This is a genomic window from Phenylobacterium sp. (assembly GCF_004297125.1).
Taxonomy (GTDB): Bacteria; Pseudomonadota; Alphaproteobacteria; order Caulobacterales; family Caulobacteraceae; genus Phenylobacterium.
In genome coordinates, this window is sequence record NZ_SCVD01000019.1 from 166510 (window position 1) to 221165 (window position 54656).

Sequence of the window (54656 nt, forward strand, 5' to 3'; positions counted from 1 at the left end):
AGTTGGTGGGCGCAGCGTCGGGCAGGGGTGCGGCGGACGTCATCGGGGCGGCTTAGCAGACGATGCGGTGTTGCCGAAATGCCGCTCAGCGCAACCGGCGTTAACCTTCGCCGCCGCCTTCCTTGACCCTCTCCGCGACCTTGCCTAGCTTCCAGGGCTTCGAGGCTCTTGAGGGAGGTCCGTCAGAATGACAGCTGTCGCAACGACGATCTTCCCCGCGCGCTTCGGGCCGCCGCCGCACAAACACCGGTAACTCGCCCGATCCGCTTCGCTGCGCGGCCTGACTGGCCGCCCTCGCGAAGCGATCCCGTGCGCCCGTGGCCCTCCGAGCGCTTCCGCTCCGAAGCCCCGCCCAATCCATTCCTGCTTTCCGCGCCGGACCGGCGCGCGCTCCTGTCAGGAGTCCCGGTCCCGGCGCCCGTACCTGAGACCTGCCATGACCGAACACTACGAGGACGACGAAGAGACCAAGACCAAGCGGGTGCTCTCGAACGCCCAGGTGCTGCGCTTCATCGGCGGCTTCTGGCTGCGCCGGCCCGCGCTGTTCTGGGCGGCGGTGGGCCTGATGCTGGTCGCCATCGCCTTCGACCTTATGCTGCCCTGGGCCGCGGGCCGGCTGGTGGACGTGGTGGCCGCGACGCCGCGCGAGCCGCCTGAGGCCTGGCGCGCCTGGGCCATCTTCGTGGGCGTCTACCTGGCCTTCTCGCTGGTCCGGAACCTGGCCTTCCGGTTCTGGAACCCGCTGGCCGCCGGCAACATGAAGGAGATGACCGACGAGGGCTTCCAGCGCGTGCAGGCCTTCTCGGCGGATTGGCACGCCGACCACTTCGCGGGCTCCACCGTGCGCAAGCTGTCGCGCGCCATGTGGGGCTACGACATGGTGTCGGACGCCGTGGTCCTGTGGTTGGGCCCGGCGCTGGTGGTGCTGCTGGGGCTGTCGGCGACCATGGTGGCGCGCTGGCCGAGCGTGGGCCTGTTCTCCATGGCCGTGGTGGTGCTCTACATCGCCTCGAACCTGATCCTGACCGTGAAGTACGTGCGGCCGGCGAACCTGAAGTCGGTGGCGCTGGACACCCGGATCGGCGGGGCGCTGGCCGACTCCATCTCGTCGAACCCCACGGTGAAGGCGTTCGGCGCGGAGCCGCGCGAGGAGGGGCGGATCGGTGGGATCACGGCCACCTGGCGGCGGGCGACCCTGGTCACCTGGACACGGTTCATCGACGTCTGGCTGATCCAGAACATGCTGCTGGTGGTCCTGCAGGCGGGCCTGACGGGCCTCCTGATACGGCTGTGGACTCAGGGGCAGGCCAGCGCGGGCGACGTGGCCTTCGCGGTGACCTCGTTCCTGCTGATGAGCGGCTACCTGCGCAACATCGGCGAGAACATCCGCATGATGCAGAAGGGCCTGGACGACGTTGAGGACGTGGCCGCCTTCGCGATCTCGGACCCGCAGGTGGCCGACCACGCCGCCGCGCCGGCGTTCCGGGGCGAACTCGGCGAGATCGCCTTCGACCGGGTGACTTTCCGCTACAAGTCGGCGGAGGAGCCGCTCTACCAGGACTTCACCTTGATCATCGCCCCCGGCGAGCGGGTGGCGCTGGTGGGGCCGACGGGCTCCGGCAAGTCGACGTTCGTGAAGTTGCTGCAGCGGCTCTACGACGTGAACGACGGGCGGATCCTGATCGACGGCCAGGACATCTCGAAGGTGACCCAAGGGTCGCTCAGGCGGGCCATCGCCGTGGTGCCGCAGGACCCGGCTCTGTTCCACCGGACGATCGCCGAGAACATCTCCTACGCCCGGCCCCAGGCCACGGCGGAGGAGATCGCGCTGGCGGCGCGGCGGGCGCGGGCCCACGACTTCATCGCTCGCCTGCCCAGGGGCTACGAGACCCTGGTCGGCGAGCGCGGCGTGAAGCTGTCGGGCGGCGAGCGGCAGCGGGTGGCCATCGCCCGGGCGTTTCTCGCGGACGCGCCGATCCTGGTGCTGGACGAGGCCACCTCGTCGCTGGACGTGGAGACCGAGCGCCAGGTTCAGGCGGCGATGGAGGAGCTGATGGTGGGCCGCACGACCATTGTCATCGCCCACCGCCTGTCCACCATCCGCGGCGCCGACCGCATCCTGGTCTTCGACCAGGGCCGGATCGTCGAGGAGGGCCGCCACGCCGAGCTGGTGCAGAAGGGCGGGGCCTATGCCCGCCTGCACGCGGTGACCGAGGGGGCGGCTTAGGCCGGAACCTTGGCCTTGGGCGGCGGTTCCTCTCTGCGAAGAGGAGCCGCCGCATGACCGAGAAACCCACGGAAGCGCCGCACACCGTGCCGGCGGGGATCATGGACGACTGGCTGGGCAACAAGGGCCCGAACGGGGAGCTGATGCACCAGGGCAAGCCGGCCCTGGTGGTCGACCTGCCGGACGAGGACGAGGAGGAATAGGCTGCCCCCTCCGTCACGCGGCTCCTCCCCGCACCTCCCCCGCCTTGCGGGGGAGGTGCGGGGAGGAGCGGGGATGATCGCTCCTCCCCCGTCGCGAAGACGACGGGGGAGGTGGCTCGGCGCGGAGCGGCGAGACGGAGGGGGCGTAGAGCCCCATCGTCAGACTTGCCGATTCGCGCCCTGCCTCTCGAACGCAAGACTGCGAACCCAGTCGGTGACGTCCTCCGGATCCTGCAGCACCGACGACGCGGGGATCCGGACGACTTCGATCCCCTGTTCCCTGAGCCAGGCATCCCGTCGCGCGTCCCGCTCGGGGCGGTCGCCGACGTAGTGCATCGCGCCGTCGATCTCGATGCAGAGACGGGCGTCGGAACAGTAGAAGTCGAGGACGTAGGGACCGACAGGGTGCTGGCGGCGGAAGGTCGGGCGATCGGGGTCGCGGCGGCGGAGGCGGACCCAAAGCAGCTTCTCGGGAAGGGAGAGCTCGGATCGTAACCTTCGCGCGCGGTCGTGGGTTTGGGTTGGCGCTCTCATGGCGTCGTGCGGTCGCTTTGCGCCCCCTCCGTCGCGCGGCTGCGCCGCGCGCCACCTCCCCCGCGCTCTTCGGAGCGGGGGAGGAGCGAGCTACAGCGCATCGGCCAGAGCCCCTGACAGATCGCCCTTCTTCTCGACCCGCACGGTCTCCAAGCCCAGCCATCCGGCCATCCGCTTCAGCTCCTGAGCCAGCTTCACCGGCGTGTCGTCACTGGCCCACGGCTCGGCGTGGGAGGCTTGGACGATCAGGACGCCGGCCTTGCGGTCGGCCTTGAGGTCGACGCGGGCGGTCAGCGCGTCGCCTTCGAGGAAGGGCAGGACGTAGTAGCCGTGGGTGCGCTTGTCGGCGGGGGTGTAGATCTCGAGCCGGATCCGCACGCCGAACATCCGCTCGGTGCGTTCCCGGAACCAGATCAGGTTGTCGAAGGGCGACAGCAGGGCGGTGTGGTCGATCTTCCGCGGGCGGCGGGCCGCCGGGTCGAGGTAGGCCGGCTCGCGCCAGCCCTTGACCTTGATCGGCGCCAGCGCGCCGGTCTCCACGAGCTCGCCCAGGCGGGCGCGGGTCTCCCCGACGCCCATGCGGAAGTAGTCGCGCAGGTCGCGTTCCGTGGCGACGCCCATGGCCCGGGCGGCGATCGTCAGGAGCTGGCGCTGGGCCTCGTCACGGGGCGGGGTGGGCGTCTCCCGGACGGTCTTGGGCAGCACCTTGTCCGGCAGGCCATAGACCCGCTCGAACGTCCCGCGCCGGGTGGCGGTGGTCAGTTCGCCCGCCCAGAACAGGCACTCGACGGCGCGCTTGGCCTCGCTCCAGCCCCACCAGCCGCCCTGGCCCTTATGGCCCATCTCCAGCTCGGAGGCCGAAATCGGGCCACGCGCGGCGATCTCGTCCAGCACGCGGTCGAGGAACTCGCGCCGCTCGCGCAGGAACTTGGCGATGCCCTTCCAGGTGCCGACGCCCGCCTGCGCGTCGTCCATCCTCCAGCGCAACAGGGGCTGGGCGCTGAGCGGCAGCAGCGAGGCCTCGTGCGCCCAGTACTCGAACAGCGGCCGCTTCTTGCCCCAGGCGATGTCCTCCAGCAGGTCACGCGGATAGGCGCCCAGGCGGGAGAAGGCCGGGAGGTAGTGGGTGCGCGAGACGACGTTGACCGAGTCGATCTGGATGACGCCCAGCCGCTCGACCAGCTTCACCAGCTGGCGACGCCCGACCGGACCGTCGCGAGAGGCGCCGAAGCCTTGCGCGGCCAGCGCGATGCGGCGGGCTTCGCCGGCGGTGAGAGTGTCGCGTGTCATGGTTGTCCCTGAGTCGAAGGGACGAGCCTAACGATGGAACGAACGACGAACAATCATGGTGAATCTATGGTTAACGCCGAGGGGGGTGCTCTCGAAAGGCGCGAGAACGCAGACGGAAACTTCCGGTAGAGCCTGCGGCCCGAGGTCGCAGGACCGTCAGCGGGCCAGGCGCCCGTCGGTCAGGGCGGAAATCTCGAACGGGAAAAGCACCTCGGGGTCGGGATCGGGGACCTCGCGAGCGAGCTTCTTCGGCGTCAGGACATTGACCAGGTGGCTGAGGATCGCGAGGCGCGCCGCCTTCTTGTGGTCGGAGCGGACGCAGATCCACGGGGCCGCGGGCGTGGATGTCCGCCGCAGCATCTCGTCGCGGGCCTCGGTGTAGGCGTCCCAGCGGGACTGCGCGGCGTCGTCGAGGGGCGACGACTTCAGGATCTTCAGCGGGTCGGTGTGGCGCTCCTTAAGGCGCTTGGCCTGCTCCGGCTTGGAGACGTCCAGCCACAGCTTGACGATCTTCATGCCGCTTTCCAGCAGCATGGCCTCGAAGGCCGGGACATCGCGCAGGAAGATCTCCTGCTCCTCGGCGGTCGAGAAGCCCATGACGCGCTCGACGCCGCCGCGGTTGTACCAGGACCGGTTGAAGATCACCGTCTCGCCGCAGGCCGGCAGGTGGACGACATAGCGCTGGAAGAACCACAGGCTGCGGGCCCGATCGGAGGGCTTCGCCAGGGCCACCACGCGGGTGTTGCGCACCGACAGGTGCTCGGTCAGCACCCGGATCGCCCCGTCCTTGCCAGCGGCGTCGCGGCCCTCGAAGATGATCAACACCTTCTCTTCGCTCTCCATGGCGGCCTGCTGCCATCGCACCAGCGCCAGCTGGCGCAGCTCGAGATCGTGGTCGTCGTCCTTGGCCATGCGTCGAACCTATGCCTGATGCGGGGGTGAGCGCTAGAACGCGCGCATGATCCGCCTGTTCATTCCGCATGACCTGAGCCCCGGCGCCTCGCTCGACCTCGACGAGGGCCAGAGCCGCTACCTGGCCGCCGTCATGCGCCAGGCGGTTGGCGACGAGGTGGCGGTGTTCAACGGCCGCGACGGGGAGTGGCGGGCGACCGTGGCCAAGGTGGGCAAGAGGGCCGTGAGCCTGACGGCGCTGTCCCGGACCCGTTCGCAGGAGACCGGCCCGGACCTCGACCTGGTCATCGCCCTGGTGAAGCGGGCGCGGCTGGAGACCATCGTCGAGAAGGCGGCCGAGCTGGGCGCGCGGCGCGTGCAGCCGGTCGTGACCGAGCGGACCAACGCCGACCACACCCGCGTCGACCGGCTGCAGGCCATCGCCGTTGAGGCCTCCGAACAGACCGGCCGGCTGGACGTGCCGCAGGTGCTGGAACCGGTGAAGCTGGAGAAGCTGCTGGCGAAATGGGACGTCAGCCGCCAGCTCCTGTTCTGCGACGAGGCCGGCGACGCGGCGCCGGTGCTGGGCGCAGTGAAGGCCGCCGGGCCGTGGGCGATCCTGATCGGGCCGGAGGGCGGGTTCTCGTCCAAGGAGCGGGAGACGCTGCGGGCGCTGCCCTACGCCGTGCCCGCCTCGCTGGGCCCGCGCATCCTGCGCGCCGACACGGCGGCCATCAGCGCGCTGACGCTGTGGCAGGCCGCGGTGGGAGATTGGACCTAGTCTTCCTCGAAGACGCTGTCCTCGGGCGCATCGGTGGCGCTTTCGAACTCCAGGCGGTAGCCGTCGGGGTCGTCCAGGCCGGTGACCCACATGCCGTTGCCCACCTCCGGCGTCGAGGCGTCCAGGCCCTTGGCGACGGCGTCGCGCCAGATGGCGATGGCGTCCTCGCACCTGAAGAAGATGCTGACGCCCTCGCCGACCTTGCCGTCGGGAACCCAGGCGTCCTGGCCCTTGGGGCGGAACTGCTGGAGCGTCAGCGAGGCCCCGCCCAGCTTCAGCGAAACCCAGCGAAGGACCCCCCGGTCGTCCCAGCGCTTGTCGATCGTGAAACCCAGGCCGTCGACGTAGAAGGCCAGCGAGGTCTTCATGTCGGCGATGCGGAAGAAGGGCACGGCCTCCTTGACGTTCTCGGCGTCCATAGGCCCTCCCGGCTGTGCGAACGGGTCCAGCCTACGCTGCGCCCGGCGCTCATGACACCCCACCCTTGAGCTTGACGGAATTGCGCCCACCTATCCTGACGGCGTAAAGACGCGACCGCGCGGGACCTCACCCAGCGCGGCGGCGTCGAGGCCGGGGAGGAATTCATGGCCGAGGTCGCCTGCGACGATCGACCCCTGGTGTTCGAAGATCTGGTTCGCTGGATGGCCGAGGGGGCCAAGCCGGCGAGCGAGTGGCGCGTCGGCGCCGAGCACGAGAAGTTCGTCTTCCGCCTGGGCGACCATACGCCCGTGCCCTACGAGCCGAACGGCATCCGGGCCCTGCTGGACGGCTTGACCCGCTTCGGCTGGAAGCCGGTGATGGAGGGCGAGAACGTGATCGCCCTGGAGCGCGGCCTGGCCAACGTCAGCCTGGAGCCGGGCGGCCAGTTCGAGCTGTCGGGCGCCCCGCTCGAGACCATGCACGACATCTGCGAGGAGACCGGCCAGCACCTGGAGGAGGTCAAGCAGGTCGCCGACGAGCTGGGCCTGGGCTTTCTGGGCCTGGGCTTCACGCCGCTGTGGAAGCGCTCCGAGATCCCGGTGATGCCCAAGGGCCGCTACAAGATCATGCGCGAGTACATGCCCAAGGTGGGCAATCTCGGCCTGGACATGATGTTCCGCACCTGCACGGTGCAGGCCAACCTCGACTTCGGGTCCGAGGCCGACATGGTGGCGAAGTTCCGCACCTCGCTCGCCCTGCAGCCGATCGCCACCGCGCTGTTCGCCAATTCGCCGTTCATCGAGGGCAGGCCGTCGGGCTTCGTCTCGGCGCGCGCCAACGTGTGGACCGACACCGATCCCGACCGCACCGGCATGCTGGACTTCGTGTTCCAGGACGGTTTCGGGTTCGAGGCGTACGCCCGCTACGCGCTCCAGGTGCCGATGTATTTCGTCAAGCGCGGCGACCGCTACATCGACGTGGCCGGGCGTTCGTTCGTCGATTTCATGGACGGCAAGCTGGCGGAGCTCCCGGGCCAGCGGCCGACCATCAAGGACTGGGCGGACCACACCACCACCATCTTCCCCGAGGTGCGGCTCAAGAAGTACCTGGAGATGCGCGGCGCCGACGCCGGGCCGTGGAGCCGGCTCTGTGCGCTGCCGGCGTTGTGGACGGGGATCTTCTACGACGGCCAGGCGCTGGCCGCGGCCTGGGACCTCTGCAAGGACTGGAAGATCGAGGACCACGAGCGCCTGCGCGCCGACGTGGCCCGCCGTGGGCTGCAGGCCGAGATCGCCGGGCGGAAGGTGCAGGACGTGGCCAAGGACATGGTGGCCATCGCCCGCTCGGGCCTGAAGAACCGCAACCGGCTCTCGGGCGGAATGGTCGACGAGACCGGCTACCTGGCCGAGCTGGAGCACATCGCCGACACCGGCGTGACGCCGGCCGAACGGCTGCTGGAGCTCTACGACACCCGCTGGAAGGGCGACGTGAGCCACGTGTTCGAGGATTTCGCTTACTAGGAGTGTGACCGGCGCCTGCCCGTCGGCGCGCGAGGGTGGGTTGTCTCGAAGATTTCAATGTGACCGCCTACGGACGGGACCTCGCGAGGATTGAGATGCCGACGAAGCTCCCGAAATATGCCCACTGGGTGGCCGAGCGCCGCTTCCTGGTGGACGCCGCCGCCATGCCCAAGCTGGACGAATCGAAGGCGCGCCGGATCGAGGACCTCTACATCGCCGACGGCCGGCTGCGCCTGCGGGCGATCACCCACGCCTCCGGCGAGCGGGAGTTCAAGCTGGCCAAGAAGTACGCGCCGGAGACGCCGCTGATCGGGCCGATGACCAACCTCTACCTCGACGCCGACGAATATGCGGTGCTGTCGAAGCTGCCCGGCGCGCGGATTTCCAAGCGCCGGCACAAGGTGGGCGGCTTCGTCGTCGACGTGTTCGAGGGCCCGCTGGAAGGGCTGATCACCGCCGAGTGCGAGGCCACCAACCGGATGGCCGCCATGGCCGTCGAGATTCCGCCGTGGTGCGTGCGCGAGGTCACGACCGAGCTGGCCTACACCGGCGGGGCGCTGGCGCAGGCCCAGGCCGTTCCGGCGTAGAGCCTAGCGGACCCCGCCCTCGGCCCCGGGGACGTTCGCGTTGGCCGGCCAGTGTTCGCGCTGGGTCGTGCCGTCGCCGGCGTCGGTGTGCAGGACGGTCTGGTCGACATCGGCGTCGACGTGATGCGGGTTCACCGCCGCGTCCTCGATCTCGTAGACCTCAACGTGGTTCGGATAGAACGCCACGTAGTTCGCAATCGCCGTCATGGCGGGGAAGGGCGTTTCGTAGGTCCAGACCGCGTTCTCCGCGAAATGACCGTCCATCAGCAGGGTGTAGTAGCTGGCGTCGCCCTTGTAGGGGCAGTGGGTGGAGTGGGTCGTGCGGGACATGTACTCCATCGAGACGTCCTCCCGCGGGAAGTAGACGACCTGCGGATAGGTCGCTTCCTTGAGCACCAGGGCGTCGGCGCTGTCGGCGATCACGTGGCCCTGGAACCTGGCCCGCCAGCGCTTGGCCGCGGGGGTCACGGAGATCGGATGCTCGGGGCCGGGAATCTTCATGGGGACGTCCTCCTCGCAGGAGTGAACGCGCTGCGGGCGTTCGGGCTGCGTGGGATATGGGGGCCGCATTTCATCGCGCCAGGGCCGCGATCGGGCGCGGGCTTGCTTGTGCTGGGCGAACCTAAGTGGTTTTGTGCCCTACGGAATACGCGTGGCGGGAACGGGGGCGTCGTCCGCACGCGAGCTTAGGGAAAGCGGAACCCTCTCCAAATGATGATTATCCTGATCGGCATCGTGGTGACCCTGGTCACCGGGATTCCCGTGTTGATCCAGCTGCTGCGTCACCATCCGCGCGGCCTGATCATCCTGTTCTTCGCCGAGATGTGGGAGCGGTTCTCGTACTACGGGATGCGCGGCATCCTGATCTTCTACCTGACCCAGCACCTGCTGTTCGACGACAGCACGGCGGGCGCCCAGTACGGGTCCTACACCTCGCTCGTGTACCTCCTGCCGCTGATCGGGGGCCTGCTCGCCGACCGTTGGCTGGGCACCCGCAAGGCGGTGGCGTTCGGCGCCCTGCTGCTCGTCGCCGGGCACGGCATGATGGCCGTGGAAGGCACGCCCGCGCGGCAGACGCTGGTCTACGCCGGCCAAAGCTACGAGGTCGCCATCGAGGGGCGCATGGAACAGCGCCAGGTCCGCGTGATGGTGGGCGGCCAGCCGCACGAGTTCGCGGCGACCGCCGAGGGCGGCCTCGAGATCAAGAACATGGCGCCCGGCGGTCCGCTGCCGACCGTGATGCCGAAGGGCTCCTACGAGCTGAAGAAGGTGGTCGACCCGTTCGGCAAGAACGCGTTCTACCTGGCGGTCTCGCTGATCATCATGGGCGTCGGCTTCCTGAAGCCCAACATCTCGACCATCGTGGGCCAGCTCTACCCCACCGGCGACCCCCGGCGGGATTCCGGCTTCACCCTCTACTACTACGGCATCAATCTCGGGGCGTTCTGGGCCTCGGTGCTGTGCGGCTGGCTGGGGGCGGACTTCGGCTGGTGGGCGGGCTTCGGCCTCGCCGGCGTCGGGATGGCGGCCGGCTTCGTCGTCTTCGTGCTGGGCAAGAAGCACCTGCTGGGCAAGGGCGAACCGCCGAACCCGGAACTGCTCTCGCGCAAGATCGCCGGACCGATCACCCGCGAATGGCTGATCTACCTGGGCGGCGTGCTGGGCGTGATCCCGGTGTGGGTCCTGGTGCAGAGCAACCAGCTGGTCGGCTGGGCGCTGGGGATCTCGATCATCGCGGCCCTGGCCTTCATCCTCTTCTTTCTCATCACCCAGTGCGACAAGGTCGAGCGCGAGCGGATGATGCTGGCCATGGTGCTGGTGTTCGGTTCGGTGGTGTTCTTCACCCTGTTCGAACAGGCCGGCACGTCGCTGAACCTGTTCGCCGCGCGCAACGTCGACCTTATGGGGATCGACGCCGCTCAGACGCAGTCGTTCAACGCCGGCTTCATCCTGATCTTCGCGCCGATCTTCGCGGCGATGTGGACCTATCTGGGGGCGCGGCGACGAATGCCGAACCCGACCCTGACCTTCGGCTATGGCCTGCTGCAGGTGGGCCTGGGCTTCCTGGTGGTGGTTTGGACGCAAGGGCTGGCGGTCGAATACAAGATGCCGCTCTACATGCTGGGCCTGCTCTACATGCTGCACACGACCGGCGAGCTCTTCCTGTCGCCGGTGGGCCTGTCGCAGATCACCAAGCTCAGCGTCGCCAGGGTGGTGTCGTTCATGATGGCGGTCTGGTTCCTGGCCTCCTCCATCGCCCAGTTCGTCGGCGGCAGGATCGCCGGCCTGATGGGCGCCGAGACTGTGGGCGGCCAGGTGCTGGATTCCTCGCTGGCCTTCGCGACGTCCATGGACGGCTTCAACAAGCTGGGCTGGGCCGGCGTGACCTGTGGCGTGGTGTTCGTGGGGCTCAGCTTCCTGATCAAGGGCTGGGCGCACGGCGCGGACCAGCCGCCGGTCGAGCCGGCGCTGATCACGCCCACCGTGGACGGCGAGCAGCAGGCGGCGCGGATCTAGAGGACCTAACCGCCCAGGGTCTTGCGGATGCGGAAGTAGACCATCTGGCCCGGCGAGTACTCGCGGTCGTCCAGCGAGGGCGCGCCGCCGGCGTCGCGCGGCCCCGGATAGGTCAGGACCGTGCGCTTCAGGCCCCGCGCGGTGACGTTCGGCAGCTCCAGCCGCATGTTGACGTCCGGCCGCGGGCGATACTCGACGAACGGCCGAACGAAGGTCCGCAGCTTGGTCGTCCGCACCCGGTTGAAGCTGTAGGAGGTCTCGCGCCAGCCGCCGAAGCCGTCGACGCCGTAGGTCATCTTCCAGGCCGGGATGTCGTGTGTGTAGCTGGCCTCCCAGTCCACCGGCCGAAGCTCGGAGATCTCGCGGCTGCGGCCCGTGGTCGGGTCCTCGACGCTGGACCAGCTCTTGGTGACCTCGCCCTTCAGGGTCGCGCCGGGGAGGCCCAACCGGGCCAGCGGGAGGCTGAGCTGGAACGCCAGCTCGTCCTTGGTCCCGTCGCCGATGTTTTCCGGCCGGTCGAACACATCGCCGTTCGGGGCGAAGACGGGTCCACGGTCGACCACGTCCTTCAGTTCGTAGTGGCGGAACGACAGGGTGGCCGAACCCGCACCCCAGAACCGGTGCTCGACGGCCGCCTCGCCGACCCAGGCCTGTTCCGGGTTCAGGTCGGGATTGCCGGCGGAGACGCCGCTGGAGTCGCTGAAGTTGGCGTCCGCGACGAAGTCGTCGAAGTCGAGCTGGCCCACCTCGCGCTCGACCCGCAGGCGCACCTGGGTCGAGGCCATCGGGACCCAGGTCACCGCCAGCCGCGGCTTCAGGTAGCGCAGGGTCTTGCCCAGCACGACGTCGCCCTCGGACGAGATGTCGGAGCTCTCGTAGCGGAGCGTGGCGTCCAGGGTCCATTGGTCGGTCGGCCGCCAGACACCCTTGGCGAAGAGCTCCGTGCGGTCCTCCTGGACCTCGACGTCGGCGGCCGGCAGCAGGACGGGACGGCCGTTGGACGAGAGCCGCGTGGCGCTGTCCAGCTTGTTGACCGCGTACTCGCCGCCGGCCTCGAACGAGAGGCGGTCCGTGGCGCGGTGCTTCAGCACCGTCCGGCCGATGGTCTCGCTGGACTCCCGGCGGAGCGCGAAGGCGCTGGTGACGCCGTTGCTGAAGTCGGAGTCGATGGCCTGGTTGCGGGTCTGGCGCAGGCCCACGATCTCCAGGGTCGTCTTGTCGCCGAACCGGCGGGTGAACGTACCGCCGATCTCGGTGTCGTCGGTGCGGACGTGGTCGACGTTCTGCTCGAAGGTGGCGACCGGGCCCAGGACCTCGCTGTTGTCCTCGGCCTTGTACTTCTCGCTGAACAGCCGGCCGTTCAGGCGGGCCTTGCCGCCCAGGATCGGGGTCTCGTAGACGCCGGTGAGCTGGCCGTTCAGGCCGTCGCTCTCGGCGTCGATGCCGATGGGCGTGACGCGGCCGGTGGGCGAGATCCGTACGCCCCGGCCGTCGGCGTCGCCATCGTCGATGAAGCCGCCGCCCAGGAGGCCCAGCTCCCACTTGCGCGGGCCTATGTCGCCGGAGCCTTCCAGGCGCAGGCTGGGCATGTGGCGCCCGTCCCAGGAATTGTTGACGGCGGCCGCGGCCACGCCGCGGAAGCCGCCGCCGGGCTTGCGGATGATGTTGGCGATCACCGACTTGCCCTGCATGTCGACGCCCGGCGCGCCGCCACGGATCAGGTCGATGCGTTCGATGCGACTGGCCGGAATCCGGCGCAGCACCTGCTCCAGGTCCTCGGACTTGGTGGCCGGACGTTCGCCGTCAATCAGCACGTTGCCCGCCGACCCCTCGTAGCCGCGCACCTCGTCGCCGCTGTCGAGCGTGAACCCGGGGATGCGGGGGATCATCTCCGAGGCGTTGGCCGGCTGGAAGGCGGCGAAGAAGGAGGGCGGATAGCTGATCACCCCCTGTTGCGGCGCAGCCGCCAGCGCCGCCTGCGCGAGGACGTGGGCAATCAGCATGGCGGTCGTTCTCCCTTGGCCGGAGAACTGGCCCGTGGTCGTGCTTCGACGCGAGTTAAATGGCCGTAAGGTGGATTAAATCGCGGAAATCTTGCCGCTGATCAGATGCCTGCGCCTCACCCGCCGAACGTGTGCCGGATCCGGAAGTAGATCGCGCGCCCCGGCGTCAGGTCGCGGTCGTCGGTGAAGTCGAGCTGAGCGGTGCTGCGCGGGCCGTCGTACTGCCGGGTGGCGATGCGGATGCCGCGCTCGCTCCAGTTCTGGACCTCGACGCGCAACACCGTCTGCGGCTGCAGGCGCTTCTCCACCCAGGTGTTGAAGTAGGCGTTATGGAGCTTCACGTCGGAGATGTAGTTGTAGCGGTACGAGGTCTGGGACCAGCCGGAATAGAGGTCCCATCCGGCGGCCAGGCCGTATTGCGGCAGGTCCTGGCTGAAGTGGACCTCCCATTCCAGCGGCCGCAGCTTGGAGATCGGCCGGCCGGTGAGCGTGGTCGGGTCGGTGACCTTTGACCAGCGCTTGTTCAGCTCGCCGCGCAGCAGGGCGCCTTTCCAGCCGAAGCGGTCGCCGGGCAGGTTGAAGGTCGCGATCAGTTCGTCCTTGGTCCCGTCGCCGATGTTGGTGGGCTGGTCGAAGACCTGGCCGCCGGGCAGGAACACCGGCCCGCGGTCGATGACGTCCTTCAGCTCGGAATGGCGGAAGGTGAGGGTGACAGCCCCGCTCTTCCAGAACCGCTGCTCGACGGCCGCCTCGGCCACCCAGGCCTGTTCGGGGTTGAGGTCGGGGTTGCCGGCGCTGACGCCGGTGCCCGACGCGAAGTCGGAACCCGCCACGAAGTCGTCGAAGTCGAGCTGGCCGACCACGCGTTCGACCCGCGCGCGGATCTGGGTGTCGGGGCGGGCGTCCCAGCTCACCGCCACCCGCGGCTTCAGGAACTGCAGCTTCTTCTCCAGCAGCACGTCGCCGTCGGACGAGATCTTGGAGGCCTCGAAGCGCACGCTCGCGTCGACGGTCCAGGCGGCGGCGGGCCGCCAGATCGCCTTGCCGAAGGCTTCCCCGCGGGTCTCCTCCACCGTCACGTCGGCGGCGGGAATGGTCTGGGCGACGGCGTTCTCGAAAGCCTCGGAGTGGCTGTCCAGCTTGTTGACGGCGCCTTCGACGCCCGCCTCGAACGACAACCGGGGCGACCATTGGTGCTTCAGAACGCCCCGGCCGATGGTCTCGCTCACGTCGCGCCGGCTGCGGAACTCGCTGCTGTCACCGCTGCCGGCGCGGAAGAGATCGAAGGTGTGGTAGTCCTCGTCGGTCCGCAGCGCCATCAGCTCCAGCTTGGTCCTGGCCCCGAAGTCGCGGTTGAAGCGCGCGCCCAGTTCGGTCTGGAACTGGTCGTAGGGATTGACGTCGTTGTCGGGCCTGCGATCGACCGGCGTGGTGTAGGTGGTGGTCTCCTCGGTCTTCCAGCTATCCCAGAACAGGCGCGCGTTCAGCGAGATCCGGCCGCCCGCCAGCGGCTGGGAATAGGCCCCCGAGAGGATCTGCTGCAGGCCGTCCTGCTCCGACTGGTGGCGCCCCTCGCGGAGGATCGTGCCGTCCGGCTTGAAGCGGACCCGCGGGCCGAACTGTCCGCCGTCGTCGTTGCCGTAGCCGTAGCGGGCCAGGGCCTCCCAGGTGCGGGTCCCGTCGCCGCCGGACAGCTCGAGGCGCATGCCGTGCATGTTGCGCCCGTCCCAGAGGTGGTTGTTGGCGACGGCGAAGAGCCCGCGGTATCCGCTCCCGCCCTTGCGGATCACGTTAGCGATCACCGTCTTGCCCTGCATGTCGATCCCGGGGGCGCCGCCGCGGATGACGTCGATGCGCTCGATCTGGCCGATCGGGATGCGGGTCAGGATCTGGTCGAGGCCGTCGGTCTTGCTGGCGGGGCGCTGGCCGTCGACCACCACGTTGCCCGCGGCGCCTTCGAAACCGCGCACCGTGTCGCCGGTGTCGAGCGTGAAGCCGGGGATGCGGGCCAGCATCTCGTAGGCGTTGGCGACCTGCTGGCCGGCGAAGAAGCCGGTGGGGTAGCTGATCACCCCCTGTTGCGGCGGCGCGACGGCGGCGGGCGGCGACGCGGCGGCGGCCGCCTGGGCCAGGACGTTGGCGATCAGCATGAAGTCACTCCCCGGTACTCGCGGGCAGAACTGGCCCGGAGCTGCGGCGAGGAGCGAGTTAAATGGCCGTAAGGTGGATTAAATCGGGGACAGGATTTGCGCGCTCAGCTCCTCCCCTGCGAAGCGGGGGAGGTGGATCGGCGCCACCGGCGACGAGACGGAGGGGGCGTCAGGCGGCAAATGCCGAGCTTCCGGCCTCGCGCCCCCTCCGTCAGCTTCGCTGACACCTCCCCCGTCCTCTTTGGGACGGGGGAGGAGCAATCGCTGCTAGACCGCCGTGCCGCCGACGGTGAGGCCGGTGATCTTCAGCGAGGGCTGGCCGACGCCCACCGGCACGCTCTGGCCGGACTTGCCGCAGACGCCGACGCCGGGGTCGAAGTCGAAGTCGTCGCCGATCATGGTCACCCGGGTCAGGGCCGAAGGACCGTCCCCGATCAGGGTGGCGCCTTTCACCGGCACGGTGATCTTGCCGTCTTCGATCAGGTAGGCCTCGGTGCATTGGAAGACGAACTTGCCGTTGGTGATGTCCACCTGGCCGCCGCCGAAGTTGGCGCAATAGAGGCCGCGCTTGGTCGAGGCGATCATCTCGGCCTGCGAACAGTCGCCCCCGAGCATGGCGGTATTGGTCATCCGCGGCATGGGCATGTGGGCGTAGGACTGGCGCCGCGCGTTGCCGGTGGGCGCCATGCCCATCAGCCGCGCGCTCATCCGGTCGTGCATATAGCCGACCAGGATGCCGTCCTCGATCAGGACGGTGCGCTCGGTGGGCGTGCCCTCGTCGTCGACGGTCAGCGAGCCGCGCCGGCCCAGGATCGTGCCGTCGTCGAATACCGTGACGCCGGGGGCGGCCACCCGCTCGCCGATGCGGCCCGAGAAGGCCGAGGTGCCCTTGCGGTTGAAGTCGCCCTCCAGGCCGTGGCCGACCGCCTCGTGCAGCAGCACGCCGTTCCAGCCAGGCCCCAGCACCACGTCCATTTCGCCGGCGGGGCAGGGGACGGCGTCGAGGTTGACGAGCGCCTGGCGCAGCGCCTCGTCCACCTGGGCCTGCCACTTGTCGGGGGTGATCCAGGCCTCGAACCCGGCGCGGCCGCCGGCCCCGGTGTAGCCGTTCTCGCGCTTGCCATCCCGCTCGACGGTGACCTGGACGTTGATCCGGCTGAGCGGGCGGACGTCGCGGATCAGTCGGCCGTCGGCGCGCAGGATCTCCACGATGCGGCGCTCGCCGGCGATGGAGGCCATCACCTGGACGATGCGCGGGTCGCGGGCGCGGGCCCAGGCGTCGATCTCCTGCAGCAGGGCGACCTTGTCGGAGAAGTCGGGGGAGGAGAGCGGGTTCTCCTCGCCGTAAAGCTTGGCGTTGGTGGCTCGCGGCGCCTCGGCCGCCGTTCCGGCGTACCCGCGCTTGGCCAAACGCGCCGAGTCGGCGGCGCGACGGATCGCCGCTTCCGAGATCTCGGAGGCGTGGGCGTAGCCGGCGGTCTCGCCCGCCACGACCCGCAGGCCGAAGCCCTCGGTGGCGTCATAGGCCGCCGACTTCAGCCGGCCGTCGTCGAACAGGAACGATTCGCTCTCGGAGCGCTCGACGAACAGCTCGCCGTCGTCGGCGCCGGCGAGGGCGTCGCCGAGGATTTCACGGGCGCGGTTCGGATCGACGCCGGCGGAGTCGAGGATCGAGGGAGCGGGGACGGGAGCGTTCATCGGCCAAAGATAGGCATGCGAAGGGCGGGCGTCACCCGCGACGTGTCAGCGCTTCAGCGGATCGTGCCCCCAGTTCATCAGGCTCCAGCGCCAGCGGGTGTCGCTGACGTCGCCCCCGGTCCTGTGGGCCTGGGGACGCTGGGCCAGATGACGGCGGCAGTAGCCGATGACCTTCTTCATGTGGCGGTAGTCGGCGTCGGTCAGGTCGGCGACGGCCGTGTCGCGGATCGCCAGGATCCTGCTCGCCGACTGGCGGCCGACCGATTCGGCCTCGCCCCTGCGCACCATGCCGACCTTCCGACTTTGCGGGGTGTCCAGCCAGGCGCGCAGCTCGGCCTGCGTCATGTTGGCCAGGCGGGCGAACTCCCTGCGGATCGCGGCCTCGTCTTCGGGGCTCAGGTGCATCAAAACCGCCTTCGGATAACGGGGTGTCGCGCGCACCCGCCCTGTAAGGGCTCCCAACGCCTTGGCAAGCTTCGGGGATGCGCGTATGGACCGCCGCGAAGGGGCCGGTCGGGCGTCGCGTATGCCGCGTCCGCGCGTCCCGTTCCGAAGTCGTCGGAGGTTTCCCGCCCGTCTCGCGGGGCGTCGCCGGCCAGAGAGACCGAGGGGACATGAAGTCGAGCTTTCACGGATTGCGGACGCGGGCGGCGGGGGCCCTCGCGGGCGCGGCGACGGCGTTCTGGGGCGCGGCGGCGATGGCCGCCGACAAGTACGGCCAGCCGACCGACGGCGCGATCGACCTCCAGCCGGGTGTGACGCCGCTGCGCGAGCACGCCATCTGGTTCCACAACGTGATCCTGCTGCCGATCATCACGATCATCACGCTGTTCGTGGCGGCGCTGCTGATCTGGGTGATCGTCCGCTACAACAAGCGGGCCAATCCGGTTCCGGCGAAGTTCAGCCACAACACCGCGATCGAGGTGGCCTGGACGCTGATCCCGGTGCTGATCCTGGTCGGCATCTCGATCTTCTCGTTCCGGCTGCTGTTCGCCTACAACGACATGCCGAAGCCCGACCTGACCATCAAGGCGACGGGCTATCAGTGGTACTGGGGTTACGAATACCCCGACCAGAAGATCGGCGAGTTCATCTCCAACGTCCTTCCGGAAGACCAGGCCAAGGCCAAGGGCGAGCCCTACAAGCTGGCCGTGACCGAGCCGCTGGTGGTGCCGATCAACAAGGTGGTGCGGGTCCAAGTGACCGGCGCCGACGTGATCCACGCCTTCGCCGTGCCGTCCTTCGGGATCATCACCGACGCGGTCCCCGGCCGCCTGAACGAGACCTGGTTCAAGGCCGACCGCCTCGGCACCTACTACGGCAACTGCCGCGAACTGTGCGGCGTGGACCACGCGTTCATGCCGATCGAGGTCCGGGTCGTGACCCAGGCCGAGTTCGACGCCTGGGTCGCCGGCAAGGGCGGCTCCAAGCCGGGCGCCGCGCCCGCGGCCCCCGCCGCGCCGGCCGCCGCTGACGCCGCCGCGTCGGGCCAGCCGGCCGCCGCGACCGCGCAGGTCAATCCCGCCGCCCCGCCTCCCGCGACGCCGGAGCCCAAGGCTCCCGCCGCCGCCACCACGCCCGCGCCTTCGGCGCCGGCCGCGAAATAAGCTCAGGACCGCGTAAGATGGCTGAAGCCGCTCACGATCACGACAAGGCCCACGGGTACGGCCACAGCCATGAGGGCGAACACGTCCCGGGCTTCTTCACCCGCTGGTTCTTCTCCACGAACCACAAGGACATCGGCACGCTCTACATCATCTTCGCCATCATGGCGGGGATCGTGGGCGGCGCCCTGTCCGGCCTCATCCGCTGGGAGCTCATGGAGCCGGGCATCCAGGTCTTCACCAAGGGCAGCCTGCTCGACAGCCTCGGGATGATCGAGGCCTCGAAGCACGGCTACAACGCCGTGGTCACCGCCCACGCCCTGATCATGATCTTCTTCATGGTCATGCCGGCGATGATCGGCGGGTTCGGGAACTGGTTCGTGCCGCTGATGATCGGCGCGCCGGACATGGCGTTCCCGCGGATGAACAACATCTCCTTCTGGCTGCTCGTGGCGGCCTGGGTGCTGCTGCTGTGCTCGATGTTCGTCGACGGCGGCCCGGGCAAGGGCTTCGGTGGCGGCTGGACGCTCTATCCGCCGCTGTCGACCTCGGGCCATACGGGGCCGTCGATGGACTTGGCGATCCTCTCGGTCCACTTGGCCGGCGCCAGCTCGATCCTGGGTTCGATCAACTTCATCACCACGATCTTCAACATGCGCGCGCCGGGCATGACCCTGCACCGTATGCCGCTGTTCGTCTGGTCGGTGCTGGTGACCGTGTTCCTGCTGCTGCTCTCGCTGCCCGTGCTGGCCGGCGCGATCACCATGCTGCTGACGGACCGCAACTTCCACACCCACTTCTTCGACGCCGCCGGCGGCGGCGACCCGGTGATGTTCCAGCACCTGTTCTGGTTCTTCGGGCACCCGGAAGTGTACATCCTGATCCTGCCCGGCTTCGGCATGATCTCGCACATCGTGGCCACCTTCTCGCGCAAGCCGGTCTTCGGCTACCTCGCGATGGCCTACGCCATGGTGGCCATCGGCTTCATCGGCTTCGTCGTGTGGGCCCACCACATGTACACGGTCGGCATGGGCATCGAGCTGCGCGCCTACTTCGTGGCCGCGACGATGGTCATCGCGGTGCCGACGGGCGTGAAGGTGTTCTCGTGGATCGCCACGATGTGGGGCGGCTCCATCGACTTCAAGACACCCATGCTCTGGGCGATCGGCTTCATCTTCCTGTTCACGGTGGGCGGCGTCACGGGCGTGGTCCTGGCCAACGCCGGCATCGACTACAGCCTGCACGACACCTACTACGTGGTCGCCCACTTCCACTACGTGCTGTCGCTCGGCGCCGTGTTCGCGATCTTCGCGGGCTTCTACTACTGGTTCGAGAAGATGTGGGGCGTGAAGTACAACGAGTTCCTCGGCGCCCTGCACTTCTGGATCACCTTCGTCGGCGTGAACCTGATCTTCTTCCCGCAGCACTTCCTGGGCCTCCAGGGCATGCCGCGTCGTTATGTCGACTATCCGGAGGGCTTCGCCTACTGGAACAAGATCTCGACGTACGGCTACGAGATCACCGCGGTCGGCGTCCTCCTGTTCCTGATCATCCTGGCCGAGGCTGCGATCCGTCGCCGCAAGGCCGAGGCCAATCCCTGGGGCGAAGGCGCGACCACGCTGGAATGGACGCTCTCCTCGCCGCCGCCGTTCCACCAGTTCAACGAGCTGCCGGTGGTGAAGCCCGACGTCCACTAGGGACCGAAGGCCCCCTTCGGGACGACTTTCGGGGGCGCGTTCCGGACACGGGGCGCGCCCTTCCGACATTCTGAGAGTAAGATCGCATGGCCATGGCTACGGCCCACACCACTCCCCGCGCGGCCGCCCGCTGGCAGGACTTCCTGCAGCTCCTGAAACCGCGCGTCATGTCGCTGGTGATCTTCACCGCGCTCACCGGCCTGATCTGCGCGCCGGACCGGATCAATCCGATCCTGGCGGCGGTGGCGGTGCTCTGCATCGCCGTGGGCGCGGGCGCGTCGGCCTCGCTCAACATGTGGTACGACGCCGACATCGACGCGAAGATGCGCCGCACGCGCGGCCGGCCGGTGCCCTCGGGCAGGGTCCAGGGCGCGGACGCCCTGGCGCTGGGCGTCGTGCTGTCGCTGTTCTCCGTCATGCTGATGGGGATGGCGCTGAACTGGCTCGCCGCGGGCCTGCTGGCCTTCACCATCGCCTTCTACGCCGTGGTCTACACCATGTGGCTGAAGCGCTGGACGGCGCAGAACATCGTCATCGGCGGCCTGGCCGGCGCCCTGCCGCCGGTGATCGGCTGGGCCGCGGCCACGGGCACGGCTCCGCTGAACGCCTGGCTCCTGTGCGCCATCATCTTCATGTGGACCCCGCCGCACTTCTGGGCGCTGTCGCTGTACACGTCCGAAGACTACGCCAAGGCCGGCGTGCCGATGATGCCGGTGGTCAAGGGCGCGGCCTCCACCCGCCTGCAGATCCTGGTCTACAGCCTGCTGCTGATCCCGGTATGCATCGCCCCGGCCTTCACCGGCCTGGGCGGCGCGGGCTACCTGGCCGTCTCCGGCCTGGGCGGGCTGGTGTTCCTGCTGCTGGCCTGGCGGCTCTACCGCAGCCTGGCGGGCGAGGCGGCTGATCCGCGCAACGACGACGGCCTCTACGACGTGCGGGCGGGGGCGCGGGACGCCCGCAACCTGTTCGCCTTCTCGATCCTGTACCTGGCGCTGCTGTTCGCGACCCTGCTCGCCGAGCACCTGATGGGCGCGACCCCGCTGGAGCTGTTCCGATGAGCGATCCCAACCGCGAGGACGACGCGGCCGCGAGGGCCCGCAGGGGCCGCAACATCGCCATCGCGCTAGGCCTCGTGGCCTTCGTGATCCTGGTCTATGTGGTCACTGTCGTGAGGATGGGAGCCAGTGTCGCAAACCGGCCTTTCTGAGATCGAGCGCAAGCGGAACGTCAAGGTCGCGGTCATCTGCGCCTTCACGTTCTTCTTCATGACCGGCGCAGCCTTCGCCGCCGTGCCGATCTACCGGATGTTCTGTCAGGTCACGGGCTTCGACGGCGCGACCCGCCGCGCCACGGCGGCCTCGGACCAGGTGCTGGGCAAGACCCTGACCATCCGCTTCGACGCCAATGTCCGCGACCTGCCCTGGACCTTCACGGCGGAGCAGACCTCGCAGGAGGCGAAGATCGGCGAGACGAAAATCGCCTTCTTCAAGGTGACCAACAACTCGGACAAGCCGGTCACCGGTCGCGCCCTGTTCAACGTGGTGCCGGAGCAGGCCGGACCCTACTTCCAGAAGCTGCAGTGCTTCTGCTTCTCGGACCAGACGATCGCGGCGGGCGCCACGGTCGACATGCCGGTGCTGTATTACGTCGACCCGAAGTACGCCGACGACATCAACACCAAGGGCAAGCCCGAGGTGACGCTGAGCTACACCTTCTTCCCGACCACGTCGAAAGCGGCGCAGGCGGCTCCGCCCAGTCCGCACAAGGGCGGCTGAGGGCGCACAAGAGGCCGGGGACGCGGCCTTTCCCCCTTGGCGAACCGTTCGCGCCAAGGCTATAGCGTCCCGCAAAGTGACTGCGCGCGAGTCCGCTCACGCGCGGGGGATATCTGAGGGGTTAGGACCGCAATGGCCGCTGGCGTGAAGCACGACTACCACCTGGTCAATCCGAGCCCGTGGCCGCTGGTCGGATCGATCGCGGCGACGGTGATGGCCGTGGGCGGCGTGGCGTGGATGAAGGGCCTGTTCGGCCTGCCGCAACACACGTCGTGGCTGTTCTTCGCGGGCCTCGCCGGCGTGCTGTTCACGATGGTCGGCTGGTGGGCCGACGTGATCAAGGAAGCCAACGCGGGCGACCACACCCCCGTCGTCTCCATCGGGCTGCGCTACGGCATGGTGCTGTTCATCGCCTCGGAGGTGATGTTCTTCGTCGCGTGGTTCTGGATCTTCTTCGAGATGGCCCTGTTCCACGGCAACCGGACGCATGCGCCGATCGAGGAAGTGGCCACCGCCTGGGCGCACTGGCCGCCGAAGGGCGTCGAGACCGTGCCGGCCTTCCAGCTGCCGCTGGTCAACACCCTGACGCTGCTGCTCTCGGGCACCACGGTGACCTGGGCCCACCACGCCCTGCAGGTCGGCGACCGCAAGAGCGCCAAGATCGGCCTGACGCTCACCGTGATCCTGGGTGCGCTGTTCACGGCGATCCAGGCCTACGAGTACCACCACATCCTCGAGCACAAGTACTTCTTCGGCGGCGAAGGCCAGGAGAACTCGGGCCTCTATGGTTCGTCCTTCTTCATGGCCACGGGCTTCCACGGCTTCCACGTCCTGATCGGCACCATCTTCCTGCTGGTCTGCCTGGTCCGCCTGATGGGCAAGGGATTCACGCCCAAGCAGCACTTCGGCTTCGAAGCCGCCGCCTGGTACTGGCACTTCGTGGACGTGGTGTGGCTGTTCCTGTTCGCCTTCATCTACGTGATCTTCGGTGGACCGGCCCACTAAAGGGAGCCGATGAGCAAACCCAATCCGCTGCTGGCGGGGCTCGCGGGCCGCTGTCCGAACTGCGGGGAGGGTCACCTCTTCGAAGGCTTCCTGAAGGTGGCGCCCTCGTGCGAGGCGTGCGGCGCCGACTTCTCCAAGGCCGATTCCGGCGACGGGCCGGCGGTGTTCATCATCCTGATCGCGGGTTTCCTCGTGGCCTTCGGCGCGGTGTTCACCGAATTCACGGTCCATCCGCCGATCTGGGTCCACCTGATCATCTGGCTCCCGGCGACGCTAATCATCTCGCTGGGGCTGATGCGTCCGTTCAAGGGCGTGATGCTGGCCGCGCAATTCATGAACCGGGCCTCCGAAGCGCGTCATGACGACTGAGCGCCGCCGGGGGTTCCCCGTCGGGCTGACCGTCGCCACCGTCGTCGCGCTGGCGATCCTGCTGGTCCTTGGGACCTGGCAGCTGCAGCGGCTGCACTGGAAGCAGGGCCTCCTGGCCCGGGTCGCAGCGCTGCAGACCGCGCCGGCCCAGCCGCTGGAGCCGGTCCTGGACCGGGTGGCGAAGGGCGGCGACGCCGATTTCACCCGCGTGAAGGTGACCTGCCCCGGTATCGCCACCGCGCCCTACCTGGAGCTCTATTCGCTGCGCGAGGGGCAGGCCGGCGCGCGGCTGATCTCGGCGTGCCGCGCGACCAGCCTCGAGTATCGCAGCATCCTGGTGGACCGGGGCTTCGTCATCGACACGGTCTCGGCCCGCCCGCCGGTGGACGCCGCCGCCGTGGCGCCGGTCGAGGTGATAGGGATCCTGCGCGTGCCGGAGCACGGCAATAGCTTCACCCCGCCGAACACGCCGCAGCGCTGGTATACCCGCGACGTCGCCGCCATGGCCGACGCGCTGAAGGCGCCCGACCCCGCGCCGCTGTTCCTGATGGCCGAGACCGCGACCAATCCCGAGTGGAAGGCCCTGGTCCCCGCGCCGATCCCCGCCGACATCCCCAATCGCCACCTGGAGTATGCGCTCACCTGGTACGGCCTTGCCGCCGCCCTGCTCGGCGTCTATGCCGCCATGCTTTTCAGACGGCGGAAAACCTAGATGCGCTACGTCTCGACCCGCGGCCAGGCGGCCTCGGTCGGCTTCACCGATGCGGTGCTGGGCGGGCTGGCCCCCGACGGCGGCCTCTATGTGCCCGAGACCTGGCCGACTTTCAGCCGCGACGAGATCGCTGCCTTCGCCGGCATGCCCTACGCCCAGGTGGCCGCCGCGGTGCTGGGCAAGTTCGCCGGCGACGAGATCAGCCCCGCCGACATGCTGGCCATGTGCCAGGAGGCCTATGGGACCTTCAGCCACAAGGCGGTGGTCCCGATGGTGCAGATCGGGCCGCAGACCTTCATCGCCGAGCTGTTCCACGGGCCGAGCCTCGCCTTCAAGGACGTGGCCATGCAGATCCTGGCCCGGCTCTACGACCACCTGCTGGGCGCCCAGGGCCGCAAGCAGACCATCCTGTGCGCCACCTCGGGCGACACCGGCGGCGCGGCCGTCGAGGCGTTCCGCGGCGCGAAGAATGTCCGCGTGGTGGCCATGTTCCCCGAGGGCCGGATCAGCGAGGTCCAGCGCCGGTTCATGACCACGGCGGACGAGCCCAACATCGCCTGCGTGGCGGTGAAGGGCACGTTCGACGACTGCCAGGCGATCCTGAAGGACGCCTTCCAGGACCAGGCCCTGCGCCAGGCGGTGGACCTGGCGGCGGTGAACTCGATCAACTTCGCCCGCATCGCGGCCCAGGCGGTCTACTACTTCACCACCGCGGCGGCCTTGGGCGCGCCGGACCGCCAGGTGAACTTCGTGGTTCCATCCGGCAACTTCGGCGACGCCTTCGCGGGCTATGTGGCGCTGCGCATGGGCCTGCCGATCAAGCGGATCGTGGTGGCCACCAACGCCAACGACATCCTGGCTCGCGCCTTCACGACCGGCCGCTACTCGCGCGGGACGGTCCAGCCGACGCTGTCGCCGGCCATGGACATCCAGTCGGCCTCCAACTTCGAGCGGCTCTATTTCGAGGGCGTGCAGCGCGAACCGGCCGAGACGGCGCGGGCCTTCGAGGCCTTCGGCAAGACCGGCCTGATCGACATCCCGCCGGGCGCGCTCAGCGCCATGCAGGCGATCTTCACCGGCGTGTCGATCGGGGACGACGAGGCGATGCGCACGATCCTGTCGACGCTGAACGAGACCGGCGAACTCATCGACCCGCACACCGCCGTGGCGGTCGGGGCCCTGCGTCACGTGACCTTGGACGGGCCGGTCGTGGTGCTGTCGACGGCGCACCCGGCGAAGTTCCCCGAGGACGTGGCCAAGGCCTCTGGCGTGGAGCCCGGCCTGCCGCGCGGGGTCGCCAGCCTGGCCGGACGCAAGGAGCGCTTCGACCGGCTGCCGGGCGAGGCGGACACCATCAAGGCCTATGTCCGGGCCTTCGCCGAGCGATGACTTGAGCCCCCGGGTCCACAGGCTGGCGAACGGCGTCCGCGTGGTCTGCGACCCGCTGCCCGGCTGGCAGACGGTGGCGCTCTCGGTGGTGGCCGGTCGCGGCGCGCGGTTCGAGGACGCCGCTCACTCCGGCTGGTCGCATCTGCTGGAGCACATGGTGTTCAAGGGCGCCGGCGGCCGCTCGGCAAAGGACATCGTCGAGGTGATCGAGGCCGAGGGCGGGCACATCAACGCCGCCACCGGCTACGAGCGGACCAGCTTCCAGGTCCGCGCGCTGAAGGATGGCCTGGACCTCGGGTCCTCGGTGATTTCCGACCTGGTGCTGCGGCCCGCGATGGACGCCGGCGACCTTGCCCGCGAGAAGCAGGTGGTGGGCCAGGAGATCGCCGAGGCGGCCGACACTCCGGACGACCTGGTCTTCGAGCTGGCGCAGGAGGCGGCGTTCGCCGGCCAGCCGCTGGGCCGGCCGATCCTGGGCACCGTGAAGTCGATCAAGTCGGCGACGCCGGAGACTCTCGGAGCCTGGCGCGCGGCGCTCTATGCGCCGGAGACCCTGGTGGTCAGCGCCGCCGGCGCGGTGGATGAGGACGAACTGCTGAAGCTGGCCGAGCGGGACTTCGGCGGCGCGGCGGGGGCCAGCCTGGCCCCGGCGGACGCGGCGGCCTTCACCGGCGGAACGAAGACCGTGGCCAAACGGCTGGAGCAGGCGAACCTGGTGCTCCTGCTGCCGGCGGTGGGGGTGAAGGACCCTGACTATTTCGCCCTGCGCCTCCTGGCGGAGATGCTGGGCGGCGGGATGGCTTCTCGGCTGTTCCAGGAAGCGCGCGAGATCCGCGGCCTGGCCTATGCCATCGACGCCTATTCCGAGACCTATGCCGACACCGGCATCCTGGGCGTCTTCGCCGGCTGCGATGCGAAGGACGCCGGCGAACTGGCCGAGGTGACGGCGGGCCAGATCAGGGCCCTGACGCAGCCGGTGAGCCTAGGCGAGTTGTCGCGCGCCAAGGCCCAGCTCAAGGGTTCGATGTTCATGGGCCGCGAGTCGGCCCTGGCGCGGGCCGAGCAGGCGGCCGGGCAGGTGCTGCTGTTCGGCGAGACCCTGGACCCGCAGGCGGTGGCTGCCGAGATCGACCTGGTGACGCCCGAACAGATCGCCGCCCTGACGGGGAAGATCCTGACCCCCGGCAAGGCCGCGACCGCGATCCTGGGGCCCAAGCCGGCGCTGGCGGCGGCGGAGCGTTTCGAACAGGCCCTGTTCGCCTAGGCTGCGACGCCGGCCTCGGCCAGTTCCAGCGCCGCCTCCAGGCCGGAGAACAGAGCCTCGACCCGGATCGGCTTGGCGATGAAGCCGTCCATGCCCGCGGCCGCGTACTCGGCCACCTGGTGGGCCATGGCGCCGGCGGTCAGGGCGACGATCGGCGTGCGGCGTCGGCCGGAGGTCCGCTCGGCCGCGCGGATCGCGCGGGTGGCCGAGGGCCCGTCCATGATCGGCATCTGCACGTCCATCAGGATCACGTCCCAGGCGCCGGCCTGCCAGGCGTCCACGGCGGCGGCCCCGTCGTCGACGATGAACGGCTCGATGCCCGCCTGTTCCAGCAGGGCGCGCAGCACCACCTGGTTCACGGCATTGTCCTCGGCGGCCAGGATGCGCAGGGGCCGATCGGAGGAGGCCGCCGGGGGCGAAACCTCGGCGATGGCCGGCTCGACGTTCGACACGCCAACCACGTCGTTCAGGATGACCAGCAGGGCCTCGCCCGACCGGCGCAGGGTCTCCAGCCGGGCGCGCTGGGCCTCGGTGAGTTCGTCGGCGGCCATGGCCTGCGCCATGCCCAGCACGCCGTTGAGCGGCGTGCGGATGTCGTGGCTGAGCTTGGCGAGGAACAGCCGGCGGGCGCGATCGGCGGCGTCCATGTCCGCGGCGACCCGGCCGTCTGTCTCTGCGTTGCGATGGTCCTGCGCCATCGTCTGGGGCTCCCGTGCGCGTAGGAGCCCACCGTTGCGGCCCGCGTTTAAGACTTGGTCACCATAGGCAAAGCTTCTCCGCGACAAATCGAAGCCGCGGACGCTCGAGCCTTGTTCGGTGGCAACGCCCTTGACCACGCGGCGAATTGCGCGAGGCTCGGCGCCCATGGCCCTGCTAGACTGGATCGCGCCCGAGAGCGGCCTTCGCGTGGAAGGCGAGGGGGTATGGCTGCGTCCGCCGCGCGCCGCGGACTTCGCGGAGTGGCGGGAGCTGCGGGCCCAGAGCCGGGCTTTCCTGCAGCCCTGGGAGCCCACCTGGCCCGCGGACGACCTGAGCCGCGCCGCCTTTCGCCGCAGGCTGCTGGCCTACGCCCGCGACCGCGAGATCGGCCTGGCCTATCCGTTCTTCATCTTCCGCGCCTCGGACGACGCCCTGACCGGGGGCATAACGCTGTCCAATGTCCGGCGCGGCGTCGCCCAGATGGGGTCGGTGGGCTACTGGTGCGGCCGGCCGTTCGTCCGCCAGGGCCTGACCCTCGCGGCCGTGCGTGCGCTCTCCGAGTTCGCCTTCCGCACCCTGGGTCTCCATCGCCTGGAAGCGGCGTGCATCCCGGAGAACGCGCCCTCCCGCAGCCTGCTGAAGCAAGCCGGGTTCGCGGAAGAGGGATTTGCACAGGCTTATCTTAAAATTAACGGCGATTGGCGAGACCATGTCCTGTTCGGCTTGGTGACCCCGTACCGGGATCGCGGCGGGCCGGACGAGGGGGTGTCGGTCTAGGATCGGCGCCTGACAATCACGGGCTCGAATTCAGGACTGAATGGCCAACGACCGCTGGATGTGGGACGCGACGGCCACTCTCGAGGCCCTGGGTGCGGCGGAAGTCGCGCTCTGGGTCTGGGAGCCGGAGAAGGATCGTCTGCGCCTGACCGGGGCCACCCGCGCCCTCGGTCTGGGTCCGCTCGCGCCTGACTGTTCGTCCGCCGCCCTCCGCGCCCTGGCCCTGCCGCAGGACCGCGCCATCGCCGAGGACATCCTGCGGCAGCAGGAGCCGGGCGGCGAGGTGGCCGTGCGCCTGCGCATGCGCGGCGGCAGCCCCTGCATCTGGCGCGGCGTCTGGCTCGAGGAGGGCGCCCGCGCGGCCGGCGTCGTGGCCGCGGAGGTGCGGTTCGCCGCCTCCGGCCTCGACCAGCTCACCGGCCTCTGCGACCGCAAGAGCTTCATCACCCTGGCCCGCGAGCGCCTGCAGACGCCGGGCCAGCACGAGCTGATCGTCGCAGACCTGGACCGGCTGCGCCGCCTGAACGAGGCCCTGGGCCACGAGCGCGCCGACCTGGTGCTGGCCGCCCTCGGCTCGCGCCTGGCCGCCGCCTTCCCGCCCGGCGCCCTGCTGGCCCGGATCGGCGAGGACGAGTTCGCCGCCCTGGCGCCGGTCAGCGCCTCGCCCGGCGCCGAGACCCTGCGCCGCGCCCTGGAGCAGCCGCTGCGGGTGGCCGGCTTCGACATCCACCCGACCCTGTCTATCGGCGCCGTCGAGGCGCCTGGCGGCGAGGAGGCCCCCGAGGCCGCCGAGCTGCTGCGCCGCGCCGAGCTGGCGGTCGAGTCCGCCAAGAGCAACGGCCGCGGCGGCGCCGCCGCCTATGGCCGCAGCCTGGAGACCGACGGCTTGTCGCGCCTGGCCCTGGAAGGCGACCTGAAGGGCGCCCTGCGCCGCGGCGAGCTCAGCCCGTTCTACCAGCCCATCGTGCGCCTCTCGACCGGCGCGCTCTCCGGCTTCGAGGCGCTGGTGCGCTGGCGCCACCCGCGCCGCGGCCTCCTGATGCCCGAACAGTTCCTGCCGCTCTGCGACGAGATGGGCCTGATGCCCGAACTGGGCGCCATGATGATGCGCGAGGCCTCTCGGCAGCTGTCGGTCTGGCGCAAGCGCCACCGCGCCGCCGGCGACCTGACCGTGGCGGTGAACCTCTCCACCGGCGAGCTGGAGCGGCCGGACCTGGTGTCCGACGTCGAGCAGATCCGCCGCGACACCGACCTGCCGCCCGGCGCCCTCAAGCTCGAGGTGACCGAGAGCGACGTCATGCGCGATCCGGACAAGGCCGCGGTGATCCTGCGGTCGCTGCGCGCCGCCGGCGCCGCCCTGGCGCTGGACGACTTCGGCACCGGCTTCTCGTCGCTCAGCTACCTGACGCGCCTGCCGTTCGACACCCTGAAGATCGACCGCTACTTCGTGCGCACCATGGCCACCAACGAGGGTTCGGCGAAGATCGTCTCCTCGGTGGTGAAGCTGGGCCAGGACCTGAACATGGAGGTCGTGGCCGAAGGCGTCGAGAACGCCGGCATGGCGCGCCACCTGCTGTCCCTGGGCTGCGACTACGGCCAGGGCTTCGGCTATGCGCCGGCCCTCTCGGCCCAGGAGGCCGAGGTCTACCTCAACGAGAGCTATGTCGACGGCGCGGCGCCGGTGAAGGCCCGAGGCTAAGCCTCTCCCGCCTCGGCGCTCAGGAACTTCGGATCGATGCCCAGCTTGCCCAGCGCCCGGGACCACTTGGTCTCGTGGTCGGCGTCGAAGACCAGGGCCTCGTCGGCCTCAACCGTCAGCCATGCGTTCCGGCGGATCTCCCGCTCCAGCTGGCCCGCGCCCCAGCCGGCGTAGCCCAGCGCCAGGACCGCCCGGCGGGGGCTCGGGGCCTGGCGGCCCATCGCCTCCAGCACCTCGCGCGTGGTGGTGAGCGCCAGGCCGTCCGCGACGTTCACGCTGTGCTCGGCGCGGTAGTCGTCGGTGTGCAGCACGAAGCCGCGCTCCATCTCCACCGGACCGCCCATCAGGACCAGGTCGTCCTCCATCTCGGCGGTGGTGCGGACCTCCAGGCGCTCCAGCAGGTCGGGCACGGTCAGCCCTTCCACCGGCCGGTTCACGGCGACCCCCATGGCGTGGTCGTGGTCGTGCGCGCAGACCAGGATCAGCGACCGCTCGAAACGCGGATCGCCGATGCCCGGCATGGCGATCAGCATCTGGCCCGAGAGGAATGCGCCTTCCATCACAGCAAAGATTCTGCCGGATCGTGGCGACATCAAGGGGCGGAGCGCCATATGTCGGAAATCGAGGTTACCGCGTGGCCGTGTTGTCGGTTATCTGCGCATCGGAACCCGTACCCAAGGAGACTTACCCATGGCGATCAAAGTGGGCGACAAGCTGCCGAACGTGACCCTGACCCAGGCGACCGCCGAGGGTCCCAAGCCGATCCAGAGCGGAGACTTCTTCGCCGGCAAGACCGTGGCGCTGTTCGCGGTGCCGGGCGCGTTCACGCCGACCTGCTCGGCCAAGCACCTGCCGGGCTTCAAGCAACTGGGGCCGGAGCTGAAGGCCAAGGGGATCGACGAGATCGCCTGCATCTCGGTGAACGACGCCTTCGTGATGCGCGCCTGGGCCGAGGACCAGGCGGTGGGCGAGGACATCGTCATGCTGGGCGACGGCAACGGCGCCTTCACCGAGGCGGTCGGCCTGGAGATGGATGGCAGCAAGTTCGGCCTGGGCAAGCGTTCGCAGCGCTACTCCATGATCGTCAAGGACGGCGTGGTGACCGAGCTGAACGTCGAGCAGGGCGGCGAGTTCAAGGTCTCCGCCGCCGACTACATGCTGGCCCAGCTCTAGGCGCGGGCCGGCGCCCCACGCAAGGCGCGCCAGACCGCGACGCGGCTGGCGTGACCGAGGTGTCGGGACGTCCGGATAACAGTCGGCAGGCGTCCTTGGGCGCCGCCGCGGCGTCAGGACGAATTCACCCTGCGCAGCGTCGCCGCGCCGCCCATGAGGGCGGCGCGGCGCACGGCCGGCCCGACGCCGGACCGGGTGGTCGGCCTCGCGGCCGGGCGCGGACGCAGCGCCAGGACGCCGCGCCGCAGGCGCTCGACGCCCGCTTCGCTGCAGCGGCCGAACCGGGAATGGTCAGGCGGGATGACCCGAGCGCCTCATCCCGGCGCCAGGGCGTCCCCCCGAATGGATGCAGGACCCGGCCCGAAGCCTCGCCAGCCGGCTACCGAGCGATGGTCAGGGCGAGGGGCCGCCGCCGCAACGCTCCGCCCACGGCGCCCAGGCCCAGGATCATCAGCGCCCAGGTTGCGGGCTCGGGGACCGCCGTGCCGCTTTCCTCGGTGTAGAAGCCGACGGTGTGGTTGTCCGACTCGTAGCCGGCGTTGGCGAGCGTTTCCGAGAACGTGACCGTGTCGAAGACGCCGTTCGTGTCGAAGAAGTTCAGGAAGACGTAGGGCTGCGCGCCGTTCTGGCCGGCATAGGCCGGGGAGGGGTTGCCGAAGTAGGCGGAATTGCCCCCCACCAGCACCAGGAGGTCGCTGGCGGAGAAGGTGAAGAGGGCCGTCCCGGCCCGCGAGAAGGTCACGGTGTTGCCGCTGTCCAGCGCCGACAGCCAGAAGCCGAAGTAGTTGATGCCCGCCGGGTCCGTCGTGCTCAGGCTGAGGGAATAGCCGCTGAACGTGCTGGCGAAATTGCCCGCGCCGCCCGCGCCGCCATACGGGTCGGCGGCCGCCACATCGACGTTGGAATAGCTCCCGGTGACGATGCCGCCCGACCCGAAGTCGGTGGTGAAGCTCAGGCCCCCGCCCTGGCTGACGGTGTCGAACGTCTCCACGCCCTTCAGGCTGAAGACCGCGGTGGATTGCGTCACGCCCGGAGCTTCGAACGTCACGTGGAAGGTGTCTGCGTGGGCGGCGCCAGCCAGGCCGGCGGCCGCGGCGAACGGCAACAGGAATCTCATCATCTCATCGTCTCTCAGGTTGAAGGGTTGGGGCCGTCGGCGGGTCAGGCCGTCATCGCGGCGCGGCGGCGGCGCACGGCGGCGCCCGCAGCGCCGAGGCCCAGGATCATCAGGGCCCAGGTCGTGGGCTCGGGCGCGGGGGCCGCGACGGGGCCGGCGGTCAGCTTGGCGATGTCGCGGTCGTTGGCCGGATCGACGGCACCGTTCGAGCCGCTGGGAATCAGGCCGTAGTAGAAGCCGTTCGTGGCCAGGCCGACCTGGCCCTCCACGGCGCCCGGCGCGATCAGGGTGAAGCCATAGACGTGCTGCTCGGTGGGGTAGTTGCCGGTCCCGGACCGATCCAGCGGCATGGTGAAGACCACCGTGGAGCCGCCATCCAGGATCTCGCCGGTCCAGGCCAGTTGTTTGTCGTTGATGGCCTGAGCCGGGAAGTCGGTGCTGGTCGGGCCGCTGACGGCGGTGACGCCGGACAGCCCGGTCAGGGTGATCGTCGCGTGGACCCCGCTCTCGGTGAAGCCCATGTTGTCGTAGGGGTCGTAGACCAGCGTATAGGTCCAGGCGTCGCCCGCGTGGGACGCCAGGGTGAAGTCGACCGCCTGGGCCGGCGCGGCCAGGGCCGCGGAAACGCCGAGGCCGGCAAGAAGACGGATAAGCTTGTTCATAGACTTTGCACTCCCACACCACCCTCGGCGGGACGGGACGCCTGTCGCCGCCCGTCGCTCCCGTCGGAGGATCCTGCGGTCATCGTTTGTCGGGCGCGCCGGGGCGACAATCCCGCGTTCCGGGGGGTGTGCGGCTAGTGCATTGACGGAATTCGGAATTTTTGTTCCGTCAGACCGTGATCGGGATGGTCAAGACCAGTTTTGCGCCGTTTCCGGGCGCACTTTCGATCGTGAGGTCGCCACCCATCTGGGCCGCGCGGCGGCGCATGTTGGCCAGGCCGCGCCCCTCGCCGGGCGAGCCGGCGGCGGCGTCCGGCGCGAACCCCGCCCCGTCGTCCTCTAGGCGAATGCGGATCGCGCCGCCACCCGCCGCCTCGGCCGTCAGGTCGATCCGCGACGGGGCGGCGTGGCGCAGGCTGTTGGCGACGCCCTCCTGCAGCAGCCGGTACAGGCTGAGCAGGCGCCTCGCATCCAGGCTGGGCGCCGGCGCCGGCAGGGCGCAGCGGTAGTCGAAGGCGATGCCGGCGCGGGCGAGGCGGCCCGCCATCCGCTCGCGGAACATCGCCAGGGCCTCGTCGATGGGCTCGTTCCCCGTGTCGATGGCGCTGGCCATGTTGCGCAGGTCGTCCACCGCCGCCTGCAGGCCCTGCTCGATCTCCTGCGGGCCCAGACGCGCGCCGCGCACGTCCAGCAACAGGTGGGTCAGCACCCCGCCCACCCCATCGTGCATGTCGCGCAGCAGGCGCTGGCGCTCGGCGTCCACGGCGATCTGCCGCTCCTGGTGCCGCAGCAGTTGCGACGAGCGCAGCAGGCTTGCGTCCTGCTCCAGCACCTGGCGTTCCAGGTCGCTGCGCGCGCCCTCCGCCTCCTGGTTCAGGCGCCGGCCCTGCAGCGCGATCTCGAACAGGATGCCGAAGGTGGTCAGCGGCGGCGCCAGGACCGAGGCTTGCAGCACGAAGCGCGACGGCGGCGGGAACAGGAACAGGTCGAAGACGATCGAGGCCAGGCCCACCAGCAGCAGCGCCAGCACCCGGATCGCCGGGCCGGGCGCGTTGCGCGCCATCCGCAGCAGGGCCACAGCGCCATAGCCCGTCAGCAGGATCATGGCGGCCGCGTCGAGCCAGGCCGTCACCACGCTGAAGCGGCCGCCCGACAGGAGGGTCGTCACGAGGACGACGAAGGCGACCGCGAAGCAACCGCCGGCCGCCCAGGCCTCGCGTGGGCGCCAGCCGGCGAAGGCGTTCACCGAGACCGCCGCGGCGGCCAGCATCAGGTATTCGACGCCATAGCGCAGCAGCGGGAACCCGGCATAGGGCAGGGCGTCGGCCCCGAAGGTGGTGAGCCAGGCGTCCGCCCCGACCAGGATCATGAACACCCCGGTGGCCACCTGCAGCCGCGAGTTGCGGTTGACCGGCAGCAGGACCAGCAGCGCCGCGCCCAGGATCATCGCCTGAGCGACCGCCAGCCAGACCATGTCATAGCGCTGCAGCCGCTCCACGGCGGCGGCCTTGCGCATCTGCGCGATGGGGCCGGCATAGGGCGTCGGCTCGCCCGCGCACGGGGCGCCGAGGCAGGTCAGCAACCCGCCGCCATCCCCGACCCCCGCCTGCGCGCGCGACAGCAGGACGGCCTCGCCCGGCGACACGATCACCGGCTGCCATCCGGGAATGCGCAGGATCGCCGGCCCGGAGAGGTTCGCCACGAAGGCGCCGGCGCGACCGGGCTCCGGGGACAGCGCCGCCGCCGCCGCCGGCAAGCGCTGGTCCTCGCGCGCCCCGGCCTCCCGCAGGCCCAGCACGATCAGGCCGTACACGCTCCAGAACAGAAGCTGCGCGCCCAGGATGATGGCCAGCGCGCGGACCCATCCCGCCGGCCGGCCCGCAGCCGTCACAGGTGCAGCAGCCCGCTGCGGAACGCCTGCACCATCGCCTCGCCCCGATTGGTCACCCGCAGCTTGCGATAGATCGACTTCACGTGGTCGCCGATGGTGTGCGGCGAGATGCCGAACTCGGCCGCCGCCGCCTTGTTGCTGTAGCCGCGCGCCAGCAGTTGCAGCAGCTCGATCTCCCTGGGCGACAGCACGGCCTCGGCCTCGTCGGGCTTGGCCCGCCCCTCCTGCCGGCGCAGGTGGCGCAGCACATAGGCCGCGATGCTGGGCGACAGCGGCGCACCGCCGGTCAGCGCGTCGGCCGCCTGCTGGCCGATGTCCAGGCTGTCCACGTCCTTCAGCAGATAGCCGTCCGCCCCCGCCAGCACGGCCGCCAGAACCGTGTCCTGGTCGCCGAGCACCGACAGCACCAGGATCTTCGGCTGGCGTCCGCCGCGCGCGCGGATCTCCTCGATCAGCTCGATCCCGCTGCCGTCGGGCAACCCCAGGTCCAGGATGAAGATGTCGGCGTCCCGATGCGCCAGCGACCGCGCCTCGGCCAGGGTCGCGGCCGTGGCGACCAGCGCCAGCCCGTCGTGCGCCGCCACGCCACGGCCCACATGGGCCGCGACGATCGGATCGTCCTCGACGATGACGACGCCCGCCTTCACCGGCTCCCCCGCCGCTCAACCGCAGTCGCCGCGAAACACACGCCGATCCCCGACCGCCGACAAGCGATTTCGCGCGGGGCGCGATCCCGCGCCTAACCCTTCGGAAACGGCCGGCTGACGAACTTCGACCCCGCCTCGCCGAACCGCCAGGGGACGTCCGCGGCCTTGGTGATGCCGATGCGGGGGCCGGCGACGACGCCGGCGCGCGGGCCGGGGCGCAGGTCGAAGGGCGGCTGGTCCAGGGCCAGGCCGTTGTGCTCGCGGGTGACGGCCAGAGCCTGGCAGAGCTTGCCGGGGCCGGAGCAGAGCGCGCGGCTGTCCATCAGGCCGCGGCGCTCGGCCATGACCTCGAGGCCCGCGGTGGGCTCGATGGCCCGGATCAGCACGGCCCCGCCGGGCGCCTCGCGCCAGCAGACGAAGTTCATGCACCAGTGGATGCCGTACGAGCGGTAGACGTAGAGGTGGGCCGGCGGGCCGAACATCACCTCGTTGCGCGGCGTGGGCCCCGAGTAGCTGTGCGAGGCGGGGTCCTCGTGGTGATAGGCCTCGGTCTCGACGATCCGGCCCCCGACGCCGTGGAAGAACACCGACCAGCCGATCAGGTCGGCCGCCACCTCGGCGGGATGGCGGTCCCAGAAGCCTTGACGCCCGGGCTTCGAAAGTCCGGAATGCGCGGTAGAAAACGAGCTCATCTTGGGAGGATGCGCCATGGCTTACGTCGAAGGCCAGACGGTTCACGACGCGGACAGCCACGTCATGGAGCTGCCGGGCACGGTCAACCGTTACCTGGACCCGAAGTTCCGGGCGGCCTTCGCCGAGAAGACCGGCCGCAAGGACGTGCTGCCGGAATGGTTCGCCAAGGCGGCGGAGAAGGCCAAGGACCCGGAATTCCGGGCGGGCGCCGAGGCCAACATCCTGCTGCGCAAGAACTACGAGGCCCTGGGCGCCTTCGAGGCGGACGACCGGCCAAAGACCCTGGATTATCTCGGCTTCACCTCGCAGCTGGTGTTCACCACCGCCTGCCTGTCGAACTTCGGGCTGGAGCAGATGGGCGAGGTGGAACTGGCCCTTGAGGCGGCCCGCGCCCACAACCGGATGATGACCGAGTTCTGTTCGGTGGACCGGCGGCTGCTGGCCACCGGCTATGTGCCGTTGGTCGACCGGAAGCGGGCGCCGGAAATCGCCAGGGAGGCCCTGGCCCTGGGCGCCAAGGCGCTGGTGGTCCCGTCGCGGCATCCGCCGGGCTTCTCGCCCAGCCATCGCGAGCTGGATCCGCTGTGGGCGCTGGCGGAGGAGGCGGGCATTCCGATCCTCTTCCACGTCGGCGGCGAGGAGAAGATGCACAAGGACTACCTGGAGAACGGGCTGCCCTTCGTGAAGGACTTCCACGGCGGCGACGAGAACTTCACCTCGCTGACCTTCATGGCGATCCCGCTCAGCGTCTGGCAGACGCTGTCGGCCCTGGTGATCGACGGGGTCTTCGACCGCTTCCCGCGGCTGAAGTTCGGGGCGATCGAACTGGGGGCGTCGTGGCTGCCCAGCCTGATGAAGTTCCTGGACAGCGGCTGCGCGGCGTTCGGCCGGGAGGAGCGGCTGCAGAAGCTGTCCGACACGCCCAGCGCGATCCTGCGCCGGCAGCTCCGCGTCACGCCCTATCCGCACGAGGACGTGGCCTGGATCATGGAGAATTCCGGCCGCGAGATGGTGCTGTTCTCGTCGGACTTCCCGCACGTGGAGGGCGGGCGCAATCCGCTGAAGCGCTTCAACGACAACCTGGCCGGCGTGGACACGGCGGCGAAGCGCGCCTTCTACCGCGACAACTTCATCGACCTGATGGGGCGGGGCCTGGACCCGGCGCTGCACGACCTGCCGTCGCTCGCGGCGGCTTAGGCGACGCGCGAGATCTCGATCGGTCCGGCGTTGACCGCGCGGACCACGGCGCCCAGCAGGTCCTGGAGCTGGATCGGCTTGGCGGCGTGTTCGGTGAAGCCCTGGTCGAGGTAGCGCTGGCGGCCGCCCGAGGTGACGTCGGCGGTGAGCGCGATCACCGGGATGGCCTGGTTGGGTCCGGGCGCGGCGCGCAAAGCCTCCAGGACGTCGACGCCGGTCAGGCCGGGCATCTGGATGTCGGTGAGCAGCAGGTCGAAGGACTGGTCGCCCAGCGCCCGCAACGCCTCGGTCCCGCTGGAGGCCTTGGCGACCGTGTGGCCGAGGCTGGTCAGCAGCTGGTCCAGCACCAGCAGGTTCACGGCGTTGTCGTCGACGGCCAGGATGCGCAGGGCCTCGACGGCCATCGGCTGGGGCTCGTTGACGTCGGCCTCGACGGCGCCGATCGGGTCCTGGACCAGGTCCAGCGGGATTTCCACGTGGAAGGTCGACCCGCGGCCCAGCTCGCTTTCGACCCAGGCGCGGCCGCCCATCAGCTCGCTGAGCTGCTTGACGATGGACAGGCCCAGGCCGGTGCCGCCGAACCGGCGCGCCTCGGATTCGTCGGCCTGCGAGAAACGGTCGAACAGGTGCGGCAGATGCTGCGGCGCGATGCCGGGGCCGGTGTCGCGGACGGCGAGATGGAGCTGGATCCGGTCGTCGTCCCAGGAGGCCGCCTCCGCCAGGACGACGACCGAACCTTCATGGGTGAACTTCAGGGCGTTGCCGACGAGGTTGAACATCACCTGGCGCAGGCGCAGGGCGTCGACGAACACCGCGCGCGGCGTCTCCGGCGCCAGCCTGAGTTCCAGCGCCACGCCGCGCTCCTCGGCGCGGGGCGTCCAGAAGCTGACCAGCCGCCCCAGGAAATCGTGCAGGTCCTCGGCCGCGGTGACCATCTCCAGCTTGCCGGCGTCGATCTTCGAGACGTCGAGGATGTCGTTGAGGATCGACAGCAGGTATTCGCCGCTGTCGATGAGCACGTCCAGGCGGCCGGCCTGGAGGGGATTGGTCTCGTCGCGCTTCAGGAGCTGGGCCATGCCGAGGACGCCGTTCATCGGCGTGCGGATCTCGTGGCTCATGGTGGCGAGGAAGTTGGACTTGGCGCGGTTGGCCTGCCGGGCGGCCTCGCGGGCCTCGTCGGCGGCGGTGCGCTCTGCCACGGCCTGGTCGCGGGCGGCCGCCAGGTCCTCGACCAGGGCGACGTTGCCGAGGAAGGCGGTGTGCCAGGTGGAGATCGCCCGGTTCGTGCGCTCGGAGATCGTCGCCACCAGGACCGTCAGCACCACCAGGCCGAGCATCAGGGCGCCGCCGGCCAAGGGTTCGAACATCACCAGGATGAAGCCCGCGAACTGCAGCAGCGCGGGCCCGGCCAGCGCCCAGAACGTCGAGCGCGAAAGCGCCCCGGCGCCCATGGCGACGATCAGCAGGCTGACGAGCTGGATGCCGTAGTAGATGTGCTCGGGCGTGTTCCCGGTCGCCGCCATCGCCAGGGTGGGCGCGGTGTAGACGACCACGCGCGCGACGCAGAGGGCGGCGAGCTTGCGGAAGCCCCTGGCCTCGTCGGCGTCCTGGCTGACGTCGAGCCAGCGGCGCACCAGGACCTGCTGGAAGGTGTCGAACAGCGAGGCGCCGAGGAACATGCAGGCCGCGATCAGCGGGTGGCCCAGCATCCACATGCCGCCGGCGAAGACCGCGTTGAACGCGTAGTGGACGCCGACCGGCAGCCGCAGGCCGCCGACCGTCAGCTGATACGCGGTCAGCTTCGCATCCACGACCGCGGCGGCCGCGGGCATTTTCCTGGCCTTCGACCTGGCCCTGAACATACGCCTTCCCCTTTCGAGGGAAGGTAGGCGGCAAAGGTAAATCGTCGAAGAACGTGGTGTTCTCAACTGGAGGTGGCGTCCTTCGCCCAATTCGCGAATTCCGCGGCGCGGCTCGGCCCTTGCGCCGGGCGTCAGCTACGTCCGGGGCTAGCCCGCGAGGGCCGCGGCCGGGGTGGCTTCAAGGTCGTCGGCGCCGCCCTCGGCGATGGCGTCGGCCAGGCCGGAGGCCTGGGTCAGCACCTGGCTGGCGTAGAGGCGGGCCAGCGCGCCCTTGCCGACCAGCCACGGATCGTCCGAGCCCGCGGCGGCCAGCGCCTGGCGGCCCAGGATCCAGCCCCCCACCACGTCGCCGGCCAGCTTCAAGAAAGGCGTGGCGACGGTGAAGGCGTTGGGGTTGTCGCCGGCGAGGAGGGTGTCGGTGGCCCGCTCCAGCGCCGCGATCCCGGCGGCCAGCCGCCGGCCCACCGGGGCCAGGCCGGGAGACTCGGTCAGGATCTCGGCGGTGAGCGCCATCTCCCCGCAGAGCGCCTTCAGCGTCGCGCCGCCGTTCATGCGGACCTTGCGGCCGACGAGGTCGAGCGCCTGGATGGCGTTGGTGCCCTCGTAGATCGGGGCGATGCGGGCGTCGCGGTAGTGCTGGGCCGCGCCGGTCTCCTCGATGAAGCCCATGCCGCCGTGCAGCTGCACGCCCAGCGAGGCGACCTCGACGCCGATGTCGGTGGACCAGGCCTTGGCGATCGGCGTCAGCAGTTCCTGGCGGGCCTTGGCGGCGGCCCTCTCGTCCTCGCTCTCGGCCTTGTGGGCGAGGTCGGCCAGCACGCCGGTGGTCAGGCAGATCCCGCGGGCCGCCTCGATCTTGGCCTTCATCAGCATCAGCGTGCGGCGCACGTCGGGATGGCCGTAGATCGCGCCGTCGGCCTCCCAGGCGGTGCGGCCCTGCTTGCGCTCCTGGCTGAACGCCAACGCCTGCTGGAACGCCCGCTCGGCGATGCCCACGCCCTGGACGCCGACCTGCAGGCGCGCGGCGTTCATCATGACGAACATATGGGCCAGGCCCTGGCCCAGTTCGCCGACCAATTCGGCCTGGGCGCCCTCGTACAGCATCACGCAGGTGGGCGAGGCGTGGATGCCCAGCTTGTGTTCGATGGAGCCGGGGCGGAAGTCGTTGCGGCCGCCCAGCGAACCGTCGTCCTTCACCTCGTACTTGTTGGCCAGGAACAGGCTGATGCCCTTCACCCCGGGCGGCGCGTCGGGGGTGCGGGCCAGCACCAGGTGACAGATGTTGTCGGCGGCGTCGTGGTCGCCCCAGGTAATGAAGATCTTCTGGCCGGTGAGGCGATAGCCGCCCTGGCCGTCCGGATCGGCGCGGGTGGTCAGGGCGGCCAAGTCCGAGCCCGCCTGCGGCTCGGTCAGCACCATGGCGCCGGTCCATTCGCCCGAGACCATCTTGGGCAGGATCAGGCGCTTTTGCTTCTCGGTGCCGTGCAGGGCCAGCGCTTCGATCGCGCCCTGGGTCAGCATGGGGCAGAGGCCGAAGGCCATGTTGGCCGCATGGACCATCTCGAAGACGGCCAGCTCCATGGCCTTGGACAGGCCTTGGCCGCCGTGGTCGGGATCGGCCGAGAGCGAGTTCCAGCCCTGTTCGACGAAGTGCCGGTAAGCGTCGGCGAAGCCGGGGGCGGCGGTGACCTTGCCGTTCTCGTAGCGTGCGCCCTCCAAGTCGCCCTTGCGGTTCAGCGGGGCCAGCTCGTTGTCGGCGAAAGACGCGGCGGCCTCCAGCACGGCCTGGACCGTGTCGTCGTCCAGGTCGGGATAGGCCCGCGCCAGCAGTTCGGGATGGCCGACCGTCTTCAGGGCGAAGGCCAGGTCTCGGACGGGAGCGCGGAAGGTCATGCGGGCCTCTCGGAAAGCTGCGGGGGGTTCTAGAGCCCCGCCCGCCGGTCGGCGAACATTTTTGTGTCCCGCACGCGCCGGCAGCGTCGCTGGGCGGCACGGAAGGGGGAATGGCCGCCGAAATTCCGCCGCCGTTCAGGTATGATTGCGCCGGAGGGAGTTCTCGAATGCCGCGATACGCCGCGACCGCGCTGGCCATCAGCCTCCTGGCCTCGGGCGCGGCGGCCGCCGACCCGACCAGCCGGGATCCGGCCCGAGTCCCCGCCGGCAGCTACGACCTGGATCCTCGGCACGCCGCCCTGCTGGTCAAGGTTCCGCACATGGGCGGCTTCTCGCGCTACACCATGCGCTTCCGGGTCCTGAGCGGCGCCTTCGCCTACGATCCGGCCAACTGGCAGGCGACCAAGGTGACGATCGCGGTCGATCCCAAGTCGATCGACACCGAGGACAATGTGTTCAACAAGACCGTCGCCGGTTATTTCGAACCCGAGAAGTACCCCGTGATCAGCTTCGCCTCGACCGGCCTGACGACGACCGAGGAGGGCAAGGGCCAGCTCAATGGCGACCTGACGCTGCACGGCGTCACGAAGCCGATCGTGCTGGACGTCGAATTCAACGGCGTCGGGCCGGGCCTGCTGGGGGCCGGCACGCGGATGGGCTTCTCGGGCACGGGCCGGATCAAGCGGTCCGAGTTCGGCGTGACAGGAGGGCGGCCCTTCGCGGGCGATACGGTGGACCTCGCGTTCGAGGTCGAGTTCGTGAAGAAGTAGGCGTGGCGGACATCACACGGACTCCCCGGTACGCGGCGGTCGCGATCGCGCTGCACTGGACCATCGCGGCCCTCATCGTGGCGCAGGTGGTGCTGGCCGGGCGGATGGAGGCCCGCACGCCCGAGGCGTTCGCGGTGTTCCAGCTACACAAGTCGGTGGGGATAACCATCCTGCTGCTCAGCCTGGCGCGGCTGGCGTGGCGGCTGATCTATCGCCCGCCGGAGCCCACGAACCTGGCGCCGTGGGAGCGGCGGCTGTCGGCGGCCGTCCACTGGGGCTTCTACGCGGTGATGATCCTGATGCCCCTCAGCGGCTGGGTCATGGTCTCGACCAGCCGCATCGCCTTCCCCACCGTGCTGTTCGGGGCGATCCCCTGGCCGCACCTTCCAGGCCTGCCCGAACTGGCGCCCGCGGCGAAGGCGGCCTGGAACGAGACGGCGGAAAACGCGCACCAGCTGACCATCAAGGGCGCCTACGTCCTCTTCGGCCTCCACGTCGCGGGCGCGCTGAAGCACCAGTGGCTGGACGGCGACTCGCCGGTGCTGGCGCGAATGGCGCCGGGGGCGCGGCCGGGGCGGCGGCTGGAGCCGCGGCTCCTTGTCGTGGCCGCTGGCCTCGTCGCCGTCGTGGCCTTCGCCCAGTTCTACCAGCCGCCCGGTCCGGCCATGCGCGCGCCCGCTCCTGCGCCGGCGCCGGTGATCGCCGAGATCCCCGCGCCTCCGCCGCCGTCGGCGCCGCCCGCCGTCGCCACGCCGGCGCCCACCGGCCCGGTGCGCTGGGCGGTTCAGCCCGGCTCGACGCTCGGCTTCGCCACCAACTGGAGCGGTCAGCCGGTCGAGGGGCGGTTCACACGCTGGACGGCGGACATCCTGTTCAGCCCGGACGCCCTCGAAGGCTCTCGGATCCGGGTCGCCATCGACGTGGCCTCAGGCGACACGGGCGATCAACAGCGCGACGCCAGCCTGGACACCTCCGATTGGCTGGACGCCACGGCCCACCCCAAGGCCGAGTTCACCGCCAGCCGGTTCGAGCGGACGGGCGAGGGCCGCTACGTCGCCCACGGGCGGCTGACCCTGCGCGGGATCAGCCGGCCGCTGGACCTGCCGTTCCGGCTCAAGATCGACGGCGACAGGGCCGAGGTCAGCGGTGTAACCAGCCTCGACCGGACCGCGTTCGGCGTTGGGCAGGGCGAGTGGACGAACACCGAGCAGATTCCGGCCAAGGTGACGGTGAGCGTGACCCTCAAGGCGCGGCGGTCGTAGCCGCGGCCGAGGCGCTGGCCGCCGGCGGCCTCGTGATCATGCCCACCGAGACGGTCTATGGCCTGGCGGCGGACGCCGGGAACGCGCGCGCCGTCGCGGCGGTCTACGAGGCCAAGGGCCGGCCCAGCTTCAACCCCCTGATCGCCCACGCCGCGGACGTCGCGATGGCGCGCCGGATCGCCCGCTTCGACGCGCGGGCCGAGGCGCTGGCGGCGCGGTTCTGGCCGGGGCCGCTGACCTTGGTGCTGCCGGTGGCGGGGGGCGAGGCGGTCTGCGACCTGGCGCGCGCCGGCCTGGACACGGTGGCGGTGCGGGTTCCGGGCCATCCCCTGGCGCACGCCCTGATCGCGCGCTTCGGCGGGCCGGTGGTGGCGCCGTCGGCCAACCGCTCCGGCCGGCCCAGCCCCACGACTTTCGCCGACGCCATGGAGGAGACCGGCCCGGCGGCGGCCGCGGCGCTGGACGGCGGCGCCTGCGAGGTCGGGCTGGAATCCACGGTGGTGGCGCTGCTGGACGCGGCGCGCCTGCTGCGGCCGGGGGCGGTGACCCGCGCCGAGATCGAGGCCGTGGTCGGACCGCTGGCGGAGGCGGAGGATGACGCGAAGCGGTCGCCAGGGCGGCTGGCCCGCCACTACGCGCCCAACGCGCCGGTGCGGCTGGACGTCACCGAGCCTGATGCCGGCGAGGCCTGGCTGTCGTTCGGTGCGGCCGGGCGAGGCCCCTGGAACCTCAGCCCGGCGGGCGACCTGCGCGAGGCGGCGGCGAACCTGTTCGCCTACCTGCGGGCCGCGGACCGGACCGCGCCGGCCGGCATCGCGGTGGCCCCGATCCCGCACGAGGGCCTGGGCGAGGCGATCAACGACCGCCTTAAGCGCGCGGCGGGGTTTGTCGGCTAGGCGGATCCGCTTCGCGCGCCCCGTGTGCTCCCGATCGAAGCAGACGTTAGAAGAAGCGACCGTCCTGCACGTAGATGGCGTCCACAATGGCGAAGACGCGCGGTGCCAAAGGAGTGCCGACGACGTCGGCTCGTGCGAGCGCAGTTCGCGCCAGTTCGCCTTTCGCTGCCTGCCTGTCGGCAGCGTCGATTACCATCAGGGCCGGGGCGCCGTCCGGCTGTTGTCGGTGAAGAAGCGATACGAGCACTCGGTCATCGGCGGTCGCCCCTTCCCCCCAACGCCCAATGACCAAGTCGAGGTTCGCCCCCGGTTCACTTAGATGTCCAACTGTCCAATGCATCCAGTATGCGGCGCTCGCGGTCTCGCCTTCATAGGCGACCCCCCAAACGGACCGGCTCTCATTGCCGCAGCAGTCGCAATGGCCACTGCTTTCGCCCAGGGTCTCGACTACGAAAGCGGGGGGTTCGGCACGCTGGACCATGGTCGCCAGCATAGCGGCCGGAGGACCGCCTTCCACCCCATCTCCGACGGGTGGAGGGTCCGCTCCCGCCCTCAGCGCGTCAGAGGGCCGATCGGATGTCGGTCAGCGCGAAGTCGTGGCCCTTGTAGAGAAGCGGGGCGTCGAGTTCCTTCGCGAGGGCGTAGGCGAAGCAGTCGCCGAGGTTCAGACGCGCCGGATGGCGGCCTTTGCCGTAGCGCAGGAAGGCTTCAGCCGCCCCGCGGCGCATATCGGGGCCCTCGAACACCTCGACGCCCTGGCGCACGAGCCAGCCGTCGAGGTCCTCGACGCCGGAGACGACGCCGTAGCGATTGAGGACGATCATCGTCTCCACGTAGTTGATCGCGCTGAGCCAGCTGCCGTCCGACAGCGCGAGAGCGCGTTGGTAGGCGAGCATGTCGGGCTCGGTCAGGCCGATCGCCACCAACGCCGACGCGTCGACTACGATCATTCGTCCTCAGCCATCCCGGGGACCTCGTTGATTTCGTCCCATTCGGCCTTGGTTACGGCCGGGAAGGGGCCACGGACACCAGCCTTTGCGTGCAGGTCCTCGGTCGCGGCGACGATCTCCTGGAGCGTCGGACGTCGCCGCTCCTGGCGCGCCGCCTGAAGCTCGCGGTCCAGGGCTTCATCGAGCGCACGCGTAATGGTCTGCCGCTTCAAGGCGGCCAGCTCGCGCGCCTTGCGTTCGACCTCGGGGTTCTTGATCAGGATGGCCACGGCAGGCTCCAGTATATATCGGAGTATATACTGGCGAACGCCCGGCCGGAAGCGTAGGTTTCGCCCATGACCGCCCCCGTTCCCGCCGATGTGATCTCGCGCCTGAAGGCCGTGCTGGGCCCCGGCGGCTGGAGCGAGGATCCGGAACGGATCGCGCCGAAGCTGGTGGAATGGCGGGACCGCTGGGTGGGCCAGACCTCGTTCCTGGCGCTGCCGAAGACCACCGACCAAGTGGCGGCCGTGGTCGGCGTCTGTTTCGAGGCCGGCCAACCCATCACCGTGCAGGGCGGTAACACCGGCCTGGTCGGCGGCCAGATCCCGCAGGGCGAGATCCTGCTGTCCACCGAGCGCATGAAGGGCATCCGCGAGGTCGACGCCTTCGACGACGCGCTCACCGCCGAGGCCGGCGTGACCCTGGCCGAAGTGCATGCGGCGGCGGCCGAGGTGCGGCGGCGGTTCCCGCTGGGCCTGGCGTCCGAGGGTTCAGCGACGGTCGGCGGGGTGGTCTCCACCAACGCCGGCGGGACCCAGGTGCTGCGCTACGGCATGACCCGCAACCTGGTGCTGGGCCTGGAGGCGGTGCTGCCGACCGGCGAGGTGTGGAACGGGCTGAAGCGGCTGCGCAAGGACAACACGGGCTACGACCTCAAGCAGCTGCTGATCGGGGCCGAGGGCACGCTGGGCGTGGTGACGGCGGCGGCCCTGAAACTCTATCCCGTGATGGCGTCGCGGGCCGTGGCGATGATCGGCCTGGGCAGTCCCGAGGACGCCATCCGCCTGCTGGTCCGCGCCAAGGACGAGACCGGCGGCGCCGTCGAGGCCTTCGAGCTGATGGGGCGGCTGGGCGTCGACTTCGCGCTGCGCAACATCGCCGGCACGCGCGATCCGCTGGCGGAGCCGCACCCCTGGTACGTGCTGGCCGAGTTCTCGTCCGGCGAGCCCGGGTCGGCCGACGCGGCCATGGAGCGGTTCCTGGCCGAGGGGCTGGAGGCGGGGCTGATCCGCGACGCGGTGGTGGCCCAGACCGAGACCCAGGCCAAGGCGCTGTGGGCGATCCGCGAGAACCAGTCGCCGGCCCAGAAGCCCGAGGGCGCGACCTGGAAGCACGACATCGCCGTGCCGGTGAGCCAGGTGGCGGCGTTCCTGGCGAGGGCGACCGCCGCCATGCAGGCCTTCAGCCCGGGCGCGCGCATCGCGGCCTTCGGCCACGTGGGCGACGGCAACATCCACTACGACGTGCTGCGGCCGGACGGCGGTTCGGACGCCGAGCATTCCGCGCGGCGGGACGCGGGCTCGCGCATCGTCCACGACATCGTGGCCGCCATGGGCGGGTCGATCAGCGCCGAGCATGGCCTGGGGGCGATGAAGACCGCCGAGGGCGCCCGCTACAAGAGCGAGGTCGAGCTTGCGGCCCAGCGGGCCATCCGCCAGGCCCTGGACCCCAAGCGCATCCTCAATCCGCGGGTGCTGTTCTAGAGCGCTATTCGCTCCGATTGAATCGGAGCTGCGCTCCAGGTCTTTGCTTTGTCGCGCCTTCTGGCGGCGAACCGGTATCCACTTCGCCGGAAAGCGCTCTAGGCGTCGAGGACCTGCCGCACCTTCAGGGCGATCTGCTCGATGGTGAAGGGCTTGGCGACGAAGGCGACGCCGGCGTCCAGCATGCCGTTGTGGACGATGGCGTTGCGCGTATAGCCGGTGGTGTAGAGCACCTTCAGGTCGGGCCAGGTTTCGCGCGCCTTGTCGGCCAGGCGTCGTCCGTCCAGGCCGGGCATCACCACGTCGGTGAACAGCAGGTCGACCCGCGGCTGCAGGGCCAGGGCCGTGAGCGCCTGGTCGGCGTCCGCCGCCTGGACCACGGTGTAGCCCAGCTCCCGCAACGCATCGACGCTGAGGTGGCGCACGCGGTCGTCGTCCTCGACCACCAGGACGATCTCGTCGGCGCTGCCGTGGGGCAACTCGTCCAGCGGCCGGACCGTCGTCTCGCCCGCGTCGATCTCGCCGGTGTTGCGCGGCAGGTAGATCTTGATCGTCGTGCCGACACCGGCCTCGGAATAGATCTTCACGTGGCCATGGCTCTGCTTGACGAAGCCGTGCACCTGGCTGAGCCCCAGGCCGGTGCCCCGGCCAACGCCCTTGGTGGTGTAGAAGGGCTCGAAGGCGCGTTCGACCACCTCGGGGGGCATGCCGGTCCCGGTGTCGCTGACCGAGATCATCACGTACTGGCCGGGCTCCACCTCGGCGTGGCTCGCGGCGTAGGCGTCGTCCAGATGGGCGTTGGTGGTCTCGATGGTCAGCTTGCCGCCGTCGGGCATGGCGTCGCGGGCGTTGACGCACAGGTTGACGATGGCGTTCTCCAGCTGGGCCGGGTCGGCGTGGGTCCGCCACAGGCCGCCCGCCAGGACCGTCTCGACGCGCAGGTTCTCGCCGATGGTCCGACGCAGCAGTTCGGACATGCCGCCCACCAGCTTGTTGATGTCGAGCACCCGCGGCTCCAGCGGCTGCAGCCGGGAGAAGGCCAGCAGGCGGGCGGTGAGCTGGGCGGCGCGGCTGGCGCCTTCCAGGGCGCTGTCGATGCAGGCCTCGGCGCGGGCGACGTCGGTCTTCAGGCGGCGCTTGGCCAGGTCCAGCGAACCGATGACGATGGCCAGCATGTTGTTGAAGTCGTGGGCGATGCCGCCGGTGAGCTGGCCGATCGCCTGCATCTTCTGGAACTGCCGCACCTGGGCCTCGGCGGCCTCGCGGCTCTCGGCCTCGGCCTTGAGGCTGGCGTTGGCCGTCGCGAGCGAGTCGGCCGCCTCCAGCGCCTGCCGCAGGCGCCGCCGGCCGTCGGCGACGGCGAAGGCGCCCAGCACCAGGGCCGCGATCCCGATGACCGCGAGCGTGATCCGCAGCTGAACGCCCGCGGCCTCGACCTCCTCCGCGCGGATCGCCAGGAGGCGACTCTCCTCGGCCCGCATGGCGATCATGACCGCGCGCAACTCGTCCATGACCCGGCGGCCTTCGTTCAAGCGATCGCCCATCGCATCCGGACGGGCGCCGCGGCGATAACTGGCGAGGTTCTCGCGAAGGAAGGTCAGGCGCTCGATCGCCAACCCGCGGAACCTGGCCGCTTTCGCGACCTGGCGCGGGTTGTCCGCCACCAGGCGCTGGAGTTCCGCCAGATCGCGTTCGAGGCGCGCGCCGGCGATGTCGTACGGCTTCAGGAATTCCGGACGACCGGTCAGGAGGTAACCTCGCTGGCCGGTTTCCGCGTCCTGGATAAGCGAGGTCAGGTCGGCGAGGTGGCTCTCCACCTGGAGCGTATGGCGCACCGACCGGCTGGCCTCTTCCTGCCGCGCGCTGAGCCAGATGGTGCCCAGGATCGCGACCACGAGCGCGCCGAATCCGAACAGCAGCGCGACCAGCGCCTTGTCATTGTGAACACGCCCCATTCCGAACTCATCGCCGACCCGTCAGCCGCAGGCAAGCTGAGCCATAGCGGAAGCCTTGGCGCCGGGCGCAATGCGCGGCAAAGGGGGCGTGATGCTGATCGTGCTCTCCCCGGCCAAGGCGCTGAATTTCGACGCCGCGCCGCCGTCCGCCCCGCTGACCCTGCCGCAACTGGCCGACCAGACCGCCGAGCTGGCCAAGACCACGAAGAAGCTGCGCGTCTCCGACCTGAAGCGGATGATGTCGCTGTCCGACGCCCTGGCGAAGCTGAACCGCGAGCGGTTCCAGGCCTTCCAGCCCGAGAGTGAGGACGGACTGCAGGCTGCCTTCGCATTCAACGGCGACGTCTATCTGGGCCTGAAGGCGCGCGAACTGGACCGGAAGGCGTTGGCGTGGGCGCAGGACCACCTGCGCATCCTGTCCGGCCTCTACGGCGTCCTGCGCCCGCTCGACGCGATCCAGCCTTACCGGCTGGAGATGGGCGTGCGGATCAAGACCCGGCGCGGCCAGAGCCTCTACGACTTCTGGGGATCGCGGATCTCTGCTGCGCTGGACGAAGCCGCCCTGGGCCACAAGGACCGCACGGTGGTGAACTGCGCCAGCGGCGAATACTTCGGCGCCGTGGATCGCCAGGTCCTGAAGGCGCCGGTGGTCTCCTGCCGGTTCCTTGAGGAGAAGGACGGCGAGGCCCGCATCATCTCGTTCTTCGCCAAGCGGGCGCGCGGCGCCATGGCCCGCTACGCCATCGACAACCGGATCGACCGGACCACGGACCTGAAGGCCTTCGACGTCGACGGCTATCGCTTCCAGCCGCACCTGTCGTCGGACGAGGAACTGACCTTCGCCCGGCCGCAGCCACCGCCGCCCAGAGCCCGTCCCAGTCGGCTTGAATCAAGCCGACCGGGATGAACGGGCTCGACCTCTTTGCTTTAGAGGCCTTCTTGTCCGGTCATGAAAAGGCATCCTGACCGGGAAGGCCTCTAGCGGGCCAGGGCTCAGGCGTAGAGGCCGGCCGGACCGCGCCAGCCGCCGGTCACCGTGAATCGCCAGGTGCGTTCGGCGCCCGGCAGGTCGTGCTCGCCCCAGGCCACCTCGGCAGTTCCCTGGAGCTGCAGCAGCTCGCCGTTGGCGAAGTCCACGAACAGCAAGGCCGCGCTGGGCTCCAGCAGCAGGTTGCCCAGGGTGTTGAAGTAGCGGTTGCCCCGATAGTCGGGGATCGTCAGCACATCGCCCGCGACGCGCACGAAACCGGGGGGACCGCCCCGGTGGGAGACATCGACGCCGCCGTTCTCCACCCCCGGCCCGCTGGAGGTGGCGACGAAGAAGGTGTCGGCCGCGGCGACCTGCTTGCGGGCGCGGGCGTCCAGGCCCTGGAACGGCTCGGCGTGGATGGCGACGCGGCGGTCCGCCATCACGTGGCGGGGATGGATGTACTGCGGGCAGTTGCCGAAGCTCTGCGCGACCTGGACGGTCAGGCCATCGGGACCGGCGGCGGTGACCACGCCGTTGGCGCGGTTGCGGCGGCGGGTGTCCGGCTGGATGCCGAGCAGTCCGATCGGCGCACCCGCGACCAGGCGCCGGCCCGCCGGATCGGCGCTGTGGGCGGCGATGCTCAGCGTCGTCGGGTCGGGACTGCCGACGAAGCCCGGCCGCCCGGTCAGCAACGTGGCCATCGGCGCGCCCGCCTCGTCCAGGGTCGCGGCGACCATGAACGGGAGCGAGGCGAAGAAGTCCCGGTGCTGGTCGGGCATGACGCTGCGTATGCCCGCGCCGCCGGGGATGTGGTCGGCGCCGGAGAGCGCCTGGGCGCGCAGTTCGCCGACGTGCCAGGGGGCGGCGTCCATCACGCGGCCCGCGGCATGGGCTTCACGCCGGGCAGCGCCTCGAACCGCGCGATCCAGGCGCGGACGGCCGGATAGGGCTCCAGGTCCACGCCGCCCTCGGGCGCCACGACGACATAGGGATAGCAGGCCACGTCGGCGAGGGTCGGCTCGGCGCCGGCCAGCCACGCCTGCCCGGCCAGCGCGGCGTCCATGAAGCCCAGCAGCCGCGCGGCCACGGCCTGCGCGTCGGCCAGGTCGGTCTTGAGGCCGAACAGGTGGACGGCCCGGGCGTTGGCCGGTCCAAAGCGGATTTCGCCCGCCGAGATCGAAAGCCAGCGCTGCACCCGCGCGGCTTCGGCGGGCGCCTCTGGCAACCAGCGGCCGTCGGCATCGTACCGCTTGGCCAGGTAGACGAGGATGGCGTTGGAGTCGGCGAACACCAGCCCTTCGTCCTCCAGCACCGGGATCTGGCCCAGCGGGTTGAGGCGGCGGAAGGCCTCGGTGTCACGCTGGTCGCGACCGGCCTCCACCGTCTCGAACGGCAGCCCGAGCAGGCGGAGGAAGAGGTCGACCTTGTGAACGTGGCCGGACAACGGGACGCCGTGCAGGCGGATCTGAGCGCTCATGCCGGTAAAGCTAGACGTTGCGTTGGCGGAACGTAACCGCGCAAGATAGCAAGTCAGAATTGCGATAGATGGAATAATGGACCGGCTGGACGAGCTCGCGGTCTTCCTGGCCGTGCTGGAGACCGGAAGCCTGGCCGCCGCGGCCCGTCGGCTGCGGCGCTCGCCCGCGGCGGTGACCCGGACCCTGGCTGCGCTGGAGGCGCGGATCGGCGTGCGGCTGGTGGAACGGACGACGCGCAGGCTGGCGACGACCGAGGCGGGCCGGCGGCTCGCCGACGAGGCCCGCGCCGTGCTGGCCGCCTACGACGCCGCCATGGCCCACGACGAGGACGGGCCGCTGCGCGGATTCCTCCGGATCAGCGCGCCGCTGGTGTTCGGCCGGCGCCATGTGGCGCCGGTGCTGGCCGCCTTCCTGGACGCCCACCCGCAGGTCACCGTCGAACTCGCACTGAACGACCGCAACCTCGACCTCGTGGACGCGGGCATCGACGTGGCGCTGCGGATCGGGGCCCTGGCCGACTCCAGCCTGCTGGCCCGCCGCGTCGGCGAGGTGCGACGCGTCGTGGCGGCCTCGCCCGCTTACCTGGCCAGCCGTGGAACGCCGGAAAGGCCCGGCGACCTGGCTGGGCACGAAATCGTCTATTCCAGCACCCAGCCGGGGCCGACGGAGTGGCGGTTCGAGGGGCCGCGCGGCCCGCAGACCGTGCGCCTGCGGCCCAGGCTGATGGTCAATGCGGTGGAGCCGGTGATCGAGGCGGCCGTCCAGGGGCGCGGGGTGACGCGGGTGTTGTCGTACCAGCTCGCCGACGAGCTGGCGGATGGCCGGCTGGTGCGGTTGCTGGCCGGATACGAGCCCGCGCCGATCCCGGTGCAGCTGGTCACGGTCAGCGCCCGGCTGATGCCGCCCCGGGTGCGGGCGTTCCTCGACTTCGCCGCCGTCGAACTCTCGCGCCTCGAGGTGGTTCGCCCGGGCTGACCTCGCGTCACGGTTTCCATTGATAACCTACGGCGCCATGCTTCCCGGCAACGACACGGGAGGACGTCCGATGACCCTGCACACCAAGCTCTGCGACCTGCTGGACGTGAAGCATCCGATCATGCTGGCCGGCATGGGCGGGGTCTCCTACGCCGAGCTGGCGGCGGCGGTGTCGAACGCCGGCGGCTATGGCGTGCTGGGCATGGCGGGCCGCAGTCCGGAGTTCATCCGCGAGCAGATGCGGGCGGTGAAGGCGCTGACGGACAAGCCGTTCGGCGTCGACCTGCTGGCCGCCTCGCCGGAGAGCCTCACCGCCTCGGTGGAGATCATCATCGAGGAGGGCGCCTCCTCGTTCGTGGCGGGCCTGGGCGTGCCCATGCCGATCATGGAGAAGCTGAAGAAGGCTGGCCTCAAGGTGATGGTGGTCTGCGGCGCCGTGAAGCACGCCGTGAAGGCCGAACAGGCCGGCTGCGACGCCGTGATCTGCCAGGGCGGCGAAGGCGGCGGGCACACCGGCCTGGTCGGCACCCTGCCGCTGGTGGCCCAGGCGGTGGAGGCCGTGAAGATCCCGGTGGTGGCGGCGGGCGGCCTCTACGACGGGCGCGGCCTGGCCGCCGCGCTAAGCCTGGGCGCCGTGGGCGTCTGGATGGGCACCCGGTTCATCGCCTCGGCCGAGGCGCACGCGGGCCAGATGTACCGGGACGTGATCGTCGAGGCGACGGACGAGGACACCATCCGCACCCGCAGCTATTCCGGCAAGCCGATGCGGGTGAAGAAGAACCCCTATGTCGAGGACTGGGAGAAGCATCCCGCCGACATCCAGCCCTTCCCGCAGCAGGCCATGCTGTCGAGCCGCGAAGGCGTGATGGGCGGCATCGGGGGCCAGATCGAAGGGCTGGACATCGACCGGTCCTGCTTCGCCATGGGCCAGTCGGCCGGCGGGGTGAGGGACGTGCTGCCGGCCGCCGAGATCGTGGCGCGGATCATGGCCGAGGCGGAGGCCGCCATCGACCGGGTCGCCGCGATCAAGGCCCGCTCGGCGGTCCCAGCTTAGGCGGCGTTGGCTAGGTAGGCCACGGGATCGCGCAGGAAGTCCCGCGCCTCGCCCAGGCAGCCCTGCCAGGCCGCGAGGTGGGTGAGCGCGCTGTCGCGGGTGTCGGACTTGACCAGCAGGGCGGCGTAGATGGCGTGCGGCTTGCCGACCTTGTCCTGGTAGATTCGGCAGAAGACCGAGGTCTGGTTGAAGCCGTTGATCTGGCCGAGCGTCGGGGCGCCGCCATCCATGAGACTGTCGAACAGCGCGGCCTGGCAGGCGCGGCCCTGGGCGTTGCAGCCGGCGAACTGCAGCGAGAAGTTGGCGGCGGTCGACGTGACCGTGACGAAGACCGAGTCGCCGTCGCGGCGGTTGGTCTGCACCTTGGCCCCCGCCGAGCCCAGCAAGTCCATCAGGCTCTGCGGGTTCTGGGCGTCGAACGCGGCGGCCGCAGGCGTCTTCGCCACGGGCTTCGCGGGCGCGGCCTTCGGCGCGGGCGTCGCGGCGAGGCACAGGAGGGCGGCGGGCAGGAGCAGCAGTCGGCGTGTCATGTCGGACCGCTAACAGACCCCCGAGTTTGGCGCGAGCGTGTCCGTCCGGTTTCCGTGGCGGGATGGTGCGCGCCCCGATAGAGTTCCGAAGCTTGAGCCCTGGGGAGGGGATGTGATGGGATTGATCGTCGCTGGCGCGTTCCTGGTTCTGGCCCTGGTGGTCGCCCTGGGCGCCATCAAGATCGTGCCGCAGGGGCGCGAGTACACCGTCGAGCGGTTCGGGCGGTACACCCGGACCCTGAAGCCCGGCATCAGCTTCCTGACCCCGTTCGTCGAGGGCGTCGGTCGGCGTATCAACATGATGGAACAGGTGCTGGACGTTCCGCGCCAGGACGTGATCACCAAGGACAACGTGTCGGTCCAGGTGGACGCCATCGTCTTTATCCAGGTGATGGACGCCGCCGCGGCCGCCTATCGGGTGACCAACCTGGACTTCGCGATCACCCAGCTCACCATGACCAACCTGCGCACCGTGGTGGGCAACATGGAGCTGGACGAGGTGCTGTCGCAGCGCGACCAGATCAACACCCGGCTGCTGGACGTCATCGACCAGGCGACCAGCCCCTGGGGCGTGAAGGTGGCGCGGATCGAGATCAAGGACCTGCAGCCGCCGCCGGACATCACCAACGCCATGGCCCGGCAGATGAAGGCCGAGCGCGAGCGGCGCGCGGTGATCACCGAGGCCGACGGCGAGAAGCAGGCCGCCATCACGGTGGCCGAGGGCCAGAAGCAGTCGGCGATCCTGCAGGCCGAGGGCCGCCGCGAGGCCGCCTTCCGCGACGCCGAGGCGCGGGAGCGCGCCGCCGCCGCCGAGGCCAAGGCGACCGAGCTGGTCTCCGACGCCATCGCCCAGGGCGACGTCAACGCCATCAACTACTTCGTCGCCCAGAAATATGTGGAGGCCTTCGCCAAGCTGGCCGAGAGCCCGCAGCAGAAGACGGTGATCGTGCCGGCCGACATGGGATCCCTGGTCGGCACCATCGCCGGCATCGGGGAACTGGTGAAGTCGGTCAACGCCGACGGACCGGCGCCGCCACGTCCGCAGGCCCGAGGCGGCCGCGGCTCGGCCGTGCCCTCCACGGGAGCCTAGAGGCCCATGGACACGATCGCGGGCCTCTACGCCGC

General features: G+C 70.1%; 55 protein-coding genes (2 of these 55 only partly in view). 29 read left to right on the forward strand and 26 right to left on the reverse strand.

What is annotated here, in order from left to right:
- A protein-coding gene (gene ubiA / locus EPO51_RS09110; protein ID WP_293349059.1) for a 4-hydroxybenzoate octaprenyltransferase crosses the window boundary here: on the reverse strand, positions 1–43 show its start. It extends 875 nt beyond the left edge of the window; 43 of the gene's 918 nt are visible here — the first part of the coding sequence; its start codon is at positions 41–43; its stop codon lies beyond the left edge, outside the window.
- A 393-nt stretch (positions 44–436) separates the two neighbouring features.
- Between ubiA and EPO51_RS09115 the strand changes: the two genes are divergently transcribed.
- Both EPO51_RS09115 and EPO51_RS09120 read left to right on the forward strand, forming a co-directional pair.
- The gene (locus tag EPO51_RS09115) at positions 437–2227 is read left to right on the forward strand and encodes an ABC transporter ATP-binding protein (protein ID WP_293349062.1); all 1791 of its coding nucleotides are present in this window, start codon (positions 437–439) and stop codon (positions 2225–2227) included.
- A 53-nt stretch (positions 2228–2280) separates the two neighbouring features.
- Positions 2281–2430, forward strand: a complete 150-nt coding sequence (locus EPO51_RS09120; protein WP_293349065.1) for a hypothetical protein — start codon at positions 2281–2283, stop codon at positions 2428–2430.
- Positions 2431–2589: 159 nt separating this feature from the next.
- On the opposite strand, the gene EPO51_RS09125 is transcribed toward EPO51_RS09120, so the two are convergent.
- The 3 genes from EPO51_RS09125 to EPO51_RS09135 form a co-directional block, all read right to left on the reverse strand.
- Positions 2590–2964 (reverse strand): endonuclease domain-containing protein, encoded by a 375-nt coding sequence (locus EPO51_RS09125; RefSeq protein ID WP_293349068.1) that lies wholly within the window; start codon positions 2962–2964, stop codon positions 2590–2592.
- 90 nt (positions 2965–3054) lie between these two features.
- The gene (locus EPO51_RS09130) at positions 3055–4254 is read right to left on the reverse strand and encodes a winged helix-turn-helix domain-containing protein (protein ID WP_293349071.1); all 1200 of its coding nucleotides are present in this window, start codon (positions 4252–4254) and stop codon (positions 3055–3057) included.
- Positions 4255–4410: 156 nt separating this feature from the next.
- Complete coding sequence (locus EPO51_RS09135) at positions 4411–5166, reverse strand: polyphosphate kinase 2 family protein (RefSeq protein WP_293349074.1); 756 nt, start codon at positions 5164–5166, stop codon at positions 4411–4413.
- Between the two features lie 46 nt (positions 5167–5212).
- Here EPO51_RS09135 and EPO51_RS09140 point away from each other — a divergent pair, with 46 nt between their 5' ends.
- Complete coding sequence (locus EPO51_RS09140; protein ID WP_293349077.1) at positions 5213–5926, forward strand: 16S rRNA (uracil(1498)-N(3))-methyltransferase; 714 nt, start codon at positions 5213–5215, stop codon at positions 5924–5926.
- On the opposite strand, the gene EPO51_RS09145 is transcribed toward EPO51_RS09140, so the two are convergent.
- A complete protein-coding gene (locus tag EPO51_RS09145) occupies positions 5923–6345 on the reverse strand; it encodes a VOC family protein (protein WP_293349080.1) in 423 nt (140 codons plus the stop codon). The two genes, EPO51_RS09140 and EPO51_RS09145, sit on opposite strands and share 4 nt — an antisense overlap.
- Positions 6346–6510: 165 nt before the next feature.
- Between EPO51_RS09145 and EPO51_RS09150 the strand changes: the two genes are divergently transcribed.
- Both EPO51_RS09150 and EPO51_RS09155 read left to right on the forward strand, forming a co-directional pair.
- Complete coding sequence (locus EPO51_RS09150; RefSeq protein ID WP_293349082.1) at positions 6511–7866, forward strand: glutamate--cysteine ligase; 1356 nt, start codon at positions 6511–6513, stop codon at positions 7864–7866.
- A gap of 95 nt (positions 7867–7961) precedes the next feature.
- Entirely contained in the window at positions 7962–8453 is a 492-nt protein-coding gene (locus EPO51_RS09155; protein WP_293349085.1) for a CYTH domain-containing protein, read from the forward strand.
- A gap of 3 nt (positions 8454–8456) precedes the next feature.
- Here the strand turns inward: EPO51_RS09155 and EPO51_RS09160 are convergent, their stop codons facing one another.
- A complete protein-coding gene (locus tag EPO51_RS09160) occupies positions 8457–8954 on the reverse strand; it encodes a DUF427 domain-containing protein (RefSeq protein WP_293349088.1) in 498 nt (165 codons plus the stop codon).
- 210 nt (positions 8955–9164) lie between these two features.
- On the opposite strand from EPO51_RS09160, the gene EPO51_RS09165 reads away from it, so the two are divergent.
- Positions 9165–10970, forward strand: a complete 1806-nt coding sequence (locus tag EPO51_RS09165) for a peptide MFS transporter (protein ID WP_293349091.1) — start codon at positions 9165–9167, stop codon at positions 10968–10970.
- Between the two features lie 5 nt (positions 10971–10975).
- Here EPO51_RS09165 and EPO51_RS09170 read toward each other — a convergent pair whose 3' ends face one another.
- The 4 genes from EPO51_RS09170 to EPO51_RS09185 all read right to left on the reverse strand — a co-directional run bounded on the left by EPO51_RS09170 (position 10976) and on the right by EPO51_RS09185 (position 17226).
- Positions 10976–12973, reverse strand: coding sequence for a TonB-dependent receptor plug domain-containing protein (locus tag EPO51_RS09170; RefSeq protein ID WP_293349094.1), 1998 nt, complete (start codon positions 12971–12973; stop codon positions 10976–10978).
- Between the two features lie 116 nt (positions 12974–13089).
- On the reverse strand, positions 13090–15123 hold the full coding sequence (locus EPO51_RS09175) for a TonB-dependent receptor plug domain-containing protein (RefSeq protein WP_293349097.1): 2034 nt from the start codon (positions 15121–15123) through the stop codon (positions 13090–13092).
- Positions 15124–15390: 267 nt separating this feature from the next.
- Positions 15391–16821, reverse strand: coding sequence for a metalloprotease TldD (tldD, locus tag EPO51_RS09180; RefSeq protein WP_293349100.1), 1431 nt, complete (start codon positions 16819–16821; stop codon positions 15391–15393).
- A gap of 45 nt (positions 16822–16866) precedes the next feature.
- Positions 16867–17226: a DUF3140 domain-containing protein gene (locus EPO51_RS09185; RefSeq protein ID WP_293349103.1), complete on the reverse strand. Its 360-nt coding sequence runs from the start codon at positions 17224–17226 to the stop codon at positions 16867–16869.
- 209 nt (positions 17227–17435) lie between these two features.
- Here EPO51_RS09185 and coxB point away from each other — a divergent pair, with 209 nt between their 5' ends.
- The 10 genes from coxB (at position 17436) to EPO51_RS09235 (ending at position 26636) form a co-directional block, all read left to right on the forward strand.
- Positions 17436–18428, forward strand: a complete 993-nt coding sequence (gene coxB, locus EPO51_RS09190; RefSeq protein ID WP_293349106.1) for a cytochrome c oxidase subunit II — start codon at positions 17436–17438, stop codon at positions 18426–18428.
- Positions 18429–18445: 17 nt separating this feature from the next.
- Positions 18446–20122, forward strand: coding sequence for a cytochrome c oxidase subunit I (gene ctaD, locus EPO51_RS09195; protein WP_293349109.1), 1677 nt, complete (start codon positions 18446–18448; stop codon positions 20120–20122).
- Positions 20123–20208: 86 nt separating this feature from the next.
- On the forward strand, positions 20209–21180 hold the full coding sequence (gene cyoE, locus EPO51_RS09200) for a heme o synthase (RefSeq protein ID WP_293349112.1): 972 nt from the start codon (positions 20209–20211) through the stop codon (positions 21178–21180).
- Positions 21177–21329, forward strand: a complete 153-nt coding sequence (locus EPO51_RS09205; protein WP_293349114.1) for a hypothetical protein — start codon at positions 21177–21179, stop codon at positions 21327–21329. Before cyoE ends, EPO51_RS09205 begins: the two co-directional genes overlap by 4 nt.
- Entirely contained in the window at positions 21307–21897 is a 591-nt protein-coding gene (locus EPO51_RS09210; protein WP_293349116.1) for a cytochrome c oxidase assembly protein, read from the forward strand. The genes EPO51_RS09205 and EPO51_RS09210 overlap by 23 nt, the downstream gene beginning before the upstream one ends.
- Positions 21898–22029: 132 nt before the next feature.
- The gene (locus EPO51_RS09215) at positions 22030–22902 is read left to right on the forward strand and encodes a cytochrome c oxidase subunit 3 (RefSeq protein WP_293349118.1); all 873 of its coding nucleotides are present in this window, start codon (positions 22030–22032) and stop codon (positions 22900–22902) included.
- A 9-nt stretch (positions 22903–22911) separates the two neighbouring features.
- Positions 22912–23271, forward strand: a complete 360-nt coding sequence (locus EPO51_RS09220; RefSeq protein WP_293349120.1) for a DUF983 domain-containing protein — start codon at positions 22912–22914, stop codon at positions 23269–23271.
- Positions 23261–23983, forward strand: coding sequence for an SURF1 family protein (locus tag EPO51_RS09225; RefSeq protein WP_293349122.1), 723 nt, complete (start codon positions 23261–23263; stop codon positions 23981–23983). Before EPO51_RS09220 ends, EPO51_RS09225 begins: the two co-directional genes overlap by 11 nt.
- Positions 23984–25372, forward strand: a complete 1389-nt coding sequence (gene thrC, locus EPO51_RS09230) for a threonine synthase (RefSeq protein WP_293349125.1) — start codon at positions 23984–23986, stop codon at positions 25370–25372. It abuts the gene before it with no gap.
- 1 nt (position 25373) lies between these two features.
- A complete protein-coding gene (locus EPO51_RS09235) occupies positions 25374–26636 on the forward strand; it encodes a M16 family metallopeptidase (RefSeq protein ID WP_465246600.1) in 1263 nt (420 codons plus the stop codon).
- Here EPO51_RS09235 and EPO51_RS09240 read toward each other — a convergent pair.
- Positions 26633–27334: a response regulator gene (locus EPO51_RS09240; RefSeq protein WP_293349129.1), complete on the reverse strand. Its 702-nt coding sequence runs from the start codon at positions 27332–27334 to the stop codon at positions 26633–26635. The genes EPO51_RS09235 and EPO51_RS09240 overlap by 4 nt on opposite strands.
- Positions 27335–27500: 166 nt before the next feature.
- Here EPO51_RS09240 and EPO51_RS09245 point away from each other — a divergent pair, with 166 nt between their 5' ends.
- Both EPO51_RS09245 and EPO51_RS09250 read left to right on the forward strand, forming a co-directional pair.
- Positions 27501–28112, forward strand: coding sequence for a GNAT family N-acetyltransferase (locus EPO51_RS09245; RefSeq protein ID WP_293349131.1), 612 nt, complete (start codon positions 27501–27503; stop codon positions 28110–28112).
- Positions 28113–28152: 40 nt separating this feature from the next.
- Positions 28153–29811, forward strand: a complete 1659-nt coding sequence (locus EPO51_RS09250; RefSeq protein ID WP_293349133.1) for a putative bifunctional diguanylate cyclase/phosphodiesterase — start codon at positions 28153–28155, stop codon at positions 29809–29811.
- On the opposite strand, the gene EPO51_RS09255 is transcribed toward EPO51_RS09250, so the two are convergent.
- A complete protein-coding gene (locus EPO51_RS09255) occupies positions 29808–30371 on the reverse strand; it encodes a YqgE/AlgH family protein (protein ID WP_293349135.1) in 564 nt (187 codons plus the stop codon). The genes EPO51_RS09250 and EPO51_RS09255 overlap by 4 nt on opposite strands.
- Positions 30372–30501: 130 nt before the next feature.
- Between EPO51_RS09255 and EPO51_RS09260 the strand changes: the two genes are divergently transcribed.
- Positions 30502–30984, forward strand: a complete 483-nt coding sequence (locus EPO51_RS09260) for a peroxiredoxin (protein ID WP_293349138.1) — start codon at positions 30502–30504, stop codon at positions 30982–30984.
- 379 nt (positions 30985–31363) lie between these two features.
- Here EPO51_RS09260 and EPO51_RS09265 read toward each other — a convergent pair whose 3' ends face one another.
- The 5 genes from EPO51_RS09265 to EPO51_RS09285 all read right to left on the reverse strand — a co-directional run bounded on the left by EPO51_RS09265 (position 31364) and on the right by EPO51_RS09285 (position 35993).
- A complete protein-coding gene (locus EPO51_RS09265; RefSeq protein ID WP_293349140.1) occupies positions 31364–32104 on the reverse strand; it encodes an Npun_F0296 family exosortase-dependent surface protein in 741 nt (246 codons plus the stop codon).
- Between the two features lie 41 nt (positions 32105–32145).
- Complete coding sequence (locus tag EPO51_RS09270) at positions 32146–32763, reverse strand: PEPxxWA-CTERM sorting domain-containing protein (RefSeq protein ID WP_293349142.1); 618 nt, start codon at positions 32761–32763, stop codon at positions 32146–32148.
- Between the two features lie 169 nt (positions 32764–32932).
- A complete protein-coding gene (locus EPO51_RS09275) occupies positions 32933–34654 on the reverse strand; it encodes a sensor histidine kinase (RefSeq protein WP_293349144.1) in 1722 nt (573 codons plus the stop codon).
- Positions 34651–35301: a response regulator gene (locus EPO51_RS09280; protein WP_293349146.1), complete on the reverse strand. Its 651-nt coding sequence runs from the start codon at positions 35299–35301 to the stop codon at positions 34651–34653. The genes EPO51_RS09275 and EPO51_RS09280 overlap by 4 nt, the downstream gene beginning before the upstream one ends.
- Positions 35302–35393: 92 nt before the next feature.
- Positions 35394–35993 carry a DNA-3-methyladenine glycosylase gene (locus EPO51_RS09285; RefSeq protein ID WP_293349148.1) on the reverse strand — a complete coding sequence of 200 codons (600 nt, stop codon included), beginning with the start codon at positions 35991–35993 and terminating at the stop codon, positions 35394–35396.
- Positions 35994–36009: 16 nt separating this feature from the next.
- Here EPO51_RS09285 and EPO51_RS09290 point away from each other — a divergent pair, with 16 nt between their 5' ends.
- On the forward strand, positions 36010–37191 hold the full coding sequence (locus EPO51_RS09290; protein WP_293349150.1) for an amidohydrolase family protein: 1182 nt from the start codon (positions 36010–36012) through the stop codon (positions 37189–37191).
- Here EPO51_RS09290 and EPO51_RS09295 read toward each other — a convergent pair.
- Together EPO51_RS09295 and EPO51_RS09300 are read right to left on the reverse strand one after the other, a co-directional pair.
- Positions 37188–39023: an ATP-binding protein gene (locus tag EPO51_RS09295; RefSeq protein ID WP_293349152.1), complete on the reverse strand. Its 1836-nt coding sequence runs from the start codon at positions 39021–39023 to the stop codon at positions 37188–37190. The two genes, EPO51_RS09290 and EPO51_RS09295, sit on opposite strands and share 4 nt — an antisense overlap.
- Before the next feature lie 177 nt (positions 39024–39200).
- Positions 39201–40946 (reverse strand): acyl-CoA dehydrogenase, encoded by a 1746-nt coding sequence (locus tag EPO51_RS09300; RefSeq protein WP_293349155.1) that lies wholly within the window; start codon positions 40944–40946, stop codon positions 39201–39203.
- A 167-nt stretch (positions 40947–41113) separates the two neighbouring features.
- Here EPO51_RS09300 and EPO51_RS09305 point away from each other — a divergent pair, with 167 nt between their 5' ends.
- Genes EPO51_RS09305 through EPO51_RS09315 form a run of 3 tightly spaced genes read left to right on the forward strand, consistent with a single transcriptional unit; the run spans position 41114 to position 43874 of the window.
- Positions 41114–41716 (forward strand): YceI family protein, encoded by a 603-nt coding sequence (locus EPO51_RS09305; RefSeq protein ID WP_293349157.1) that lies wholly within the window; start codon positions 41114–41116, stop codon positions 41714–41716.
- 2 nt (positions 41717–41718) lie between these two features.
- On the forward strand, positions 41719–42978 hold the full coding sequence (locus EPO51_RS09310; RefSeq protein ID WP_293349159.1) for a YceI family protein: 1260 nt from the start codon (positions 41719–41721) through the stop codon (positions 42976–42978).
- A gap of 14 nt (positions 42979–42992) precedes the next feature.
- Positions 42993–43874: an L-threonylcarbamoyladenylate synthase gene (locus EPO51_RS09315; RefSeq protein WP_293349964.1), complete on the forward strand. Its 882-nt coding sequence runs from the start codon at positions 42993–42995 to the stop codon at positions 43872–43874.
- A gap of 46 nt (positions 43875–43920) precedes the next feature.
- Here EPO51_RS09315 and EPO51_RS09320 read toward each other — a convergent pair whose 3' ends face one another.
- From EPO51_RS09320 to EPO51_RS09330, 3 genes are all read right to left on the reverse strand, one after another.
- Entirely contained in the window at positions 43921–44367 is a 447-nt protein-coding gene (locus tag EPO51_RS09320) for a hypothetical protein (protein WP_293349161.1), read from the reverse strand.
- 67 nt (positions 44368–44434) lie between these two features.
- Positions 44435–44824, reverse strand: coding sequence for a type II toxin-antitoxin system VapC family toxin (locus tag EPO51_RS09325; protein WP_293349163.1), 390 nt, complete (start codon positions 44822–44824; stop codon positions 44435–44437).
- A complete protein-coding gene (locus tag EPO51_RS09330; protein ID WP_293349165.1) occupies positions 44821–45093 on the reverse strand; it encodes a type II toxin-antitoxin system VapB family antitoxin in 273 nt (90 codons plus the stop codon). Before EPO51_RS09330 ends, EPO51_RS09325 begins: the two co-directional genes overlap by 4 nt.
- A gap of 66 nt (positions 45094–45159) precedes the next feature.
- On the opposite strand from EPO51_RS09330, the gene EPO51_RS09335 reads away from it, so the two are divergent.
- The gene (locus tag EPO51_RS09335) at positions 45160–46569 is read left to right on the forward strand and encodes an FAD-binding oxidoreductase (RefSeq protein WP_293349167.1); all 1410 of its coding nucleotides are present in this window, start codon (positions 45160–45162) and stop codon (positions 46567–46569) included.
- Positions 46570–46667: 98 nt separating this feature from the next.
- Here EPO51_RS09335 and EPO51_RS09340 read toward each other — a convergent pair whose 3' ends face one another.
- Complete coding sequence (locus EPO51_RS09340) at positions 46668–48524, reverse strand: CHASE3 domain-containing protein (RefSeq protein ID WP_293349170.1); 1857 nt, start codon at positions 48522–48524, stop codon at positions 46668–46670.
- Between the two features lie 91 nt (positions 48525–48615).
- Here EPO51_RS09340 and yaaA point away from each other — a divergent pair, with 91 nt between their 5' ends.
- Positions 48616–49431, forward strand: a complete 816-nt coding sequence (yaaA, locus tag EPO51_RS09345) for a peroxide stress protein YaaA (protein WP_293349966.1) — start codon at positions 48616–48618, stop codon at positions 49429–49431.
- An 86-nt stretch (positions 49432–49517) separates the two neighbouring features.
- On the opposite strand, the gene EPO51_RS09350 is transcribed toward yaaA, so the two are convergent.
- Both EPO51_RS09350 and EPO51_RS09355 read right to left on the reverse strand, forming a co-directional pair.
- Complete coding sequence (locus tag EPO51_RS09350; RefSeq protein WP_293349172.1) at positions 49518–50366, reverse strand: pyridoxamine 5'-phosphate oxidase family protein; 849 nt, start codon at positions 50364–50366, stop codon at positions 49518–49520.
- Complete coding sequence (locus EPO51_RS09355; protein ID WP_293349174.1) at positions 50366–50971, reverse strand: glutathione S-transferase family protein; 606 nt, start codon at positions 50969–50971, stop codon at positions 50366–50368. The genes EPO51_RS09350 and EPO51_RS09355 overlap by 1 nt, the downstream gene beginning before the upstream one ends.
- A gap of 76 nt (positions 50972–51047) precedes the next feature.
- Between EPO51_RS09355 and EPO51_RS09360 the strand changes: the two genes are divergently transcribed.
- Both EPO51_RS09360 and EPO51_RS09365 read left to right on the forward strand, forming a co-directional pair.
- Positions 51048–51947 (forward strand): LysR substrate-binding domain-containing protein, encoded by a 900-nt coding sequence (locus tag EPO51_RS09360; RefSeq protein WP_293349176.1) that lies wholly within the window; start codon positions 51048–51050, stop codon positions 51945–51947.
- A 70-nt stretch (positions 51948–52017) separates the two neighbouring features.
- On the forward strand, positions 52018–53001 hold the full coding sequence (locus EPO51_RS09365) for an NAD(P)H-dependent flavin oxidoreductase (RefSeq protein WP_293349178.1): 984 nt from the start codon (positions 52018–52020) through the stop codon (positions 52999–53001).
- Here the strand turns inward: EPO51_RS09365 and EPO51_RS09370 are convergent.
- Complete coding sequence (locus tag EPO51_RS09370) at positions 52998–53531, reverse strand: hypothetical protein (RefSeq protein WP_293349180.1); 534 nt, start codon at positions 53529–53531, stop codon at positions 52998–53000. The genes EPO51_RS09365 and EPO51_RS09370 overlap by 4 nt on opposite strands.
- A gap of 115 nt (positions 53532–53646) precedes the next feature.
- On the opposite strand from EPO51_RS09370, the gene EPO51_RS09375 reads away from it, so the two are divergent.
- On the forward strand, positions 53647–54621 hold the full coding sequence (locus EPO51_RS09375) for an SPFH domain-containing protein (protein WP_293349182.1): 975 nt from the start codon (positions 53647–53649) through the stop codon (positions 54619–54621).
- A 6-nt stretch (positions 54622–54627) separates the two neighbouring features.
- A protein-coding gene (locus EPO51_RS09380; RefSeq protein WP_293349185.1) for an NfeD family protein crosses the window boundary here: on the forward strand, positions 54628–54656 show its 5' portion. The gene runs 430 nt beyond the window's last position; only the first 29 of its 459 coding nucleotides appear in the window; it begins with the start codon at positions 54628–54630; its stop codon lies beyond the right edge, outside the window.

What these genes read in the sequence shown, in the direction of transcription:
- thrC (WP_293349125.1), top strand. Translation starts at nt 23,984, where the DNA reads ATGCGCTACGTCTCGACCCGCGGCCAGGCGGCCTCGGTCGGCTTCACC.
- EPO51_RS09295 (WP_293349152.1), bottom strand. Translation starts at nt 39,023, where the DNA reads ATGCCCGCGGCCGCCGCGGTCGTGGATGCGAAGCTGACCGCGTATCAG.
- EPO51_RS09135 (WP_293349074.1), bottom strand. Translation starts at nt 5,166, where the DNA reads ATGGCCAAGGACGACGACCACGATCTCGAGCTGCGCCAGCTGGCGCTG.
- EPO51_RS09225 (WP_293349122.1), top strand. Translation starts at nt 23,261, where the DNA reads ATGACGACTGAGCGCCGCCGGGGGTTCCCCGTCGGGCTGACCGTCGCC.
- EPO51_RS09120 (WP_293349065.1), top strand. Translation starts at nt 2,281, where the DNA reads ATGACCGAGAAACCCACGGAAGCGCCGCACACCGTGCCGGCGGGGATC.
- EPO51_RS09270 (WP_293349142.1), bottom strand. Translation starts at nt 32,763, where the DNA reads ATGAACAAGCTTATCCGTCTTCTTGCCGGCCTCGGCGTTTCCGCGGCC.
- EPO51_RS09130 (WP_293349071.1), bottom strand. Translation starts at nt 4,254, where the DNA reads ATGACACGCGACACTCTCACCGCCGGCGAAGCCCGCCGCATCGCGCTG.
- EPO51_RS09155 (WP_293349085.1), top strand. Translation starts at nt 7,962, where the DNA reads ATGCCGACGAAGCTCCCGAAATATGCCCACTGGGTGGCCGAGCGCCGC.
- EPO51_RS09285 (WP_293349148.1), bottom strand. Translation starts at nt 35,993, where the DNA reads ATGAGCTCGTTTTCTACCGCGCATTCCGGACTTTCGAAGCCCGGGCGT.
- EPO51_RS09365 (WP_293349178.1), top strand. Translation starts at nt 52,018, where the DNA reads ATGACCCTGCACACCAAGCTCTGCGACCTGCTGGACGTGAAGCATCCG.
- EPO51_RS09255 (WP_293349135.1), bottom strand. Translation starts at nt 30,371, where the DNA reads ATGGAAGGCGCATTCCTCTCGGGCCAGATGCTGATCGCCATGCCGGGC.
- ctaD (WP_293349109.1), top strand. Translation starts at nt 18,446, where the DNA reads ATGGCTGAAGCCGCTCACGATCACGACAAGGCCCACGGGTACGGCCAC.
- EPO51_RS09340 (WP_293349170.1), bottom strand. Translation starts at nt 48,524, where the DNA reads ATGGGGCGTGTTCACAATGACAAGGCGCTGGTCGCGCTGCTGTTCGGA.
- EPO51_RS09370 (WP_293349180.1), bottom strand. Translation starts at nt 53,531, where the DNA reads ATGACACGCCGACTGCTGCTCCTGCCCGCCGCCCTCCTGTGCCTCGCC.
- EPO51_RS09240 (WP_293349129.1), bottom strand. Translation starts at nt 27,334, where the DNA reads ATGGCGCAGGACCATCGCAACGCAGAGACAGACGGCCGGGTCGCCGCG.
- EPO51_RS09290 (WP_293349150.1), top strand. Translation starts at nt 36,010, where the DNA reads ATGGCTTACGTCGAAGGCCAGACGGTTCACGACGCGGACAGCCACGTC.
- EPO51_RS09375 (WP_293349182.1), top strand. Translation starts at nt 53,647, where the DNA reads ATGGGATTGATCGTCGCTGGCGCGTTCCTGGTTCTGGCCCTGGTGGTC.
- EPO51_RS09185 (WP_293349103.1), bottom strand. Translation starts at nt 17,226, where the DNA reads ATGCACCTGAGCCCCGAAGACGAGGCCGCGATCCGCAGGGAGTTCGCC.
- EPO51_RS09320 (WP_293349161.1), bottom strand. Translation starts at nt 44,367, where the DNA reads ATGCTGGCGACCATGGTCCAGCGTGCCGAACCCCCCGCTTTCGTAGTC.
- EPO51_RS09165 (WP_293349091.1), top strand. Translation starts at nt 9,165, where the DNA reads ATGATGATTATCCTGATCGGCATCGTGGTGACCCTGGTCACCGGGATT.
- EPO51_RS09170 (WP_293349094.1), bottom strand. Translation starts at nt 12,973, where the DNA reads ATGCTGATTGCCCACGTCCTCGCGCAGGCGGCGCTGGCGGCTGCGCCG.
- EPO51_RS09350 (WP_293349172.1), bottom strand. Translation starts at nt 50,366, where the DNA reads ATGGACGCCGCCCCCTGGCACGTCGGCGAACTGCGCGCCCAGGCGCTC.
- yaaA (WP_293349966.1), top strand. Translation starts at nt 48,616, where the DNA reads ATGCTGATCGTGCTCTCCCCGGCCAAGGCGCTGAATTTCGACGCCGCG.
- EPO51_RS09175 (WP_293349097.1), bottom strand. Translation starts at nt 15,123, where the DNA reads ATGCTGATCGCCAACGTCCTGGCCCAGGCGGCCGCCGCCGCGTCGCCG.
- EPO51_RS09305 (WP_293349157.1), top strand. Translation starts at nt 41,114, where the DNA reads ATGCCGCGATACGCCGCGACCGCGCTGGCCATCAGCCTCCTGGCCTCG.
- EPO51_RS09265 (WP_293349140.1), bottom strand. Translation starts at nt 32,104, where the DNA reads ATGATGAGATTCCTGTTGCCGTTCGCCGCGGCCGCCGGCCTGGCTGGC.
- EPO51_RS09300 (WP_293349155.1), bottom strand. Translation starts at nt 40,946, where the DNA reads ATGACCTTCCGCGCTCCCGTCCGAGACCTGGCCTTCGCCCTGAAGACG.
- EPO51_RS09325 (WP_293349163.1), bottom strand. Translation starts at nt 44,824, where the DNA reads ATGATCGTAGTCGACGCGTCGGCGTTGGTGGCGATCGGCCTGACCGAG.
- EPO51_RS09335 (WP_293349167.1), top strand. Translation starts at nt 45,160, where the DNA reads ATGACCGCCCCCGTTCCCGCCGATGTGATCTCGCGCCTGAAGGCCGTG.
- EPO51_RS09355 (WP_293349174.1), bottom strand. Translation starts at nt 50,971, where the DNA reads ATGAGCGCTCAGATCCGCCTGCACGGCGTCCCGTTGTCCGGCCACGTT.
- EPO51_RS09145 (WP_293349080.1), bottom strand. Translation starts at nt 6,345, where the DNA reads ATGGACGCCGAGAACGTCAAGGAGGCCGTGCCCTTCTTCCGCATCGCC.
- tldD (WP_293349100.1), bottom strand. Translation starts at nt 16,821, where the DNA reads ATGAACGCTCCCGTCCCCGCTCCCTCGATCCTCGACTCCGCCGGCGTC.
- EPO51_RS09245 (WP_293349131.1), top strand. Translation starts at nt 27,501, where the DNA reads ATGGCCCTGCTAGACTGGATCGCGCCCGAGAGCGGCCTTCGCGTGGAA.
- EPO51_RS09360 (WP_293349176.1), top strand. Translation starts at nt 51,048, where the DNA reads ATGGACCGGCTGGACGAGCTCGCGGTCTTCCTGGCCGTGCTGGAGACC.
- coxB (WP_293349106.1), top strand. Translation starts at nt 17,436, where the DNA reads ATGAAGTCGAGCTTTCACGGATTGCGGACGCGGGCGGCGGGGGCCCTC.
- EPO51_RS09220 (WP_293349120.1), top strand. Translation starts at nt 22,912, where the DNA reads ATGAGCAAACCCAATCCGCTGCTGGCGGGGCTCGCGGGCCGCTGTCCG.
- EPO51_RS09260 (WP_293349138.1), top strand. Translation starts at nt 30,502, where the DNA reads ATGGCGATCAAAGTGGGCGACAAGCTGCCGAACGTGACCCTGACCCAG.
- cyoE (WP_293349112.1), top strand. Translation starts at nt 20,209, where the DNA reads ATGGCCATGGCTACGGCCCACACCACTCCCCGCGCGGCCGCCCGCTGG.
- EPO51_RS09115 (WP_293349062.1), top strand. Translation starts at nt 437, where the DNA reads ATGACCGAACACTACGAGGACGACGAAGAGACCAAGACCAAGCGGGTG.
- EPO51_RS09150 (WP_293349082.1), top strand. Translation starts at nt 6,511, where the DNA reads ATGGCCGAGGTCGCCTGCGACGATCGACCCCTGGTGTTCGAAGATCTG.
- EPO51_RS09160 (WP_293349088.1), bottom strand. Translation starts at nt 8,954, where the DNA reads ATGAAGATTCCCGGCCCCGAGCATCCGATCTCCGTGACCCCCGCGGCC.
- EPO51_RS09215 (WP_293349118.1), top strand. Translation starts at nt 22,030, where the DNA reads ATGGCCGCTGGCGTGAAGCACGACTACCACCTGGTCAATCCGAGCCCG.
- EPO51_RS09205 (WP_293349114.1), top strand. Translation starts at nt 21,177, where the DNA reads ATGAGCGATCCCAACCGCGAGGACGACGCGGCCGCGAGGGCCCGCAGG.
- EPO51_RS09250 (WP_293349133.1), top strand. Translation starts at nt 28,153, where the DNA reads ATGGCCAACGACCGCTGGATGTGGGACGCGACGGCCACTCTCGAGGCC.
- EPO51_RS09140 (WP_293349077.1), top strand. Translation starts at nt 5,213, where the DNA reads ATGATCCGCCTGTTCATTCCGCATGACCTGAGCCCCGGCGCCTCGCTC.
- EPO51_RS09125 (WP_293349068.1), bottom strand. Translation starts at nt 2,964, where the DNA reads ATGAGAGCGCCAACCCAAACCCACGACCGCGCGCGAAGGTTACGATCC.